Annotated in this window: 44 protein-coding genes and 1 tRNA gene; 23 read left to right on the forward strand and 22 right to left on the reverse strand. The window is 68.3% G+C overall.

Going from position 1 to position 51,510, the window contains the following annotated elements:
• Window positions 1–422 precede the first annotated feature (422 nt).
• Together ACWF0M_RS34975 and ACWF0M_RS34980 are read right to left on the reverse strand one after the other, a co-directional pair.
• Window positions 423–3,278, reverse strand: coding sequence for a M36 family metallopeptidase (locus ACWF0M_RS34975; RefSeq protein ID WP_452240038.1), 2,856 nt, complete (start codon window positions 3,276–3,278; stop codon window positions 423–425).
• Window positions 3,279–3,558: 280 nt separating this feature from the next.
• Entirely contained in the window at window positions 3,559–4,770 is a 1,212-nt protein-coding gene (locus ACWF0M_RS34980; protein WP_452240039.1) for a S53 family peptidase, read from the reverse strand.
• A gap of 332 nt (window positions 4,771–5,102) precedes the next feature.
• Between ACWF0M_RS34980 and ACWF0M_RS34985 the strand changes: the two genes are divergently transcribed.
• The 5 genes from ACWF0M_RS34985 to ACWF0M_RS35005 all read left to right on the forward strand — a co-directional run bounded on the left by ACWF0M_RS34985 (window position 5,103) and on the right by ACWF0M_RS35005 (window position 11,148).
• Window positions 5,103–6,398 carry an extracellular solute-binding protein gene (locus tag ACWF0M_RS34985; RefSeq protein ID WP_452240040.1) on the forward strand — a complete coding sequence of 432 codons (1,296 nt, stop codon included), beginning with the start codon at window positions 5,103–5,105 and terminating at the stop codon, window positions 6,396–6,398.
• 62 nt (window positions 6,399–6,460) lie between these two features.
• Window positions 6,461–7,261: a carbohydrate ABC transporter permease gene (locus ACWF0M_RS34990; protein WP_452240041.1), complete on the forward strand. Its 801-nt coding sequence runs from the start codon at window positions 6,461–6,463 to the stop codon at window positions 7,259–7,261.
• Window positions 7,258–8,070 (forward strand): carbohydrate ABC transporter permease, encoded by an 813-nt coding sequence (locus tag ACWF0M_RS34995; protein ID WP_452240042.1) that lies wholly within the window; start codon window positions 7,258–7,260, stop codon window positions 8,068–8,070. The genes ACWF0M_RS34990 and ACWF0M_RS34995 overlap by 4 nt, the downstream gene beginning before the upstream one ends.
• Window positions 8,067–8,696, forward strand: a complete 630-nt coding sequence (locus ACWF0M_RS35000) for a hypothetical protein (RefSeq protein ID WP_452240043.1) — start codon at window positions 8,067–8,069, stop codon at window positions 8,694–8,696. The genes ACWF0M_RS34995 and ACWF0M_RS35000 overlap by 4 nt, the downstream gene beginning before the upstream one ends.
• Entirely contained in the window at window positions 8,680–11,148 is a 2,469-nt protein-coding gene (locus tag ACWF0M_RS35005) for a GH116 family glycosyl-hydrolase (protein WP_452240044.1), read from the forward strand. Before ACWF0M_RS35000 ends, ACWF0M_RS35005 begins: the two co-directional genes overlap by 17 nt.
• Before the next feature lie 46 nt (window positions 11,149–11,194).
• On the opposite strand, the gene ACWF0M_RS35010 is transcribed toward ACWF0M_RS35005, so the two are convergent.
• Together ACWF0M_RS35010 and adh are read right to left on the reverse strand one after the other, a co-directional pair.
• Entirely contained in the window at window positions 11,195–11,572 is a 378-nt protein-coding gene (locus ACWF0M_RS35010; protein ID WP_452240045.1) for a DUF779 domain-containing protein, read from the reverse strand.
• Window positions 11,573–13,096, reverse strand: a complete 1,524-nt coding sequence (gene adh / locus ACWF0M_RS35015; RefSeq protein WP_452240046.1) for an aldehyde dehydrogenase — start codon at window positions 13,094–13,096, stop codon at window positions 11,573–11,575.
• A gap of 83 nt (window positions 13,097–13,179) precedes the next feature.
• Between adh and ACWF0M_RS35020 the strand changes: the two genes are divergently transcribed.
• Window positions 13,180–14,631 carry a GAF domain-containing protein gene (locus ACWF0M_RS35020; RefSeq protein ID WP_452240047.1) on the forward strand — a complete coding sequence of 484 codons (1,452 nt, stop codon included), beginning with the start codon at window positions 13,180–13,182 and terminating at the stop codon, window positions 14,629–14,631.
• A gap of 1 nt (window position 14,632) precedes the next feature.
• Here the strand turns inward: ACWF0M_RS35020 and ACWF0M_RS35025 are convergent, their stop codons facing one another.
• Entirely contained in the window at window positions 14,633–15,160 is a 528-nt protein-coding gene (locus ACWF0M_RS35025; protein ID WP_452240048.1) for a hypothetical protein, read from the reverse strand.
• 188 nt (window positions 15,161–15,348) lie between these two features.
• Here ACWF0M_RS35025 and ACWF0M_RS35030 point away from each other — a divergent pair, with 188 nt between their 5' ends.
• The 4 genes from ACWF0M_RS35030 (at window position 15,349) to ACWF0M_RS35045 (ending at window position 20,916) form a co-directional block, all read left to right on the forward strand.
• Entirely contained in the window at window positions 15,349–17,511 is a 2,163-nt protein-coding gene (locus tag ACWF0M_RS35030; RefSeq protein ID WP_452240049.1) for a (Fe-S)-binding protein, read from the forward strand.
• An 87-nt stretch (window positions 17,512–17,598) separates the two neighbouring features.
• Window positions 17,599–18,399 (forward strand): hypothetical protein, encoded by an 801-nt coding sequence (locus ACWF0M_RS35035; protein WP_452240050.1) that lies wholly within the window; start codon window positions 17,599–17,601, stop codon window positions 18,397–18,399.
• A 97-nt stretch (window positions 18,400–18,496) separates the two neighbouring features.
• Window positions 18,497–20,068 carry an alkaline phosphatase D family protein gene (locus tag ACWF0M_RS35040; RefSeq protein ID WP_452240051.1) on the forward strand — a complete coding sequence of 524 codons (1,572 nt, stop codon included), beginning with the start codon at window positions 18,497–18,499 and terminating at the stop codon, window positions 20,066–20,068.
• Window positions 20,065–20,916, forward strand: a complete 852-nt coding sequence (locus ACWF0M_RS35045; protein ID WP_452240052.1) for a galactose-binding domain-containing protein — start codon at window positions 20,065–20,067, stop codon at window positions 20,914–20,916. Before ACWF0M_RS35040 ends, ACWF0M_RS35045 begins: the two co-directional genes overlap by 4 nt.
• A 68-nt stretch (window positions 20,917–20,984) precedes the next feature.
• On the opposite strand, the gene ACWF0M_RS35050 is transcribed toward ACWF0M_RS35045, so the two are convergent.
• Window positions 20,985–21,521, reverse strand: coding sequence for a hypothetical protein (locus tag ACWF0M_RS35050; RefSeq protein ID WP_452240053.1), 537 nt, complete (start codon window positions 21,519–21,521; stop codon window positions 20,985–20,987).
• Between the two features lie 61 nt (window positions 21,522–21,582).
• Window positions 21,583–21,656, reverse strand: a tRNA-Gly gene (locus ACWF0M_RS35055).
• Between the two features lie 416 nt (window positions 21,657–22,072).
• Between ACWF0M_RS35055 and ACWF0M_RS35060 the strand changes: the two genes are divergently transcribed.
• Window positions 22,073–22,513 carry a MarR family winged helix-turn-helix transcriptional regulator gene (locus tag ACWF0M_RS35060; RefSeq protein ID WP_452240054.1) on the forward strand — a complete coding sequence of 147 codons (441 nt, stop codon included), beginning with the start codon at window positions 22,073–22,075 and terminating at the stop codon, window positions 22,511–22,513.
• A gap of 144 nt (window positions 22,514–22,657) precedes the next feature.
• Window positions 22,658–23,233, forward strand: coding sequence for a dCTP deaminase (gene dcd, locus ACWF0M_RS35065; RefSeq protein WP_452240055.1), 576 nt, complete (start codon window positions 22,658–22,660; stop codon window positions 23,231–23,233).
• Between the two features lie 48 nt (window positions 23,234–23,281).
• On the opposite strand, the gene ACWF0M_RS35070 is transcribed toward dcd, so the two are convergent.
• The 4 genes from ACWF0M_RS35070 to ACWF0M_RS35085 all read right to left on the reverse strand — a co-directional run bounded on the left by ACWF0M_RS35070 (window position 23,282) and on the right by ACWF0M_RS35085 (window position 26,988).
• A complete protein-coding gene (locus ACWF0M_RS35070) occupies window positions 23,282–24,793 on the reverse strand; it encodes a hypothetical protein (RefSeq protein ID WP_452240056.1) in 1,512 nt (503 codons plus the stop codon).
• 193 nt (window positions 24,794–24,986) lie between these two features.
• Window positions 24,987–25,232, reverse strand: a complete 246-nt coding sequence (locus ACWF0M_RS35075) for a hypothetical protein (RefSeq protein WP_452240057.1) — start codon at window positions 25,230–25,232, stop codon at window positions 24,987–24,989.
• A gap of 146 nt (window positions 25,233–25,378) precedes the next feature.
• Window positions 25,379–26,215 (reverse strand): DUF4097 family beta strand repeat-containing protein, encoded by an 837-nt coding sequence (locus ACWF0M_RS35080; protein WP_452240058.1) that lies wholly within the window; start codon window positions 26,213–26,215, stop codon window positions 25,379–25,381.
• Window positions 26,212–26,988 carry a hypothetical protein gene (locus ACWF0M_RS35085; RefSeq protein WP_452240059.1) on the reverse strand — a complete coding sequence of 259 codons (777 nt, stop codon included), beginning with the start codon at window positions 26,986–26,988 and terminating at the stop codon, window positions 26,212–26,214. Before ACWF0M_RS35085 ends, ACWF0M_RS35080 begins: the two co-directional genes overlap by 4 nt.
• Before the next feature lie 99 nt (window positions 26,989–27,087).
• On the opposite strand from ACWF0M_RS35085, the gene ACWF0M_RS35090 reads away from it, so the two are divergent.
• Window positions 27,088–27,882, forward strand: coding sequence for an SDR family NAD(P)-dependent oxidoreductase (locus ACWF0M_RS35090; protein ID WP_452240060.1), 795 nt, complete (start codon window positions 27,088–27,090; stop codon window positions 27,880–27,882).
• On the opposite strand, the gene ACWF0M_RS35095 is transcribed toward ACWF0M_RS35090, so the two are convergent.
• Both ACWF0M_RS35095 and ACWF0M_RS35100 read right to left on the reverse strand, forming a co-directional pair.
• Window positions 27,817–28,578, reverse strand: coding sequence for a CPBP family intramembrane glutamic endopeptidase (locus ACWF0M_RS35095; protein ID WP_452240061.1), 762 nt, complete (start codon window positions 28,576–28,578; stop codon window positions 27,817–27,819). The two genes, ACWF0M_RS35090 and ACWF0M_RS35095, sit on opposite strands and share 66 nt — an antisense overlap.
• Window positions 28,487–29,167, reverse strand: a complete 681-nt coding sequence (locus tag ACWF0M_RS35100) for a TetR/AcrR family transcriptional regulator (protein ID WP_452240062.1) — start codon at window positions 29,165–29,167, stop codon at window positions 28,487–28,489. Before ACWF0M_RS35100 ends, ACWF0M_RS35095 begins: the two co-directional genes overlap by 92 nt.
• A 197-nt stretch (window positions 29,168–29,364) precedes the next feature.
• Between ACWF0M_RS35100 and ACWF0M_RS35105 the strand changes: the two genes are divergently transcribed.
• Window positions 29,365–31,482, forward strand: a complete 2,118-nt coding sequence (locus ACWF0M_RS35105) for a hypothetical protein (RefSeq protein ID WP_452240063.1) — start codon at window positions 29,365–29,367, stop codon at window positions 31,480–31,482.
• A 96-nt stretch (window positions 31,483–31,578) separates the two neighbouring features.
• Entirely contained in the window at window positions 31,579–34,068 is a 2,490-nt protein-coding gene (locus ACWF0M_RS35110; RefSeq protein ID WP_452240064.1) for a polysaccharide lyase family 8 super-sandwich domain-containing protein, read from the forward strand.
• On the opposite strand, the gene ACWF0M_RS35115 is transcribed toward ACWF0M_RS35110, so the two are convergent.
• The 5 genes from ACWF0M_RS35115 to ACWF0M_RS35135 all read right to left on the reverse strand — a co-directional run bounded on the left by ACWF0M_RS35115 (window position 34,046) and on the right by ACWF0M_RS35135 (window position 38,317).
• Window positions 34,046–34,558 (reverse strand): MarR family winged helix-turn-helix transcriptional regulator, encoded by a 513-nt coding sequence (locus ACWF0M_RS35115; RefSeq protein WP_452240065.1) that lies wholly within the window; start codon window positions 34,556–34,558, stop codon window positions 34,046–34,048. The two genes, ACWF0M_RS35110 and ACWF0M_RS35115, sit on opposite strands and share 23 nt — an antisense overlap.
• A complete protein-coding gene (locus ACWF0M_RS35120; RefSeq protein WP_452240066.1) occupies window positions 34,555–35,154 on the reverse strand; it encodes a DJ-1/PfpI family protein in 600 nt (199 codons plus the stop codon). The genes ACWF0M_RS35115 and ACWF0M_RS35120 overlap by 4 nt, the downstream gene beginning before the upstream one ends.
• A 218-nt stretch (window positions 35,155–35,372) precedes the next feature.
• Window positions 35,373–36,596 carry a DNA polymerase III subunit beta family protein gene (locus ACWF0M_RS35125; RefSeq protein WP_452240067.1) on the reverse strand — a complete coding sequence of 408 codons (1,224 nt, stop codon included), beginning with the start codon at window positions 36,594–36,596 and terminating at the stop codon, window positions 35,373–35,375.
• Between the two features lie 34 nt (window positions 36,597–36,630).
• A complete protein-coding gene (locus ACWF0M_RS35130; RefSeq protein WP_452240068.1) occupies window positions 36,631–37,149 on the reverse strand; it encodes an AAA family ATPase in 519 nt (172 codons plus the stop codon).
• Between the two features lie 16 nt (window positions 37,150–37,165).
• Window positions 37,166–38,317: an anhydro-N-acetylmuramic acid kinase gene (locus ACWF0M_RS35135; protein WP_452240069.1), complete on the reverse strand. Its 1,152-nt coding sequence runs from the start codon at window positions 38,315–38,317 to the stop codon at window positions 37,166–37,168.
• A gap of 132 nt (window positions 38,318–38,449) precedes the next feature.
• Between ACWF0M_RS35135 and ACWF0M_RS35140 the strand changes: the two genes are divergently transcribed.
• The 3 genes from ACWF0M_RS35140 (at window position 38,450) to ACWF0M_RS35150 (ending at window position 40,870) form a co-directional block, all read left to right on the forward strand.
• A complete protein-coding gene (locus tag ACWF0M_RS35140; RefSeq protein ID WP_452240070.1) occupies window positions 38,450–38,956 on the forward strand; it encodes a SigE family RNA polymerase sigma factor in 507 nt (168 codons plus the stop codon).
• A complete protein-coding gene (locus ACWF0M_RS35145; protein WP_452240071.1) occupies window positions 38,953–39,813 on the forward strand; it encodes a hypothetical protein in 861 nt (286 codons plus the stop codon). Before ACWF0M_RS35140 ends, ACWF0M_RS35145 begins: the two co-directional genes overlap by 4 nt.
• A 310-nt stretch (window positions 39,814–40,123) precedes the next feature.
• On the forward strand, window positions 40,124–40,870 hold the full coding sequence (locus ACWF0M_RS35150; RefSeq protein ID WP_452240081.1) for an endo-beta-N-acetylglucosaminidase H: 747 nt from the start codon (window positions 40,124–40,126) through the stop codon (window positions 40,868–40,870).
• On the opposite strand, the gene ACWF0M_RS35155 is transcribed toward ACWF0M_RS35150, so the two are convergent.
• Window positions 40,858–41,373, reverse strand: a complete 516-nt coding sequence (locus ACWF0M_RS35155; protein ID WP_452240072.1) for a histidine phosphatase family protein — start codon at window positions 41,371–41,373, stop codon at window positions 40,858–40,860. The two genes, ACWF0M_RS35150 and ACWF0M_RS35155, sit on opposite strands and share 13 nt — an antisense overlap.
• A 79-nt stretch (window positions 41,374–41,452) precedes the next feature.
• On the opposite strand from ACWF0M_RS35155, the gene ACWF0M_RS35160 reads away from it, so the two are divergent.
• From ACWF0M_RS35160 to ACWF0M_RS35180, 5 genes are all read left to right on the forward strand, one after another.
• On the forward strand, window positions 41,453–43,312 hold the full coding sequence (locus ACWF0M_RS35160) for an acyl-CoA dehydrogenase (protein WP_452240073.1): 1,860 nt from the start codon (window positions 41,453–41,455) through the stop codon (window positions 43,310–43,312).
• A 298-nt stretch (window positions 43,313–43,610) separates the two neighbouring features.
• Window positions 43,611–44,834, forward strand: coding sequence for a hypothetical protein (locus ACWF0M_RS35165; protein WP_452240074.1), 1,224 nt, complete (start codon window positions 43,611–43,613; stop codon window positions 44,832–44,834).
• Window positions 44,831–45,475, forward strand: a complete 645-nt coding sequence (locus ACWF0M_RS35170) for a hypothetical protein (RefSeq protein WP_452240075.1) — start codon at window positions 44,831–44,833, stop codon at window positions 45,473–45,475. Before ACWF0M_RS35165 ends, ACWF0M_RS35170 begins: the two co-directional genes overlap by 4 nt.
• On the forward strand, window positions 45,472–46,722 hold the full coding sequence (locus tag ACWF0M_RS35175; RefSeq protein WP_452240076.1) for a hypothetical protein: 1,251 nt from the start codon (window positions 45,472–45,474) through the stop codon (window positions 46,720–46,722). The genes ACWF0M_RS35170 and ACWF0M_RS35175 overlap by 4 nt, the downstream gene beginning before the upstream one ends.
• 117 nt (window positions 46,723–46,839) lie before the next feature.
• Window positions 46,840–47,610, forward strand: coding sequence for a DUF4097 family beta strand repeat-containing protein (locus tag ACWF0M_RS35180; protein WP_452240077.1), 771 nt, complete (start codon window positions 46,840–46,842; stop codon window positions 47,608–47,610).
• Between the two features lie 3 nt (window positions 47,611–47,613).
• Here the strand turns inward: ACWF0M_RS35180 and ACWF0M_RS35185 are convergent, their stop codons facing one another.
• The 3 genes from ACWF0M_RS35185 to ACWF0M_RS35195 are packed head-to-tail and all read right to left on the reverse strand — an operon-like array spanning window position 47,614 to window position 51,392.
• Window positions 47,614–47,862: a DUF6458 family protein gene (locus ACWF0M_RS35185; protein WP_452240078.1), complete on the reverse strand. Its 249-nt coding sequence runs from the start codon at window positions 47,860–47,862 to the stop codon at window positions 47,614–47,616.
• 60 nt (window positions 47,863–47,922) lie between these two features.
• A complete protein-coding gene (locus tag ACWF0M_RS35190; protein WP_452240079.1) occupies window positions 47,923–49,710 on the reverse strand; it encodes an NHL domain-containing thioredoxin family protein in 1,788 nt (595 codons plus the stop codon).
• A gap of 47 nt (window positions 49,711–49,757) precedes the next feature.
• The gene (locus ACWF0M_RS35195; RefSeq protein WP_452240080.1) at window positions 49,758–51,392 is read right to left on the reverse strand and encodes a hypothetical protein; all 1,635 of its coding nucleotides are present in this window, start codon (window positions 51,390–51,392) and stop codon (window positions 49,758–49,760) included.
• Window positions 51,393–51,510 lie beyond the last annotated feature (118 nt).

Raw genomic sequence — 51,510 nt, forward strand, 5'->3', positions numbered from 1 at the left:
CAGGCGCATGCGCCCGTCGGCGGTGCGCGGCGCGGGTGGCGCGCGGCGCGGGGGCGCTCGGTGGCACGGGGCGCGCGGACGCAGGTGGCGCATGCGCCCGTCGGCGGCGCGCGGCGCGGGTTGCGCAGGGCGCGGGTTGGCGCGCGGCGCGGGGGCACTGGCTGGCAGGGGCGCGGAGGCGGTGGGTGGCAGGGGGCGCGGGGCCTAGGTGGGCGCGTGCGCGTCGGTGGCGTGGGGCGCGGGCATGAGGTGGGGTGCGCGGAGGGGTGAGAGCGGCGCGGGTGAGAGCGCGCGGCGAGTGCGCGGGGTGCGGGGGCGGCGGCGAGCGCCCGGCGGGTGGGGCGCGGGTGGTGTGGGTGGCGGGGGTGGAATGCCGGAAGGCCGGGCGAGGGGGCTCGGCCGGCCTTCCGGGGGGTGCGGCGTTAGTTGGTGCCGAAGACCTGGAGTTCGGTCATGTCGGTGAAGCTGCAGCCGCTGGTGGTGCTGCCGGGGCAGGTGGTGGAGAAGTTCGGGACCTGCGGGCTGAGCATCCAGAAGCGTACGTACTGGACGCCGGTTGCGTTGCCGGTCGGGCTGAGTAGGTTGTACTTGCCCTGGTTGGCGGTGGTGAAGGTGCCTTCCTGGGCGGTTGCCCAGGTGGTGCCGTCGGCCGAGGTCTCGATCTTGTACTGGCCGGTCGAGGCCGTGCCCGAGTCACCGCAGGTGGCTGACGGGTCGACGTTGAAGGAGCTGATGTTGACCTTCGCGGGCAGTTTGATGTCGACGTGCTTCGGGATCATCGTGCCCGTCGGCGTGCCGTTGTCGTCGCCGGTGGTGCTGCCCCAGCCGGTGCCTTGGGCGTTGTCGATCGAACCGCCCGGGCCGCAACCGAAGTCGCTGTAGTCCGGACCGTTGAAGCCGGCGACGGATCCTCCGCCGGAGGCGGCGGCCCAGTTGCGGCGCGGTACGAAGTTGGCTTGAGCGCCGGCGGTGACCTTGACGGGCTGGACGAGCAGTTCGTAGCCCGGTGCGGAGACGACGACCTTCGGGTAGGTGCCTGGGGCAACGCCGGTGATCGTGTATTTGCCGGTCGCGTCGGTGGAGCCGGCGTAGTCGCCTGCGTAGCCGGAGGAGTGACCGCCGACGTACACGAGCGCGCCGGCCACCGGGGCGCCGGTGTCCTTGTCCTTCACGGTGCCGGTGAGTGCGGTGGTCGCGCCCGTCGGCGGTTTGTGGAAGTCCTGGGCCGGGTAGGCGTCTCCGCCGTCGACGACACCGGCGTACCAGCCCATGCCGCGGTTGGCGAACACGGTCCAGATGATGTCGGCGTTCTTGCCGCCGCTGGCGATCAGGTCGGCCTGGACGACGGCGTTGCGCATGTCGAGCATCGTCGGGTCGGACGGTGAGAGTTCCATCGCGCGGGTGATGATGCTCAGCGCGTAGCTGCGGCCGAAGCGCTCGCGCAGGTCCCACAGCGTCTGCGCCCACACCTCACCGGACGAGTGCACCTCGGGCCCGCGGGAACCGATGGTCGGGAAGTCGCCGTACGTGTAGCCGCCCTTGGCGCCGTTCGCCTTGACGCAGTTCGGGCTGACCGCCTTCACGCGGCAGTCGATCGCCTGGGTACGGAACAGGTCGCCGTGGGAGACGTACTTGCCCTCGAGGACCTCGCCCGGAGCGGTGGTGTCCTTCTCCAGACCGTGCGAGACGAGGTAGTCCATGGCGTAGAAGTCGCTCCACGCCTCGCCCATCGAGCCGGCCTGGATGCTGTTCAGCGTCGAGTTGCCGGTGGCGTCGACGACCAGGCGGTTCGACAGACCGTGCGTGTACTCGTGGTACAGGATGCTGGCGTCGTTGGCGCCGCTGGCCGGGACCCACGGCTCCTGCGCGTCGGACTTGCCCGGCGAGTGCCACAGGTACATCTGCATGGTCGGCGAGGTGCCGTCCGGCGGCGTCGACATGTTGGCGTTGTCGTCGTGGTTGGCGTCAGGCCCGCCGTTGGCACCGGTGGCCGCGCCGTCGAGGGCGTTCAGGTGCACCGGGTCGCCGCCCGCGGCGTCGAACGAGCCGGCCGCCGGGGTGAAGCTGATCGGCGCCTTCGCCAGCCAGTCGTGGAAGTTGCTGGCCAGGTAGAACGCGTTGGTGACGTCCTGGTTCAGGTTGGTCTTCCAGGAGTCCGGCTTCGCCGGGTCCCAGGTGCAGATGAACGAGGTCGAGCAGAACGACGACGCGTTCTGGAAGGTGGTCAGCTTGTACTCGGCGCCGGTCTTGGTGCCGGGCACCTTGACCGTCTCGCCGGCGTTCGGCTGGTTGTCGTCGTTGACGTCCGCGAAGGCCGCGACCGACGTACCCTCGAGCAGGGTCTTGGCGTTCTTCGGCAGCCACTTGTTGTAGATCAGGTTCTCGACCCGCTGGGTGCCGCCCTTGGCCGCGCCCGGGTAGTTGTCCTGGACGAGCGCGTCGCCGTTGCCCTCGCTGACGAGGTCCTTGCGGTACAGCGTGCCGCCGGTCTGGGCGTCGACGACGTGGCTGTAGATCTTGGTGCCACCGGAGTTGGTGTACGTCAGCCAGCCCTTGCGGAGCCCGTCGGCGGTGTGGAACCACACCTGCTTCGCGGTGTCGCCGTTGCTCCACTTGGTGTTCACGCCGGACGTGGTCGCGGTCGCGGACTGCGCCGTACCGCCGGCGTCCTTGACCGCGGCGCTGCGGGCGTCCGCTGCGGAGACCTTCGGCGCCGCGACGGCGGAGCGGCTCTGCGCGGCGGAGGCGAGGCCGGCGACCGGGGAGCCCATCACCGAGACCAGTTGGCCGTTCTTGGTGACGTTGGCCTTCAGACCGTTGCCGAACACCTCGACGCCGTCGACGACCTGCGACCAGAAGATGTGGTGGGTACCGAGGTCGTCGACGTAGTCCTTGCGCAGCTTCAGCGTGCCGAGGTCGGCGTCGGAGAGCTTGAAGATCTCCGGGTGGGCCTTCACGTAGCCGAGGGCAACGTCCGTGGCCTTCTTCGCGCTCTTGCCGGTGAGGAAGCCGTTCAGCTTGGTGACCTGGGCCGGGGTGCCGGTGTTCGGGTCGACCTCGACGACGCCCTGGGTACCGAGCGAGTCGCGGAACTTCTTCGCGGCGGCCGTCTCCTTGCCCTCGACCTTCGCGGCGCGGGCATAGGTGGTGCGTGCGTTCGGCGTACGGGCGTCGTAGTTGCCCTTGCGGTCCTTGCCGGCACTCTGTTCGGCCTGCGCGGGTTTCCTGCCCTCGGCACCGGCGTTCTGGGCAGCGTTCGCGCCACCGCCGGCCGTCATGGCCAGCACGGTGGCGGCCGCGGAGACGGCTGAGACTGCTAAGAGCCCCCGCCCTCTGCGTGATGTTGTCACAGCGAGATCTCCATCAAGTTCGTGTTCGCGGGTCGCCCTCCACGACCCGTCCCCGGGGGCCGACCTTAAGCCTGCGGACGGGTCCGGGGAAGAGAAATCGCCGGAATGTCGCGGAGTTGAGGGTTGTCCTTCGTGCTCGGAACAGTACCGCTAGTGACCGGCCAGTTGCACGTAGCCACCGGCCGATCACTAGCGGTGTCTCAAAAGGTCAGAAAGCTCCGGCGCCGTTCGGCGTACCGAGGCCGGTCGGACCGTCCCAACCGGTGCGGGCGTTGCACCACTGGGTTGTCGGGCAGGTGCCGTTGCTGCCGCTGGTCACGTCGAACAGCGAGCTCGGGTGGGCGTACGGCAACGCGTTCGCGTACCCGGCCGTGTTGCCGGACAGCGCGTAGACCGCTGCGATGATCGGCGCGGCCTCACTCGTACCGCCGAACTGCGCCCAGGTCGACGCCGACTTGCTCGTCGGGGAGTAGATCGCCATACCGCCCTTGGACGGGTCGGCCGCCGCGGACACATCGGCCATCGCACGCTTCGAGCAACCGGTGTCGAACGACGACGCAGCGCTCAGAGCCGTGTTGTACGTCGAACAGCCCGAGCCGGCGCCGTCCCAGACGCTCTCGCTCCACCCGCGACTGTTGCTCGCGGCAACCAACGACGTACCGCCGACGGCCGTCGTGTACGACGAGGACGCCGGGTAGCTGCCGCCCTGGTAGCCGTTGTCACCGGTGGACGCGGTGACCGCGATGCCCGGGTGGTTGTAGTAGCTGCCGTACGTCGCGTCGTCCGCGTCACCGCCGCCGTAGCTGTTGGAGATGGCGACGACGCCTGCCTGCTTGGACGCGGTCACGACCGCGGCGCCGAGGTCCGCGAAGCTCGCCGAGTTGGCCTGGACGACGACGATCTTCGCGTCCGGCGCGGCGGCCGACACCGCATCGACGTCGAGGGCCTGCTCACCGGCCCACCCGACGTTGAACCGCGGGAGCGACGTACCGCCGGTCTGGTTGATGACCTTCAGGCAGCCGTTGGCCGTCGTACACGCCGACAGGCCGAACTGCGAGCGGTAGACGCCGAGGTCGCGCTCCAGGTTCGGGTAGCCGTAGGCGTCGACGATCGCGACTGTGCGGCCACCTGCGCTGAGACCGTTCAGCTTGTAGGCGTCGCGCAGCCCGCTCGGGGTCAGACCGGTCGCCGGCGGTGCGGCGGCAGCCGGCGTCCGGCCGTCCGGGCTCACCAGTTTCACCGCGTTGCAGCTCGCGGTGTGCTTGGCCGTCGCGTCCGAGCAGACGCGGGCCGCGTGTTTGCCGGCGGTGTAGGGGGACGGTGCGGCGGTGGCGCCCGACGCGGTCAGTGCTTGGGCGGTCAGTCCTGCGACGGCCAATGCGCCGACACCCAGGGCGGACACGAGAATCCGTTGCCTCAACTGGACTCCTCGAGGTTGGGCAGGCCTCCGCGTGTGGGTCCCGTTGGGCCGGTGGGCGGAGGCCGGCTTGATTTGGGGGTGCTCGCATCGTGCGTCCGCCGGAGCACCGGATGCCAGCGATCGGACCGCTGACAAATGTCATGGGCGGACCCATGACAACCACCCCGGCTGGACCGGAATTTGCGCGTGATCACTGCGTCACCGAGGGTGCGTCGGCCGATGAAGGTTTCCCCCTGAGTTTCCTCGGGCCCGACCCTTGACACGGTTTCAGCACCCGGGACTATGCTGCCGGGATCTCTGAGAAATCGATTTCCCCGCCTGGAGGTTCCGTCATGGACCAAGCCCTGCTCAGTAGGCGACGTTTCCTCCAAGCCAGCGGCGGTACGGCGCTCGCCGCCTCGCTGGCTGCCTGCGGAGGCGGCAGCGGTGGCGGAGGCGCTTCGACGAAGGAGCTGTCGTTCGTCTACATGGGCACGGCCGAGCAGCAGGCGACCTGGAACAAGCTGTTCGCGAAGTTCACCGGGCAGCACCCGGAGATCAAGCTCAAGGCCGAGGGCATCCCGCTGTCGAACTGGGGCGACTTCTTCAACAAGCTCTCCACCCGGATCGCCGGCGGCCAGGTGCCGGACGTCATCCAGATCGCCACCGAGGGCCAGCGGCTGTTCGCGTCGAAGGGGCTGCTCGCGCCGCTCGACGACTACATCAAGAAGGACCAGTCGACGATCGACGAGTACTACGGTGACATGGACCCGAACCTGATCGAGTGGGACAAGAAGTACGCGTCCACCGACGGCAAGACGTACTACCTGCCGGGCGAGTTCAACACGATGTGCATGTGGTACTCGAAGGACCTGTTCGCGAAGGCCGGCGTACCCGAACCGACGGCGAAATGGACCTGGGACCAGTTCCGGTCCGCGTGTGAGCAGATCAAGGCGAAGACCGGCGCCTTCGGGTACGCCGCCGACTCGGCGTACTTCGCCGCGATCATGCCGTGGCTGCTCACCAACGGGACCAGCAGTTTCTCCGAGGACTGGTCGAAGCCGACGTACGACGACCCGCGCGTGCTCGAGGCCGCGGAATTCAACCGGAAGCTGGTCGCGGACAAGCTGTCGCCGCCGCCCGGCGGCACGTTCGACGCGTTCACCGCGGCCGCGCAGGGCAAGCTGGCGATGTTCGGCGGCGGCCGCTGGCCGATCATCAGCATCCGGAACCTGAAGGCGACGCAGAAGATGGGCATCGTGCCGTGGCCGACGAAGGTCGCGCAGGGCTCGCCGGTCGGCTGGAACGGGTACCCGATCCTGAAGGCGTCGAAGAAGAAGGACGACGCCTGGACGTTCATCAAGTTCCTGATCTCGAAGGAGGGCTCGTCGACGTTCGCCCAGCTCGGCGGCACCATCGTCCCGGCGCGGAAGTCGATCGCGAACAGCCAGTCGTTCCTCGAGGACGCACCGAAGGGCACGGAGTACCTGTACCAGGCGCTCAGCTACGCGACCCCGATCCCGTCGCCGGACAAGGGCGCCGCGGTCCAGAAGGCGATCGAGGACGGCTGGAAGCAGGTGCTGACCGGCAACGCCGCGCCGGCCGACGCGCTCGGCAAGGCCCAGACCACGCTGGAGGGGTTGGTCTGAAACCGCAGCGGAGGGACTGGCTCCCCGGCTACCTGTTCATCAGCCCAGCCGTCCTGCTCTTCGTGATCTTCGTCGCCGGCCCTTTGGTCGCCGCGTTCGCGCTCAGCCTGTTCCATTGGGATCTGCTGAGTACGCCGGAATTCGCCGGCCTGGACAACTTCAAGCAGCTCGTCACCGACGGCGCGACGATCCGCGCGGTGGTCAATACGTTCGTCTTCGCATTGGCGTCGGTGGTCACGCACATCGGAATCGGGATGCTGCTCGCGCTCGGCGTACACCGGACAATGACGCGCGGCACGAAGTACTTCGTCCGTACTGCGTACTTCTTCCCGTTCCTGGTGTCGTGGGCCGCGGTCGCGCTGATCTGGAAGTACGTGCTGGACCCCGCGTTCGGCATCGCGAACTACTACCTCTCGGCGACGACGAACTGGCTGGCCTCGCCGACGCTCGCGTTGCCGACGCTGATCGTGGTCGACTGGTGGCACACGATCGGGTACACGTTCATCATCCTGCTGGCCGGCCTGCAGACGGTGCCGGCGCAGCTGCTCGAGGCGGCGCGCGTGGACGGCGCGAACGCGTGGTGGCGGTTCTGGAGCGTGACGCTGCCGGTGATGTCGCCGACGATCTTCTTCGCGACGGTGATCACGTTCATCGGCGCGTTCCAGATCTTCGACCCGATGGTGATCATGACGCAGGGCGGCCCGGACGGCGCGACTCGCAGCATCGTGCAGTACACGTACGAAAAGGGTTTCCAGTCCTTCGAGGTCGGGTACGCCGCGGCGCTGTCGCTCGTCCTGTTCGTGGTGATCATGGTCGTCACCGGCCTCCAGTTCCGCCTCAGCCGACGTTGGGTGCACCAATGAAGGGCAAGCTGCTCGACCTCGTGCTGGTGCTCGGCGGGGTGGTGATGATCGCGCCGCTGGTGTGGCTGGTCGTGAACGCGTTGTCGGAGCCGATCGACGCGTTCCAGTTGCCGCCGCGATGGATCCCACGACCGCCGACGCTGCAGAACTTCCAGCAGGTGCCGGACCTGATCCCGTTCGCGCAGATGGCGTGGAACAGTCTGCAGATCGCGGTGCTGACGACGGCCGGCGCAGTGCTCACGAGCGCGCTCGCGGCGTACGCGTTCAACCGGCTGCGATTCCCCGGGCGAGACCAGATCTTCTCGGTACTGCTAGCAGCGCTGGTCGTGCCGGTGCAGTTGACCGTCGTACCGATCTTCATCATGATGCGCTGGCTGCATCTCGTGGACACGACGGTGGCGATCTGGTTGCCGGCGTTGGTGAACGTGTTCGGGATCTTCTTCCTGCGGCAGTACATCTCGTCGATCCCGCGGGAGCTGGACGAGGCGGCGATCATGGACGGCGCCGGGCATTTCTGGATCCTGTTCCGGGTGATCCTGCCGCTCGCGCGACCCGGGCTGACCGCGCTCGGGATCTTCGTCTTCGAGGCGTCCTGGAACAACTTCTTCTGGCCGTACATCTTCCTGTCGTCACCGGAGAAGATGACACTCCCGGTCGGCCTGGTGTCACTGCAGGGCGCCGTCGGCGGCGGTCCGACCGTCGTACTGTTCGCGGCAATAACCCTGGTGGTGCTGCCGATCCTCGTCCTGTTCCTGATCTTCCAGCGCTCCTTCATCGCCTCCATCGCGTCGACGGGTCTCCGCGCATGACCTATCTACCCGCCGCATTCCGAGCCCTCTGGTACGAGCTACCGCTCCTGGCCACCGCCGGAGTCCTCGTCTGCACAGCCTCCGCCGTTGTAGTACTACTCAGTCCGGGCGTGTCACCTGTCAGCGTCCTGCTGGCCGCATTCGCCATCGCCCCGGTCTGGGCAGCTGTCATCGCCACCACGGATGCAGTAGTTCAAGAAGACCGCGGCGGCGTCCCAGCACTGCTGAAGAACCTCCGGAAACACGCCCTGGCCGGGCTGGAGGTGGGTGTGGTTCCAGCAGTGGTGATCGCACTCGCACTACTCAACTGGCAGCTGTACGCCGGGCCGCTCTTCGCCCTCCCCCTCGTCGTGAGCGGCTGCGTGAGTGTGCTCCTACTACTCGCCTCCTGCTACGCCTTCAGCCTGCGAGTGACAGCAGGTCTCCGTGGCAAGACGCTCTGGGTCACAGCGCTCCATCTGGTCGCCCGTGCCCCGCTGGTACCGCTCGGCGTACTCGCCCTCGGCTTTGTAGCGGTGTACCTCGGGACCTCGGTTACTGCCTCACTACTCCTGCTAGCCCCCGGTCCGGTGGCGTTGTTCGCCTCAGCCGGTACATGGACGGAGAAACATGCACTACACCGGTGACAACCATCGCCACTTCGCTCTGCCGCTGGGAGGTCTCGGCACCGGCACGCTCGCACTGGCCGGCAACGGCGCGCTGCGGCAGTGGCAGCTGCACAACATCGGCAACCACGAAGGACATGTGCCAGACAGCTTCTTCGCACTACGCCTCTCCCGCGTCGAGCCGCCGCTAGACGAGATCCGCCTGCTGCAAGGTCCGCCGCTGGAACCCACCGACACCCCACTGGTCACCGATGACGTGGTGCCGGCCGGCGAGCGGAGACTGCACGACGTCATCCCACCGATCGGTACGACGGACGTCACCGCTACCTATCCCCGCGCACGCGTGGAGTACGAGACGGATCTGCCGATTGAGATCAGCCTCGACGTGTTCAACCCGCTGGTACCGTCCGACCCCGCGGCCAGCTCGCAGCCCGTCGTCGGCTTCACGTTCACACTGCACAACCCGGGCGACATCGCCGTCCACGGCAAACTCGCCGGCGCGCTGCAGAACTCGGTCGGCTGGGACGGCGTCACGCCAATCGACGGCGTGTCCTGCAGCCTGTACGGCGGCAACACGAACCGCACCCGCCGCGCCGACGGCTGGACCTCGCTCGTCCTCGAAAACACCACCCTGCCGGAAGATCACCCCGGTTCCGGGCAGCTGGTGCTGGCAACCGACTCCGACGCGTCGGCTCACCCGCAATGGACCCGCCCGGACGAATTCGTTGCCTTCCTCAACGGTCCCGTCCATCACGCGAGCAGTGCCAGCGCGCCAGGATCCACCTGGAACGGCGGCCTTGCAGTCCCGTTCAGCCTCCCACCAGGTGCGACCACGCAGGTACGGTTCCTGGTCGCGTGGCATTTCCCGAACCGATATGTCGACTTCAACCAGTTCGGACCGCACCCGTCGTACGGTCACAGCCGCTTCTGGCTCGGCAACGCGTACACCCGTCGTACGCCGGATGCGGTCGCCGCAGCCGACCACTTCATCGAGCACTGGTCCGAACTGGAAACACTCACCACCGCGTGGACAGAGGCGTTCGCGGAGAGCAGCCTGCCCGGCGAGGCCGGTGGACGGCTAGCAGCGCTAGCGGCCGACGTACGGAGTTCAACCGTCTTCCAGACCGCGGACGGCGACGTACTGGGGTTCGAAGGGGTTCTCGGCGCGTCCACCGCGATGTGGGGCGGCCGGTACGGCGGCTCGTGTCCGCTCAACTGCACGCACGTGTGGAACTACGAGCAGACGCTGTCGCGCCTCTTCCCGTCGCTGGAGCAGAACATGCGCGACACGGAGTACGACGTCATGCAGGCGCCGGAGGGGTACATCCCGCACCGGGTGCGCGCACCGCTCTACGTAAAGCAGCTGTGGGACGTGGTGATCGGCGGACCGGAAGAGCCCGCACTGGACGGGATGCTCGGCAGTGTGTTGAAGACGTACCGTGAGGTGCGCCAGGGCGCCGGTCTGGACTGGCTGGGGCGACGCTGGCCTCAGGTGGTCCGGCTGCTCGACCACATCCACAGCAAGTGGCTGCGGGACGGCGTACTGCGTGGCATCCAGCCCAGCACCCACGACATCGACCTGTGTGGCGTCAACTCGTTCATGGGCACGCTGTGGCTCGCTGCGCTGCGTGCGGCCGAGGAGATGGCGCTACTGCTCGGTGAGGACGCCAAGGAGTACCGGAGCCTGTTCGACACGGGCAGCACGGCGTACGACGAACTGCTGTTCACAGGCGAGTACTACCGGCAGGTCCTAGACCCGGACGAGACCCGTGACTTCCAGTGGGGTGACGGCTGCCTGGCGGACCAGCTGATCGGGCAGTGGTGGGCGCACCAGCTGGACCTCGGGTACGTGCTTCCCGAAGACCACGTGCGTACGGCGCTGCGCAACGTCGTACGGCACAACCTGCGGACCGGTTTCCGCGACTTCGACCACCCGTACCGCGTCTTCGCCGACGGCGACGACACCGGACTACTCATGTGCACCTGGCCGCACGGCGGACGCCCCGACATCCCCACCCGGTACTGCGACGAGGTCTGGACCGGCTCCGAGTACCAGGTCGCCGCCCACTGCCTGTACGAAGGCCTCACCGACGAGGGCATGTCCATCCTGCAAGGCCTCTGGACGAGGTACGACGGAACCCGCCGCAACCCGTTCAACCCGATCGAATGCGGCGACCACTACATCCGCAACGCCGCCGGCTGGTCCGTCCTGGAAGCCCTCACCGGCTACCGCCACAACGCCCTCACCAAGACAATCACCCTCGCACCCCTCCCCCTGGCCCGCGCGGACGACACCTGGAGCACCCCCTTCGTCACCAACACCGGCTGGGCCACCGCCACCTACACCGCAACCACCCTCACCATCACCTGCCAAGCCGGCCACCTAGACCTCCGGACCGTCCACGTCGACGGCACGGCGTACTCCGTCGACACCACGGTTCACCCCGGACAGCCCCTGGTCATCCGGACATAGAAGAGTGCCGGCCGCCCGGCAACGCCACCGGACGGACGGCACTCGATCAGAGGAGTCCTAGTTCGGCGGACTCTTGGTCGGTGAAGAGGCGGGAGCGGATCAGGAAGCGGATGCCTTCGGGGGCCTCCACCGAGAAGCCGCTGCCTCGGCCTTTCACCACGTCGACGGTGAGTTGGGTGTGTTTCCAGTACTCGTACTGGTTCGCGGACATCCAGAAGCCGATCGGATCGTCTACCCCGTCGACGACCAGATCACCGAGCTGCACGTCCGCCGACCCCGTTCTGAATTCCCCGTCCGGGTAGCACATCGGCGAACTGCCGTCGCAGCAGCCACCGGACTGGTGGAACATCAGCGGACCGTGCATCCCGGTCAGGCGGCGCAACCACTGCGCCGCCTCGTCGGTGAGCAACACCTTCTCGACCACTCAGAAGAACCCGAGCTTCGAAGGGCTGTAGCTGACCAGCAGGTTCTTGGTCTGCTGGTAGTGGTCGAGCATCATCTTGTGGTTCTCCCGGCCGATGCCGGAGTTCTTGTACCCGCCGAACGCCGCGTGCGCCGGGTACGCGTGGTAGTTGTTCGTCCACACCCGCCCGGCCTGGATCTCCCGGCCGGCCCGGTACGCCGTGTTGATGTCGCGCGACCAGACGCCCGCCCCGAGTCCGTACAGCGTGTCGTTGGCGATCTTCATCGCGTCGGCGTAGTCGTCGAACTTGGTCACCGAGACGACCGGCCCGAAGATCTCCTCCTGGAAGATCCGCATCTTGTTGTCGCCCTCGAAGATCGTCGGCTGGATGTAGTACCCGCCGGAGAGGTCCCCGTCGAGCTCGGCGCGCGCTCCGCCGGTGACCACCCGGGCGCCTTCCTCCTTGCCGATCGCGATGTAGGCGAGGATCTTCTCGTATTGGTCGTTGCTGGCCTGCGCGCCCATCATCGTGTCGGTGTCGAGCGGGTTGCCGAGCCTGATCGCCTGCGTCCGGCCGACCGCGTCGCCCAGGAACGAGTCGTAGATGGACGACTGGATCAGCGCCCGCGACGGGCAGGTGCAGACCTCGCCCTGGTTGAGGGCGAACATCGTGAAGCCCTCGAGTGCCTTGTCGTAGAAGTCGTCCTTGGACGACGCGACGTCGGCGAAGAACACGTTCGGGCTCTTGCCGCCGAGCTCGAGGGTCACCGGGATGATGTTCTCGGACGCGTACTGCATGATCAGCCGGCCGGTCGTGGTCTCACCAGTGAACGCGACCTTGGCGACTCTGTTGCTCGAGGCAAGCGGTTTACCGGCCTCGACGCCGAACCCGTTGACGACGTTCAGCACCCCGCGCGGCAGCAGGTCGTGGATCAGTTCGAGCAGCACGTGGATCGAGGCCGGGGTCTGCTCGGCCGGCTTGAGTACGACGGCGTTGCCGGCCGCCAGCGCGGGCGCCAGTTTCCAGACCGCCATCAGGATCGGGAAGTTCCACGGGATGATCTGCGCGACCACGCCGAGCGGCTCGTGGAAGTGGTACGCGATGGTGTCGTCGTCGATCACCGACACCGAGCCCTCCTGGGCCCGCAGCGCGCCGGCGAAGTACCGGAAGTGGTCGACCGCCAGCGGCAGGTCGGCGGCCAGCGTCTCGCGGACGGCCTTGCCGTTGTCCCAGGTCTCGGCGACCGCGAGCAGTTCGAGGTTGGCCTCGATCCGGTCGGCGATCTTGTTCAGGATGTTCGCCCGCTCGGCCGGCGACGTCCGTCCCCAGCCCGGCGCGGCACCGTGGGCGGCGTCGAGGGCGCGCTCGACGTCGTCCGCCGTACCGCGAGCGATCTCGGTAAAGGTCTCACCGGTGACGGGAGTGGGGTTCTCGAAGTACCCACCCTTCACGGGCGGCACCCATTCGCCGCCGATGTAGTGGTCGTAGCGCGACTTGAACGTGACCGGGCTGCCGTCCTGCCCGGGAGCTGCGAAGATCGTCATAGGTCCTCCTTCGGATACCCGACGTTGGACCGAAGGTAGGAGAATGGACGTTGCACCGACGTTGCAGCGTGGAGTGAGGCCGCATGGACGCACCGGATCAGGCCCGCCGGTTGAGTGAGTTGTACGACGAGGTGCTCAGCGGAGGCCGGGCCGCGGGCGACCCACGTCCACTGGTCGCAGCCTCCTGGGAGCGCTCTCTCGCGGCCGCGGTGGATCCCGAGCTGGACGCGCCTCCGGTGATCGTCGACCCGGACGTGGTCGCGGCGCTCCGCGAGAACCACCCGCTGCGCGCCGTCCTCCCGGTGCTCCGGCAGACGCTGACCACGATCGCCGACGAGGCGTCGCACATCATGATCATCACCGACGCCCAGGGGACGATCCTGTGGCGCGAGGGTTCGTCCGAGGTCAAACGCCAGGCCGACCGGATCGCGTTGTCCGAGGGTGCGGTGTGGTCGGAGGAGCACATCGGCACGAACGGCATGGGTACGTCGCTCGCGGTCGGCCAACCCGTGCAGATCCACTCGGCCGAGCACCTGGTACGCCGGATCCACGAGTGGACCTGTGCTGCCGCGCCGGTGCACGATCCCGACACCGGCAAGCTGCTCGGGGCGGTCGACGTCTCCGGACCGCTGCGCACGGTCCACCCCGCGATGGTCGCCCTGGTGACCGCGGCGGCTCAGCTCGCCGAGGGACAGTTGAAGGTCCGGATGGCCGCCGCCGACGAGATGCTGCGCGCCCGCAACATGCGCCACCTGATGGCGCTCGGCGATGCGCCCGGAGCCTTGCTGACCCCGACCGGCCGCGTGCTCGCAGTCCAGCCGCTCGAATGGCTGCCCAACCGTCTCGTCGTACCGGACGGCGCCGATCGCATCGATCTCGGCGACGGGCGGGAAGGACTGGTGGAGCGACTGGACGAGGGCTTCCTGCTCCGCATGCCCGGTACGCCGGTACGCCGTACGCGCCCGTCGTTGCGGTTGAAGCTGCTCGGCTCGGGGCAGCCGACCGCGATCGTCGGCGGCCGCGAGATCGCGCTGACGTTGCGGCGCGCCGAAGTACTCGCACTGTTGTTACTGCAGCCGACCGGACTCACGGCCGAGCAGCTGATGCTCCAGCTGTACGGCGACGAGGGCAACCCGACCACGGTCCGCGCCGAGATGCACCGCCTGCGGAACCTCCTCGGCGGCGGAGTCCTCGACACCAAGCCGTACCGCATCATCGCGGACGTCACCGGCGACGTGACCGAAGTACAGGCAGCCCTCCGCAGCGGCGACCTGCCGAAAGCCCTCGAGCTGTACGTCGGCCCGCTGCTCGCACGCTCCGACGCCCCCGCACTGCGCTCCGAACGCGACGAACTCGACGCAACCCTCCGCCGCGCGGTCCTCGACGCACGCAACGCCGACCTGCTGTGGCAGTTCGCCCAGACCACCACCGGCGCCGAGGACCTGGAAATCTTCGAGACCCTCGCCGCCGGCCTACCGACGGACGACCCCCGACGGGCCGCCGTCGCCGCCCGCCTCATCCGGCTCGTCGACTGACTTACTCGCGGCCGACCAGGATCCACAGGTAGTCGCGGTTCTTGGTCGGGAACGTGGCGGTCTTGTTGCTGACTTCCTTGGTCTTCTTGCAGTCGCTGGTGGTGTACTTCCAGCGCACGACCTGGACCCGCCAGGACTGCTTGAGCTGGTGCAGGCGGCGTACCTTGCCGGCCGGAACCTCGGCGGTGTACGACCAGGCCTCGGTGACCGAATGAGACTTGCCGACCGTCTTGGAGTACTTGTTCTGGATCTCGGCGATCACCAACGGGATGCTGACACCGAGGTCACCGGACCAGGACGAGTTCGACTCCGAGGTCGCGGTCTGCGTGTAGCTGACCCGGCCGGGACCCTCGAGCCAGTCGCTGTACAGATTGGTGCCGACGTACACCTCGTGCCCGCCGCGGGTGTACCAGTAGACGGGGTTCGTGTCGCATTTCTTGGCCGCGGTCGGCGCCGCGTTCGCCGCGGCCGGCACCACCAGACCGGTCGCGATCAGTGCCCCAGCAGCGATTCCTCGACGAAGACGCATGGTTCTCTCCCACCGAAACCGATTGACAGGTACTGCGGTTGCAGTGGTTAGAAACTTACTGATTGGTCCAGTGCCGAGCAAGGAACCTTCTGTAACGCTGTGTGTCGATTTGGTGACAGCCGAATTGGCGGCGTGACGAGCCCTACACAGACATGACTGACGGGTAACCGACCAATAACATCGCTGGTATGCAGATCCTCGCCATCGTCGTCTCGCTCGCGGTGACGCTCGTCGCCGTCGCGCTGTTCGGCAAGACGATCGGGCACATCGTGTCCGTGATCAAGCTCGGGCAGCCGGTCGCACGCACCGACGACCCGGGCAAGCGGACCGTCACCCTGGTCAAGGAAACCCTCGGCCACACCCGGATGCTGCAGTGGAGCCACATCGGGGTGATGCACTGGTTCGTCGCCTTCGGGTTCATCGGGCTGTTCCTCAGCCTGGTGACCGCGTTCGGCCAGCTCTTCGACCCGCACTGGGCGCTACCGATCATCGGGCACTGGTTCGTGTTCGAGTGGGTCAGCGAGGCGCTGAGCTGGACCGGGCTGGTGTCGATCCTCGGGCTGATGGCGGTCCGGCTGCGCAATCTGCCTCGTCGATCGGGAGGCGCGGAGGGCCGGTACAGCCGGTTCTACGGGTCGACCTCATGGCAGGCGTACTACGTCGAGTACACGATTCTCGGCGTACTGATCTGCATCCTGTTGCTCCGCGGTCTCGAGTACCAGCTGGGTGACCAGGACAAGTTCCACTTCCCGATGACGTTCTTCCTGGGCAGCGGCCTCTTCGGCGGGCTGAGCGAGCACGGCCTGGAGAACGCGGTCTACCTGGTCGCGATGGTCAAGATCCTGATCTCGTTCGCGTGGATGATCACGATCTCGCTGAACGCGACGATGGGCGTCGCCTGGCACCGGTTCACCGCCTGGCCGAACATCTGGTTCAAGCGCAAGGCCGACGGCGGTACGGCGCTCGGCGCGCTGCAGCCGATCATGGTCAACGGTGCCCCGATCGACTTCGAGAACATCGACGAGCTCGACGAGGACGCGGCGCTCGGGGTCGGCAAGGTCGAGGACTTCACCTGGAAGGGCCTGCTCGACTTCACCACCTGCACCGAGTGTGGGCGGTGCCAGTCGCAGTGCCCGGCATGGAACACCGACAAACCCTTGTCGCCGAAGCTGATCATGATGGGACTGCGCGAGCACGCGTACGCCAAGGCGCCGTACCTGCTGGCCGCCGATGACGACGCCCGCAAGTCGCTGCCGGAACTGGTCCTCGCCGAGCAGGAGAAGCCGTTGGTCGGTCCCGCGGACGTCGCGGTGATCGACGAGGAGGCGCTGTGGGCGTGTACGTCGTGCGGCGCATGCGTGCAGCAGTGCCCGGTCGACATCGAGCACGTCGACGCGATCATGGACATGCGCCGGTACCAGGTACTGATCGAGTCGTCGTTCCCGTCCGAGCTCAACGGGCTGTTCAAGGGCCTGGAGAACAAGGGCAACCCGTGGAACATGAACCCGTCCGGGCGGATGGACTGGGCCAAGGACCTGCCGTTCGAGGTCAAGCAGGTCGGTTCGGACGTCGAGACGCTGGACGAGGTCGAGTACCTGTTCTGGGTCGGCTGCGCCGGCGCCTACGAGGACCGCGCGAAGAAGACCACGCAGGCGGTGGCCGAGCTGCTGAACATCGCGGGCGTTTCGTTCGCCGTTCTGGGCGATGGTGAAACCTGTACGGGCGACCCGGCGCGGCGGTCCGGTAACGAGTTCGTGTTCCAGCAGCTGGCGATGCAGAACGCCGAGGTGTTCAAGGAGACTGGCGCGAAGAAGGTCGTCTCGACCTGCGCGCACTGTTTCAACACGTTGAAGAACGAGTACAGCCAGCTGGGCGTCGAGCTCGACGTCATCCACCACACGCAGCTGCTGAACCGGCTGGTCCGCGACGGCAAGCTGACCCCGGTCGCGCCGGCCGACAGCTCGCTCAACGGCCAGAAGATCACGTACCACGACCCGTGCTACCTGGGTCGCCACAACCAGGTGTACGACGCCCCGCGCGAACTGCTCGACATCATCCCGGGCGCCGAGTACGCCGAGATGCCGCGGAACCAGACGAAGTCGTTCTGCTGCGGCGCCGGCGGCGCGCGGATGTGGATGGAAGAGAAGCTCGGCACCCGCATCAACCTGAACCGCACCACCGAGGCGGTCGAGACCGGCGCCGACAAGATCGCCACCGGCTGCCCGTTCTGCCGGGTGATGCTGTCCGACGGCCTCACCGCCAAGCAGGCCGACGGCTCGGCCCGCGAGTCGGTCGAGGTCCAGGACGTCGCCCAGCTCCTGCTCGCTTCTGTAAAGCGCAGCGAAAGCTGACCTGCAACTAGCTGCAAATCTCTTCCTCCCCGGGTGGTCCAGACCATAAGATCCACCGTCTGAATCATCTGGGGAGGAAAACGCATCATGAAGTTCCGCGCCGCCGTGGCCACCGCGGCCGCCGTACCACTCGCCCTCGGCCTAGCCGCCTGTGGAGGAGAACCCAAGGCCACCGGCTACAAGCCGTCGACCCCGGCCACCACCTCGGCCGCACCCAAGCCGGTCGCCACCAACACGGTCGCGCCGCCCAAGCCCGCTACGGTCGCCCACCTGAACCGCGTGACCTTCGTCCCGGCGATGACGTCGGCGGTCAGCAAGCAGAAGACCTGGCACACCGTCGGCACGGTCACCGCCAACGGCTCGACCGTGATGACGATGGACGGCTACCAGACCACGAACCCGGTCGCGATGTCGATGGAGATGGCCGGTGCGGCGTTCCAGGGCAAGACCGCGAAGGTCATCCTGATCAAGAACGTCGGGTACGTCTCGATTCCCGGGGTGACGCCGGCGGGGAAGTACAAGAAGTTCACGACCGGCCTGAACGACCAGCTGAGCGAGCTGGCCGCGGGCGGTGACCCGACCAAGATCTACAAGTCCTTCGACAAGAGCATGGTCGACCTCAAGTTCGTCCGCACCGAGACGATCGGCGGGCAGCAGCTCGACCGGTACGCCGTGACCGTGAACGCCGCGAAGGCGCTCGCCGCCCAGGGCAAGAAGGTCCCGGCGGGGATGCCGAAGACGCTGACCTACTCGATGTGGCTGGACAAGTCCCACCTGGTCCGGCGGATGACCTTCGACCTCAGCGGAGTGTCGATGGTGATGACCATGTCCGACTACAACAAGCCGGTGAACATCACCGCGCCGCCGGCGAGCAAGATCGTGAAATAGGCCGGTATCGGTCATTTTCTCACCCCGTTGTGTGAACTTCTCGTAATCTTCCGTTACGGATGTGATCACCTCAGGATGATCGGGTGGGTGGGTGCCGATGCCGACTACACGACGCAACTTCCTTACTGTCAGCGGAGCCGCGGCGGCGCTCGCGCTGAGCGGCAGTCTTCCGGAGATCAAGACGGCCGCGGCGGGATGGACCGGCCGGGTCGACCGGCGGGATCCGTTCACGCTCGGTGTCGCGTCCGGCGATCCGTTGCCGGACGCGGTGGTGATCTGGACCCGGCTGGCCCCCGATCCACTCGCGCCGTTCGGCGGGATGGATCGGCGGCCGGTCGAGGTGCAGTGGCAGGTCGCGGAGGACGAGCGCTTCCACCGAATCGTCCGCTCCGGCACGGCCAGGACCGGGCCCGAAGCGAGCCACTCGGTGCACGTCGACGTACGTGGGCTGCGTCCCTGGCGGCACTACTGGTACCGCTTCCGTGTGAACGGGCAGCTCAGCCCGGTCGGTCGGACCAAGACCGCGCCGGCGTACGACGCTGTCGTTCCTGAACTCTCGCTGGCGTTCGCGTCCTGCCAGGCGTGGTGGGAGGGCTGGTACACGGCGTACGCCGACATGGCCAAGCGCGACCACGACGTGGTGTTCTTCCTGGGCGACTACATCTACGAGTTCGGGATCGATCGCGGTATCCGGCCGCATTCGAACGAGCCGTACATCACCCAGCAGACCGTGACGCTGGACGAGTACCGGCAGCGCTACGCGGCGTACAAGATGGACGCGGATCTCCAGAGCGCGCACGCGAACGCGCCGTGGATCGTGACGCTCGACGACCACGAGGTGGTCGACAACTGGGCCGACGAGGCGCATCCGAGCGCGCCGCCGGCCCAGTTCCGGGTACGTCGTGCCAACGCGTTCCGCGCGTACTGGGAACACATGCCGCTGCGGCTCGCGCAACTGCCGAAGGGGCCGGACATGCAGCTGTACCGGCGGATCAGGTACGGGCGGCTCGCGGAGTTCAACGTGCTCGACACGCGCCAGTACCGGTCGGACCAGGCGTACGGCGACGGCACGAAGGCACCCGGACCGGAGACGGCCGACCCGGCGCGCACGATCACCGGTGACGCGCAGGAGAAATGGCTGCTCGACGGATTCGCGGCATCGCAGACCCGGTGGAACGTGATGGCCCATCAGACCGCGATCGCCCGCCTCGACACGAAGGACGGGCCGGGGGTGCTGGTCCCGATGGACACCTGGGACGGGTACGAGGCGTCGCGGAACCGCATCCTCGGCGGCGCGGCACAACGCAACGTCCGCAACTTGGTGTCGATCGCGGGCGACCTGCACCGCAGCGTGGCGTCGGACCTGAAGCTGGACTTCAACGATCCGGCGTCGGCGACAGTCGGCGCCGAGTTCGTCGGTACGTCGATCACGTCCGGGATCGACGGTGAGGACCTCGACGCCGGCGGCGCGACCTTGCTGAGGGAGAACCCGCACATGAAGTTCGGCAACTTCCAGCGCGGGTACGTCAGTTGCTCCATCACGCCGCAGCGGTGGATCTCCGACTACCGCGTCGTCGACAAGGTGTCCGTCCAGGGCGGCAGCGTGAGCACTCGCGCCAAACTCCTCGTCGAGGACGGCCGCCCCGGCATCGCGGAGGTACAGAAATGAGGATCCCCCGACAGACCGTCGTCGCGGCCGGCACCCTGCTGGCGGCCGCCCTGCTCGGCTCCGGTTCGATGCCTGCGGCAACGTCCGACGTGGCGGTGAGCGTCGCCCCGGAACAACTGAGCGTCGTCGGGCTCCCGTGCTTCCCCGCCAGCCTCAACCTGACGATGACCAACACCGGCAGCCAGGACCGGTACGCCGACCTGACGCTCGAGCCGACCGGTCCGCTGCAGCTGTCCCGGACCCTGTTCTCGTCGTGGCTGCCCGCCCTCGATCCCGATCAGCCCGTCTCCGCGCCGGTCGAGATCCGGGTCCCGCGCGACACCAAGCCCGGCTCGTACAAGATCGGCGTCGAGGTCGACCGGAACCAACTGACCGTCCCGGTGACCGTCGAGCCGCTGCCGTCGAAGGGTCCCGGTGACAACCTCGCGCTCGGCGAACAGGCGACCGCATCCTCCACCCACGGCAACTTCACCCTCTGCGGCGCCGTCGACGGCGACAAGGACCCAGAACACTGGGACACCCTGACCGGCTGGAACGACGGCACCCGCGCGGTCTTCCCCGACACGTACGACGTCGCGCTGTCGACACCCGCCACCGTGAACCGGGTGGAGCTCTACACGCTCGACTCGGTGAAGTACCCGGCGCGCGTCAACGGCCTCCGCGACTGGGACGTCCAGGTCAAGGTCGGCGGTGCATGGCAGACCGTCGCCCAGGTCCGCGGCAACACCCAGGGCCACGTCACGTCGACATTCGACCCCGTCCAGGCGGACGCCGTACGCATCCTCTGCCTCGACGGCAACGACCACACCTACTCCCGCATCGTCGAACTCGAGGTCTACGGAACCTGACCCAACCGGTTGATCAAGGCAACGGTCCCGCCCTTGCCTAGATCAACCGTTTGACCCAAACGATCGCTTCAGCCCGAGCTGCCCAGCAGACCAAAGTGCCGCAGGGTGCACTCAGCCACCTCGTGCGACCCAAGCCTGCTGGTGTCGATAACCAATTCATCCAGGCCCGCCACCTCGAGCCGCGCGGCGATCTCATCGCACCGCTCGAGATGCCACTCCAAAGCCAATGTCTGACTCGCGCTGTAACGCCCGCGCAAGCGCTGCCTGGTGATGTGGGCATCGGCGGTGAGACGAACCATCCGGACAGGCTGCTCAACCGCAGCCGCGTAGCGCTCCCGAGCGGCCTCGGTACTGATCACCCCGGACATCACCAACTGCCGCGGACCCACCGCCCGATAGCTCTTCCAGACCGCCGCGATGTTGTGTGCCTCGATCAGAGCATTGTCCTGATCGGCAGGCGGCCAGGAGCGGTGGAACCAGTCGACGTCCATCAGGCTGAACGGCCGGCCGGCGTTCGCGAGCAGGTCGCCGACGTGGTCGAGGGCGGCTGACTTGCCGACGCCGTACCCACCGTTCAGAAAGATCGCGTAATCGGCCTCCGACACGGCGAATCCTCCCTGGGACGACAAAACCCGCAGGTCATGCCGCTGACCTGCGGGGTTTCGGTGGAGCGGGTGACGGGAATCGAACCCGCACTGTCAGCTTGGGAAGCTGATGTTCTGCCATTGAACTACACCCGCGCGGCCGGTCTCCCGGCAGCGGAGAAGAGCATAACCGATCGGCCCACATCCCGGCACCGCGGGTCCGGCGCGCCGGACCGGGAACACCCGGCGAGGACTGGGAACAGGCAATGGCCTGTTCCCGGTCGCCGGCGCGTGTCCCAAGTCCGGCGGAGGACGACAGGGTGGTTGTTGCCGGATCAGGGGGTTGGGTGCTCAGAAGATGCCGAACGCATCGAAAAGGGCGAGGCGGACGGTTTGCGCCGGGGGTTCTTGGGCAGTTTTTCACAAAGGGCACGTTCAGGACTGGGCAGGTTCGTCATCTTCTGGCAGATTAGAACGCGTTGCCGGGGGCAACATTCGACGCAACGTGAGGATGCGGTCCTCGCCGGGACCGGACAAGATGGTTGCGGGGCAACTGGATGAAGGGGTGAACGGTGGCAACAGAGACAACTGACGCGGTGGACAACCTGGAGAAGGAACTCGTCACGTTGGCACGGCGGCTGCGCGGTCTGCAGCGGACGCTGTCCGACGAGGCGCATCCGGACCTGGAGCCGGCGCAGTACGCGTTGCTGAACCACGTCGAGGAGCTGGCGCCGGTGCGGATGGCCGACCTGGTGGCAGCGCTCGAGGTGGACAAGGGACCGGTCAGCCGGGCCTGTGCGCGACTCGAGGAGGAGGGCCTGCTGAAGCGGGCCGCCGACAAGTCGGACGCGCGCGCGACCCTGCTGACGCTGACCGCGGCCGGAAAGCGCAAGCTGACCGCGGCCCGGAAGAAGCGGCACAAGGTGATCGAGGACCTGCTCAAGGACTGGTCGCCCGCGCAGGTGAAGACCTTCGCCACCCAGGTGTCGAAGTTCAACAAGCTGGCCAACTAGAGATAGTTGCCTCAGGCCCACGGTCTGGTGGTGTGCTCCCGCCGGGGAGCTGAGGGCTCCGGACGACTCACCACCAGGCACGGGAACGGGCCTGACCGGCAACTCGAGCTGTGCGGACGAGCGGCACGCTGCTAACGTGCGACCGTGCTGCTCTCCGACCGTGACATCTTGGCCGAGCTCGACGCGAAGCGGGTCCAGCTGGATCCGTTCGATGCTGCGATGGTGCAGCCGTCGAGTGTCGACGTACGGCTGGACCGGTTCTTCCGGGTCTTCGAGAACCACCGGTATCCGCATATCGATCCCGCCGAGGAACAGCCCGACCTGACCCGGCTGGTCGAGCCCGAGGGCGGCGAGCCGTTCATCCTGCATCCCGGTGAGTTCGTCCTGGGATCGACGTACGAGCTCGTCACGCTCCCCGACGACGTCGCCGCCCGCCTCGAGGGCAAGTCGTCACTGGGCCGGCTCGGCCTGCTGACCCACTCGACGGCCGGCTTCATCGACCCGGGCTTCTCCGGCCACGTGACCCTCGAGCTCTCGAACGTCGCGACGCTGCCGATCAAGCTCTGGCCCGGTATGAAGATCGGCCAGCTGTGCTTCTTCCGGCTGTCCTCCCCCGCCGAGCACGCGTACGGCTCGTCGAAGTACGGCTCCCGGTACCAGGGCCAGCGCGGCCCGACCCCGTCCCGCTCGTACCAGAACTTCCACCGCACCGACATCTGACAGACGCAAAGGCCCCGGGATTCCCGGGGCCTTTCCGTTTCAGCTGGGTCAGGCGGTCGGCTTCAGGTAGACGAGGACCGCCTGCAGGTCGTCGGAGCCGTAGCCACTGCCCTTCGGCTGCTGCCGGTAGACGCCACCGTACGGCGAGACCGCGGCCGGCGACGACGGCGTGCCGTTGTACAGGCTCATGTCGCCGCCACCGGAGGAAGAACCATTCGACGGGGTGTCACCGGACGACGGGGACTCGCTGTCCGACGGAGTGTCGCCGGACGACGGGCTGTCGCTCGAACTCGCGCTCGGGGTGCCCGATGCCGACCCGCTCGGCAGGTCCTGACCGGTCTTCGCGTCGAGCAGCACCGCCTGCTTCTCGGTCTGCACGTACACAACGCCGTGGAACGCCGCGGTCACGTTGGGCACCACGCGCCCGCCGGACTCGCTGGTGTAGCCCCACGCCTTCTTGCCGGTCTCGTCGTCGAACCCGAGGATCTCCTGGGGGCCGGTCGGCTGCCGCTCCCGGCAGACGACCGAGCTCGCCTGGTCCCATTGGCAGTCATAGCCGCCGGAGTCCCGAGCCGCCAGCCCGGGCACCGACTTCACCACGGCGCCGGTCGACAGATCCACCGAGTAGAGCGAGCCGACCTCGCTCATGCTGGCCTCCGCATACACCGTGCCGAAGAAGAAGCCGTGCTTGGCGCCACCGGCGAGCGGCGTCAGCGAGCCCTGCTTCAGCGGAACCTGCTTCGTGACCTTGCCGCTCGCACCGTCGACGAGCAGGACCGCGGCGTCGTTCGCGTTCTCCTTGCTCTCGTCCCTCGCGACCGCGACCACACCGCCGTGCACGGCGCCCGGAAGGACGCCCGGCACTACCGTGGCCTTCTTCGTGCTCGGGTCCGCGTACACAGCCGCGGTCCGCACGTCCCCGGTCAGGCGGCCCATGATGGGGGTCACACCGATCGCGACCTGGCCGGTCTCCGGGTCGTACTCCACGTTCTGCAGACTCGGAGTACCGGACGCGACGGCGCCGGTCCCGTCCACCGTGCTCACCGGCGCCGAAACCTCGGCGAGCTTCTGCCCGGTCGCGACGTCGATCCACTGGATCAGCACCAGGCCCTGCGGTTTCTGGGTACCGCCGCCCTTGTCGGCCTCCGCGTAGGCGACCAGCGCGACATCCTTGCCGTCGACCTTGACCGCCACCGGGGCGGACGCGTCACTGACGGTCGTGGTCTCCGCCGCGGTCGACTTGATCTCCCAGGCCTTGCTCGGGTCGGCGACGTCGTGGGCGGTGATACCGCGGTAGTTGGCGAACAGGGCCACCTGGCCGACCATGCCCGGCTTGGCTTCGTCGTACGTGTCCCGGCCCTTGTAGTCGGCCACGGGGTACGCCGCCGCGGCGGCGAAGGCCTTGGGCGGGTCGAAGGACGGGACGGCCGGGGCGGACGGCGTCGGCGAGTTGGTCGAGGTGCCGCCGTTGTTCTGCGAGCCCGATTCGGACTTCTTGTCGTTGCCGCCGCAACCGGCTACCAGGATCAGGGCTGCGGTGACAGCTGTGGTTGCCACCATCGGACGCAACATCGTAGGTTTCTCTCCCAGGTCGCCGAGAATGATCGCCTGAACGCTAGCAGTGTCCACGGGTCCGCCCGGCAGTTATCCACAGGCATTGCACCAACCTGCAGCAGCTAACGACGACAGGCGAGGCCGAGTCGCTCGAGTACGGCGTAGAGCGCGGCGGCCGCGCCGTTCACCGGTACGCCGTTCACCGGACGATCGAGAGCCCGGTCCCGCGGTGGCGCGGCTGCGGCTCGGTCAGCGGCCGGGTGGCCGGCTCGGTCAGGCGGCGGGAGGCGGGCTCCAGACGGTCGGCCAGCTTGCGCAGCGCACCCGCCAGCCCTTCCCGCGGGCTGGTCCGCGTCGTGTCCTGGCGCCGCAGCGCCCGGGCCTCGGCCGCCCGGACCTGCTCGGCGACGCGGTAGCGGGCAACTTCCTCTTGCTGGGTGATCATGATCGTGCTCCCCTCGCGTAATCCCCGTGATCTGGTGTTTCGGCAGTGCTTCGCCCAGGTCCCGCCCTGAGGCGGGACCTCTGGCTCCCCTACATCAACCCGACGAACCCGACCACGCCGATCCGACGCGTGCGGTCGTACTCGGGTCAGACCTTGACGACGGTGATGTCGCCGGAGACGGTGCGGGCCCGCAGCATCAGCGCGCGGTCCCCCTCGGCCGGCTTCTGGCCGGGCTCGAGATCGCACCGGATCCGCCCGGTGACCGTCTTCAGATCCAGGTACGTCGGAAGTCCGTCCGGGACCCCGATCTGTACGTCGCCCCGCGCCGTCTCGGCCTGGACGCTCGGCCCGTCGGCGATCTCGACCGTGACGTCGCCGGAGCCGGAGGTGGCGACCGAGTGGTCGCGGATCCGCTCGATGGTGATGTCACCCGAGCCGACCTTGACGGAGGTGGGACCGGCCGCGTCGCCGACCGTGACGTCGCCGGAGCCGGTACTCAGGCCGAGCGCGTCGCCGGCCTCCTCGATGTCGATCGAGCCCGATCCGGTACCGGCCCGGACCGCGCCGGCGGCCGACTCGACCTTGACGTCACCGCTGCCGGTGTTGACGCCGAGCTCGTGCTCGACCCGGGTCAGCCGGACGTCGCCGGAGCCGGTCGCGAGTCGCGCAGAACCGAGCGGCACCTGCGACACGATGTCGCCCGAACCGGTCTTGACCCGGGCGTCGAGGACCGCCGAGGTGGCGATCCGGACCGTGATCTCCGGGCCGCGGCGGACGTTGCGCGGGCTCTCGACGACCAGCTCGCCGTCGGTGACCTCGAAGATCACGCCCTCGTCGTCGCCCTCGACCTCCATCGAGACCACGGTGCCCTCGCCCTCGGGGTTGGGCCCGAGCTCGACCAGGCCGGAGCCGATCTCGATCCGGATCCGGTCGATCCGCTCGTTCTCGTCGTCGATGAACTGGCTGGCGCTACGCTCGCTCATTCTGCCCATCCCGTCAGTCGCTGGCCCGGGCCGTGTCCGCCACGGCCGCGTTCCTTGTCCTCGCGTCGCCGGTCCTTGTCGTCCCGGCGGCGGTCCCGGTCGTCACGGCGCCGGTCGCGGTCGAACCGGCCGCGGTCCTGGCCGAAGACGCCTTCCTCGCCGAACGGTCCGTTCGGACCGAACACGCCGTTCGGGCCGAAGACCCCGTCGGGGCCGAGCGGTCCGTTCGGACCCAGCGGGCCCTCCGGGCCGAACACCGGGCCACGCGGCGGGCGCGGCGGCCGGGGTGGGCGCGGACCGCCGCGGCGGCGCTCGCTGAGCTCGGTCATCACGGTGCGCATCAGCCACGCGTTCGAGGAGATCCCCTCGGCGTCGGCGGCCTCGTCGACCTTGTTCTTGATCGACATCGGCAGCCGCAGCGTGATCCGCGCGGTCGGCTCGTCGGCGTCGAACACGAACTGCTCGTCGCCGTCGGCGCCGGTCTCGTCGTCGATGTCGTCTTCGATCTCGTCCGGACCGGTCAGCTGGCTGGGCGCCGGCGTGACCACGAACTCCGGGCGGCCGCCAGCCATCCGGAGCTCGACCGAGCCCGGGGACAGCTCACGGCTGATCTCCCCGGCGGCGTCGGACAGGGCTGAGATGAGGACCAGACGGCCCGCGTCATCCAGCGTTGCCCCGAGGCGCTGAGCCACGGAGCGGGTCTGCTCGTCGGCCAGGGCGGTGGCGTTCTCGACGCTCCGCCGGACCGACTCGAGGTAGTGGTCAAGTTCCATGACGCAAGCATGACGTCATGGTGACGTCACTGTCAACCCCAGTTGATGTCAGACTGCCGCCACAGGCACAATGGTGTGCAGTCATCGACAGGAGGAACAGTGTCCAGAGGAGTACTGATCACCGGTGCGTCACGGGGTGTCGGCGCGGCCGCCGCGCGGGCGTTCGCGGCCGCCGGCGACCGGGTCGTGCTGCACTGCCGGGGCGCGATCGATCGCGCCGAGGAGGTCCGCGCCGGACTGCCCGGTGAGGGCCATGCAGTGGTCGCCGCTGACCTCGGCGATGCGACCGCAATCCCTTCCCTGGTTGCGGAATCGGCCACCGCGCTCGGTCGCATCGACGTCCTGGTGAACAACGCCGCGATGTTCGTCGACGAGCCGGTCGCGGGCTCCCGCCGGTTCGGTCACCCGCTGGCGGAGACGTCGTACGACGAATGGGTCGCGACGTGGCGTCGTACCCTCGCCGTCAACCTCGAGGGCGCGGCGCACGTGACCTGGTGCGTGGCGCGGCAGATGCTCGACAAGGACCCTGCGGACGGCGTACGGCGGGGTGCGATCGTCAACGTCGGGTCGCGCGGCGCCTACCGGGGGGAGCCCGACGTCCCGGCGTACGGCGCCTCGAAGGCCGGACTGCACGCGCTCGGGCAGTCGTTGGCGGCATCGCTGGCGCCACATGACATCACCGTGACGTCAATCGCGCCCGGTTTCATCGCCACCGACATGACCGAGACGTTCCTCGCGGGTCCCGGCGGCGACGCGATCCGGGCGCAGAGCCCGTTCGGCCGCGTCGCGACCGCCGACGAGGTCGGGAACGCGATCTACTGGCTCGCCTCAGCCCAGGCGAACTGGGCGAGCGGCGCGGTCCTCGACTTCAACGGCGCGTCGTACCTGCACTGAACTGACCACCACGGCGGCGATCGTCCAGACCACCGCGAGGACGGCCATCGGGAACAGGTCGCCGTCCTCCTCGGTGAACAGCAGGATCAACGAGAGGTTGACGGCGGCGTGCGCTGCGGTGGCGACGACGAGGTTGGTACGTCGTGCGCCCCGCAGCACCGCACCCATCACCACCGAGAGCGCGGTCGCCATCACGACGAACAGGCCCATATACGCGAGCCCGTGCTCGAAACCGCCGATATGCCAGAAGCCCCACAGCACACCGACGACCAGCGAGGAACGCAGTACCGAGAACCGGGTCTGCAGGTAGGGCTGCAGGTACGCGCGCCACCCGAGCTCCTCGCCCGCCGCGCCGACGATCATCGTGATCACGAGCACCCCGAACGGGAACGGCGGACTCTCCGCCCGCCAGGTCCGGCCCGCGACCACGTGCACGAGCACGGACGCGAGCATCGCAGCCACGACGATACCGACCACCAGCGCGCTCCGCCCGGCCGCGACGGCCACCGGCGTGAACCGCGCGTCGATCCGAGTGGTACGGCGGAACAGCAAGAACATCACGCCGACGCCGAGGGCCGGCGCGAACTGGACCAGCTGGATCAGATCAGGACTCGGTCCGGTCGCCGCCTGCAGCGCGTTGAGGATCCCGCTGAAGACCATCGTGATCAGGTAGAAGACCAGTACGCGCAGGAACATCGTCACTCCTGAGATAGGGGGCGATCATCAGGTCGAGCTGCTCGGACAGGAACTCGCTCAGCGAGCCCCAGCCGTTCACCGCCCAGACCTGGAGCGCGCCGTTGAAACAGACAAGGGTGTGCCGGGCCAGCGCCGGTACGTCGGTGTCCGCGCGGAGCTCACCGACGTCCACCGCGGCCCGGTAGAACGTGTCGCAGCTGTCGACGATCGCCGCGGAGTGCGCCAGCGCATGCGCCCGGAACTCCGGATCCGCGACGTCGAGCTGGACGAAGCCGAGGCCGTTGCCGAGTTCCTCGCGACGCTTGATGTGCGCGACGGCCGACAGCGCGAAATCCCGCAGTGTGGCGAGCGGCGAGGCGTTCCGCGCTGCGGCCTCCTCGGCGGCGAGCTTGACCATCAGCGGCGACCGGGCCGCGGACGCGAGCAGCAGACCGCGCTTCGACCCGAACCGCTGCATCAGCGTCGGCGGCGCCAGCCCGACCCGGGAACCGACCGCTGCGAGGGTCAGTTTCACCGGTCCGAGCTCGGCCAGGACCTGGCGGGTGGCATCCAGGATCGCGTCGTCACTCACCAGCCGCGGCCGGGCCATGTCAGCGCCTCCTGGTTTGTGAACAGCCATTCGTTAATACACGAAATCGTAACAGATCCTTGTTGGCTCAGTTATTCAGTGACAACGGGTGAGCATCCGGACACAGCTGTCGCCACCGAGAGGGGTCCGGACCGGTGCACCCGCCGTCCGGTGCACCCGTCCGTGGGCCGGGCTCGTCGGACAACGGGAGCCTCTTCATGCGTTTCGCCCGCATCACCCTGGGTCTGCTGCTCGCACTGTCAGGCCTGCTGACCGCCATTGCCGGAGCAGCCGCTGCCTTCTGGCTGGTCGGCCCGGACAACACGATCTCGACCCCCAACCGCCAGTTCGCCAGCACAGGCCTCGCGGTTGTCAGCGCACCGTCCCTCCTCGACCGGCACGGTCCGACGCTGCACGTGAGCGCGTCGGGCGACAAGCCGCTGTTCATCGGCGTCGGTCAGGACCTGGACGTCCGCGACTACCTCTCGGGGGCCGCGCACACCCGGCTGACGCGGTTCGAGCCGCCGGCCACGTTCGCCACGGAGGAGCTGCGCGGCGACACCAAGAAGCTGACGCCGCCCGGCGACCTCGACTGGTGGGTCGCGCACTCCGCGCCCGGCGCGCAGGCCGTCAACTGGCCGATCCAGGACGGGCTGTACGACGTGGTCGTGATGAACGCGGACGGTACGCCGGCGGTCGGCGCGCAGGTCACGTTCGGCATCGAGGTGCACCGGCTGTTCGGTATCTGCCTGCTGGTGCTCGGGGCGGGCGTTCTGGTGCTCGCACTCGGCCTGGCGCTGGTGCTGCGCCGCCGCCCGGCGGTGAAGGAGATCGCGGACACGACCGAGATCCCGGTCATCACGAACAACCGCATCCCGGCGCTGGCGTCGACCGCCCCGGCCAAGCGTGAAGAGGAGCAGTACGCCCCGGCGTACCGCGTCTCCCCCTTCGCCCCCGACCGCGTCAGCCCGTTCGCGCCACTCACCAAGAAGGACGACCAGCCCGCCGAGCCGGCAGCGGCGGAGCTGACACCCGCCGCGGACACCCCGGCCGCGGCGGCTCCGGCGCAGGTCAGCCCGGCTCCGGTCAAGGCGCCTGTTCGGCAGGTGCCGGTGCGGCCCGCGGCGGTTCGGCCGGCTGCTGCTGTGCCGGCGGCGCCGGTGTTCATGTCGGCTGCTGCGGTCGCGCGGGCCAAGTCGCCCGTGCTGATCGGTGTCGGCGCCTCCCAGCGGCACGACGAGCCCGCGCAGACGACGTACGCCGAGCCTGCTGCAGATCCCGCCGAGAGTGTCGCGGAGGAGACTGTCCCGCTGGCAGCGTCGCCGGAGTTCGTGAAGAGCGACGAGGCGGTGCGGCGTACGGCGGCGCTCCTGGCCAGCGGCGCGATGTTGCTGACGGCAACCAGCTGCGGGCTGATGCCGCCGAAGAACACGATGACCGCGGCGGACTCCCGCCCGGCCGTGACGCTCGCCGACGCGCAGGCCGTCGTCCAGCGGTACAACCAGCTCAACAACCAGGCGAACCGGACCCGGGACGCGAAGCTGTCCGCAACGATCGAGGGCAACCCGACCCTCGCGCAGACCCAGGCGGGCTTCCTGATCGGCCGGAAGCTCGACGCCGCGGGCAAGGACGTGTCGAAGCCGTTCAGCTACACCGACCCGGAGATCGGCGCACCGCAGTTCGCGTCGTACCCGATGCGGTTCGTGGTCAGCTCCGGCGTCTCGGACGCGCCCGGCAGCCGGCAGCTCGGCGTCTGGCAGCGGGAGAACGCCGGCAGCCCATGGCTGCTGACGCACTCGATCTACCCGCCGAAGGCCGTGGAGTTGCCGTCCGTCGACGGTCTGCGGACGCCGACCGCGGACGACCTGAGCAAGCTCCAGGGCCGGCCCGAGGCGGTCGCGAAGGACCTCGCGGCGTACCTCACCGGTGGCAAGAACGCGCCGCAGTCGCGTCTGTTCACGCCGACAACCAGCCTGACCAAGATGCTCGATCTGCGCGCGAAATCGAAGGCGGCCGACACCGCGGAGCCGTACATCGCCGGCGTCACCGACGCGTTCGCACCGTCCGGCGTTCCGCTGACGTTCATCACGGAATCCGGCGACGCGCTGGTGTTCCTGACACTCACCGAGCAGTACCTGCAACGCGTCGAGCCGGGCTCGAACGCGTACTGGACCAGCGGCGAGGCAACCGCGTTCAGCAGCATGGTCAAGTACACCCAGACCCTGCACCAGGACTACCTGCACCAAGTCGCCGTGGTCATCCCGGCCAAGTCCTCGGGTGACGCGGTTCGGGTCCTGTCGATCGACCCCCAGCTCATCGGAGCCGGCGGCGCCTGACAAGTTATTGAGAAGTCAGCGGTAAGCGGTTGCTGAAGGATAGTTCCGGCTGATTGACTCTCGGGGTTAGGTTTTCCCATCCGCCCGGGAGCACCAGTGGATCTCACCCGCCGTCGTCTGCTGTCCTTCGTCCCCGCGACCGCATTGCTGGCCGCGGTCAACCCAACCCCGGCAGCGCACGCCAGGCTGAACGCCGACCCCAGCCAACTGCTGGCCAACGCGATCGCGATCTACGCCGGTACGGCGGAATCGAACGCGCGCGCCGACGTCGCCGCGAAGGTCACCGCGATCGATACGACGGCCCGTACCTGGTTGTCCGCGCTCGACCGCGCCGGCGCTGGCGAGCTGTTCGCCGGCCTCCCGCTCGGGACCAGCGATCCGAACCTGAGCTCGTCGTACCAGCACCTCTACGAGATCGCCCTCGCGTACCGGCGCCCCGGACCGGCCTCCGACCTGCAGAGCAGCGAGCAGGTCCGCGCGCGGATCGCGGACAAGCTCGTCTGGCTGCATGACAACTACTACGGCGACCAGTCGAAGGGGTACTACGGCAACTGGTTCACCTGGGAGATCGGCATCTCGACGTACGTGTCGAAGACGCTCGCCCTGATCAACGCCCCGGCCGACCTGATCACGCGGTACGTCGCCTCGATGGACGCGTACCTGCGCAACGGGAAGGACGGCGACGTCGACCTCGACTCGCGCTTCCACACCGGCGCGAACCTCGTCGACATCACCGCGAACCGGGTCCTCCAGGGCGCCCTGCTGAACGACGACACGCGGATCCGGAAAGCGCTGCAGGACCAGTTCACGGTGTTCGCGACCGTCGACCCGTACAACCTGCAGCACGGCGTCACCGACGGGTACTACGCGGACGGCTCGTTCGTCCAGCACGCATCGGTCGCCTACACGGGCTCGTACGGAAAAGCCCTGCTCAGCAGGGTTGTACAGACGATCAAGGTGCTCGACGGGACGGAGTACGCGCAGAGCGACGACCTGGTCGGCGTGGTGCAGGGCTGGGTCGAGCACGGGTTCGCGCCGCTGATCTTCGAGGGCTGGATGATGGAGATCGTCAAGGGTCGCGCGGTGTCCCGGACTGCGACCGGGTACGACGATGTCGCGGTCGTCGTGGAGGCGATCGTCGACCTCGCGGACTACGCGACCGGCGCGGACTCCCAGCGGTTGAAGGCCTTCGCGAAGTTCACCGCGCGACCGACGATCAACGCGAATTCCTTTGTCTCACCAGTGAGCATCGGACGTTTCGCGGACATCAAGAACGATCCCGCGATTGTGCCGGCCGACCTCAACCCGGCGGCTCTCAGTACTGCGTTCAATGCGATGGACCGGACTGTGCACCGCAGGCCGACGTACGCGTTCGCGCTGGCGCGGAACTCGTCGCGGATCAGCAAGTACGAGTACATGAGCGGCGAGAACCTGATGCCGTGGTTCCAGGGCGACGGCGCGCACTACCTGTACCTCGCCGGTCAGGATCAGACACAGTCCTTCGGCGTCGACTACTTCACCACGGTGTCGCCGTACGCGCTGGGCGGCGTGACCGCGCCGGTCGAGACACGCAAGTCGATCCCGGAGCTGTACGGGACGGCGTACTACGACAATGCCTCGTTGGGTTTCACGGCCTCGTCGGAGTCGCAGAACACCTACGTCTACTTCCCGGTCGGCACCAACGCGTACTCCGGTGGCGCGACACTCGATGCGTTCGGCGCGGTCGGCTGGGTGCAGTCGGACGATTTCGCGTACGCGTCGCGGGAGGCCCTGCCGGACGATTTCGTGGTCTACCAGAACGCGTCGGCGACCAAGTCGTGGTTCCTGCTCGACGACGAGATCGTCGTACTCGCGGGCGGTGTCGGCGACGCGACCCGCGCGGTCACGACGACCCTCGACACCCGCATCGCCGGTGCCGCCGACCCCGTGACGATCACCGGCGTACGACGTGACGGTCAGAACTGGACGGGGACCGGGGACCCGCGTTGGCTTCGCTACGCCAACGGCACCGCGTCCGTCGGCTACTACTTCCTACAGCCGACTCAACTGTCGGCAGATCTCCAGACCGTCACCCGGAGCCGCCGGGTGGTGCGCACCTCCAACCCGGACACCGCAGTCACCAAGCAGGTGTTCGCGGTCACCGTCACCCAACCGGCCGGTGCGAAGCGCGCACTCGCCTACGCATTGGTGCCCAACGCAACGGATTCCGCGTTGAAGTCGTACCAGCACGGCCGCATCGTGACGCTCTCGAACACCGTGAAAATGCAGGCGATCCAGCATCTCGGACTCCGGCTCACTGCCGTCAACACCTTCACATCCGGTCCCCACAACCTTCCGGGACTGAGCGTCGACGGTCCGGCCTCACTGCTCATTCGCCGGCAGTCCTCGAGCGTGCAGGTTGCCGTTTCCGATCCCACAACGCAGCGCGACAGCATCATCCTCAATCTGCGGGCGCAGTACCTCAAGCCCGCGGTGCCCGTCGACGGGGTTCAGGTGACGCGGACGGTGACGGGGACGCGGCTGACGTTCAGCACGCGGCATACGTACGGGCGGAGCCTCGCGATCAAGCTTCTTCCAGCTTGGTGATCAGGGTCTGCAGAGTGCTGAGCGTCGTACGGAGATCCTCGAGGTCGACGGCCTTGGCGAGGTCGGTGGTCCACGGGCCCTGGGCGAGCGAGATCTGCCGGATCGCCCAGTAGCCGGCCTCGGTGCAGGCGAGCAATTTGGCGCGGCGGTGGGCCGGGTTCGGGCGGAACTCCGCCAGACCGCGTTCAACCAGCAGGTCCGCGATCCGCTGCACTCCTTGCCGGCTGACGCCCATGATCCGGCCGACGTCGGCGACCGAACGCGGCTCGTCGAGGACACCGCCGAGCACCTGCCACCAGGCCGCCGTGATCCCGCCGTTCGCCGCCATGCCCTGCGCGGCCTCCATCAGCCGCGCGTTCAGCCGGAAGGTGGCGAGGACGACGTCCGTCAACACCACACCGCCCTCGGACCGCTTGCCGACCTCCGGCCATTCCGAACGGGGCGGAACGTCCACCGCGCGCCCGGTCCGCACCTGATCCTTCGGCGTCATCCCACCAGGGTCGCGTAGGCAGCCGGGTCGGCGCGGTGGAACACGCCCTCGTACGCCTCCCGCTTCCGCTCGTCCGCGAGCTCGAGCCGCTCCATCACGGCCCGCGCGAACTGCACGGGCGAGTCCGGTCCGGCCGTGATCAGATCCCGGTCGACGACCGCGCGCGCATCGACGTACCGCTCCGAACCCTGATAGCCGGTCGCCTGCAGGTACTCCTTCGCCGCGCTCGTGTGCTTCCGCTCGTCGAGCAGCCCGGCGCGAGCCAGCCCCGCCGTCGCACCACAGATCGCCGCCACCGGTACGCCGGCATCGAGGAAGTGCCCCGCCAGCTTCGCGAACGCCTCGCCACCACCCATGTCCCACTGCCCCGACCCGGCAAGCACCAGCAGATCACCCGTCTCCGGTGCCACGTCCGCGATCGTCACATCCGGCACGACCCGCATCCCACCCATGGTCACCACGGAATCCAACGTCTCCCCCACCGTCATCACATCCCACGGCACCCCGGTGAACCGCCCAGTCCGCAACTCCACCACCAAATGCCCAATCTCCCAGTCCGCGAACGTGTCATAGACCGCCACATATGCTGTGCTCATAGACAACATGCTGTCATCACGACACCATGTTGTCAATATGCCACCCCTCGGCTCACTTTGAGCCTGGGTCAACCAAAAAACGGCACCCAAAACGGTCGAACCGTGCCCAAGGTGCCCGGACCCGCCGGACGGCGCCACTTTGTGCACGAGATCTGTGCGGGTCGGGGCTGGAACTGCGGATCTGGTGCACAAAGTGCGCCAGCCGTAGTAGGTCCGGTTCACCCGTCCAGCCGGACGGGCATGACGAGGGTGGTGAACGTGCCCTGGTCGGCCGACCGTACGACGACTGGTCGCGACGGCTCGCAGATCTCGAGTAGTACGTCCGGCCCGACGCTCGCTTCGAGCGCGGCCGCCAGCAGGCTCGCGGTGAACCCGATCCGCACCGACCCGGTCCCGATCGCGTCGAGCTTCACCTCGTCGCCGATCCGCAGACTCTGCTGATCGATGTCAAAGGCAACAACATCTCGTCCGGCGAGCACGTCCAGCAAACCCACGCGATCGACCACCACCCGGCACGCCGGCGGAGTCAGCCCGTCGAGGATCTGCCCGTACGCCGGATACTCAGCATCAACCGCCTGCAGTTCACGTGACTCGTCGCCCCGCACCAGCATCAGGCCGCCGTTCACCTCTACCTGTACGACGTCTCCCGCCGCAGCCCACCGACTCAACGCAGCCAGCTCGTCGGCCCGCACCAGCACCCGCGTCGCCATCCCGCCGAACTCCACCGGCCGCACGGTCCGCACCGCGAGCCGATACCGATCCGTCGCAACGAAGGTGACCTCGTCCGGCCCCAACTCAATCAGTACACAGCTCAACACCAACCCGAGGTCGTCACCCCCCTCGGCACTACCTGAGCCGACTGCACTGACGGGAGTGGACGGGCCACCGGAGCCAACCCCATCAGCCGAGTAGGTCCAGGTGCGGGCAGCGCCCGCCCGCGCAGGAGAGTCCGTGGCGCGGGCAGCGCCCGCCTGCGCAGGAGAGTCCGTGGCGCGGGCAGCGCCCGCCTGCGCAGGAGAGTCCGTGGCGCGCGCGGGTGGGGGTGGGGTTGCGGTGGGGGTTACTTGGCGGATGGCGCTGGCTAGTTCGGGGCCGCCTAGGTGGGCTGTGGTTTTTTGGGAGAGGAGGTTGGTGAGGAGGCGGGTGGCGGCTGTTCGGGTGGCGGTGGACTTGGCTTCCAGGGTGCGGAGGTGGGCGCGGACCAGGTCGGCGACCTCCGAGGCGGGAGCGTCCAGAGCGAGGCGGACGTCCGGGAGTGGGAGGTCGATCTCGCGGAGGTCGCGGAGTAACTGGGCTCGGGGTTGTTGTGACCTGTCGTAGTAGCGGTAGCCGTTCGTCGCGTCGACCTCGGCGGGTGGGAGCAGACCGCAGTCGTCGTAGAACCGCAGCGCACTCGGCGCCAGTCCCACCAGCCGTGCGAACTCACTGATCGTCAGCCTCATGGCCCCGACCTTCATCCCTGCACCGACTCGAAGGTCAACTCCGGAACCGGCCCCACAGGCTGAGCGTCTTGCCGAACCGTTCGCCGCGGATCCAGTCGAGGATGCTCTTCGCGACCCGCTCCGGCGGCACGTCGCCGCGCACCGACCGCGGTACGAGCTTGCGGATCTCGGCCGCGTCCGCGAGCGCCTCGTCGATCTCCGCGTCCGGCCAGCCACGTCGCGCCAGCCGCTTGCGCCGTACGGCGTCCGGACAGTCCAGGTGCAGCCACCGGCCCTCGGGCAGCTCGGCCGGTTGCGCCGGGGACAGCAGCAGGACCGGTATGCCGGAGCGCCGGATCAGCTCGGTGATCCGCAGCCAGACGGCGTTGTACGCCGGCCAGATCGGCGCCGCCATCGGACTCGCGATGTCGATCCCAAGCAGCCGGCCGTTGTCGTCCAGCAGCTCGTCCATGTCCATCACGACCAGGTTCCCAGGATTCAGCCGAACCAGCTCCGGCACGACCGTCGTCTTCCCCGACCCAGGTGCCCCAGTCACCACGAACAGCCTCGTCATAGGGACTAGTGTGCGGTCACGTGACCAGGAGGCGCATCGGTGGGCGTGCTTCGCCGGACGTTGTCGGGAGTCCGCTCAGGCCGGGGGTGACCGAGCCGAGGACACTCGAGTGCCCCGCGCCGGTGCAGCTGGGGACTGTGCCGCTGAGACCGTGGACGGTGAGGAATCCGAGTACGGCGAACGCGTACGCCTCCTTCGCCGCCGACGGCATCCCCAGCTCGTCGGTGGTCCGGACCGGAACCTCCAACTCGTCCGCGAGCAGATGCATCAGTGCCGGGTTCTGGATCCCGCCACCCGATGCGACCACCTCGGTCCCGCCGTACCGCCGTACCGCGTCGGCAACGGTCCGCGCCGTCAGCGTGGTCACCGTCGCGACCAGGTCCTCCGCCGGGATCACCGGCAACCCCTCCATCGCGTGGGCGAGGTACGCGAGGTTGAACAGCTCCTTTCCCGTCGACTTCGGCGCCGGCCTCGCGTAGTACGGCTCGGCCAGCAACCGCCCGAGCAGCTCCTCGTGCACCTGCCCGCGCGCAGCCATCACCCCGTCCGCGTCGAACGGCCGCCCGGTCAGCTCCGTCACGACCGCATCGATCAGCGCATTCGCCGGACCGGTATCGAAGGCAACCGGTTCGTCCTGGACAACCGTGATGTTCGCGATCCCGCCGAGATTCAGCGCCACCGGTACGCCGGGACGCCCGCGCAACCACAGCACGTCGAGGATGCTGACCAGCGGCGCGCCCTGTCCACCCGCCGCCACGTCCCGCGCCCGCAGGTCCGACACCACCGGTACGCCGGTCGCCTCCGCGATCCAGGCGGGCTGCCCGAGCTGTAGCGTCCCGCGCACCGACCCGTTGTCGACCCAGTGGAACACCGTCTGCCCGTGCGACACGATCAGGTCGGCGTACCCACCGCAGAGCTGCTCGACCGCCTGCCGCGCCACCGCCGCGAACGACTGCCCGATCCCGGTGTCGAGCTTGCACACCTGCTCGACCGACGTAGACGCCGGCGGCAACGACGCCGCGACGGCCGCCCGCAGCTCGTCCGGATACGGCTGACTCAACATCCCGAGCGGCGTCAGCACCAACTGGTCGCCGTCCAGCCGCAGGTCCGCGGCAGCGGCGTCGATCGCGTCGTACGACGTCCCGGACATCAGCCCGATCACTCGCATGTCACTCCCGTCGATGGCCGGTCGCAGCGTCCATCTTCGTGCATGACCAGCCGGCTCCGCGAACCCGGGAAGCAACCATCCGCACACTGGCGGGGTTCTTCTCAGTAGAGCGACGATGGACGGGGAGGGTGGATGGGTACGCGAGACGAGGACTTCGACGACTTCGTCCGCGGCAGCGCGACACGGCTGCTGCGGACCGCTGTACTGCTCACCGGCGATCGGGGAGCGGGCGAGGACCTGGTGCAGGAGACGTACGAACGGCTGTACGTCCATTGGCCGCGGATCCGGACCGGGGCACCCGAGGCGTACGCCCGCAAGACCCTGACCAACCTGGTCGCCAACAGATGGCGGACCAGACTCCGCCGGCCCAGCGAAGTCGCGCTGGCCGAGAACCACGACCAGCTGCAGCCGGACAGTTCCGAGGGGTACGTCGTACGCCGCGACCTTCTCGCAGCGCTCCAGGAGCTGGCGCCGCGGCAGCGCGCCGTCATCGTGCTGCGGTACTACGACGACCTGACCGAGGCGCAGACCGCGGAGGCCCTCGGCTGCTCGATCGGCACCGTGAAGAGCCAGGCCTCACGCGCCCTCGATCGGCTCCGGCTGATCACCGAACCCGCAATCCTGGAGGGACTGCGATGACCGAGACCTACCTGAAGGAGCGGCTGGCCGCCGATGTCGACGACGTCGAAGCTCCGCCGGACCTCCTCGACCGTGCCCGCATCGGCGGCGTCCGCCGGCTCCGACGGCGCCGGTTCACAGCACTAGCTGGGAGCTCCCTGGCCGTGGCGGCGATCGCCGCCGTGGCGTTCGGACCTGCCGTTCGCGACCGAGCCGACCAGCCGCCGGCGGCGACGCCGACTCCGGCTACCACCACACAGTGGGTCGACCCGATCACGCCGAACCCGCTCGACCGCTACGCGACCCTGATGACCAAAGAAACCGGGGGCGACCTTGCCGGGGACAGCGCCTATCTGGCCCAGGTTCTCGCGACCTGGCACGACACGCAGCGTAAGGATCGCGGCAAGCTGATCGATCCCGTCGCCGGAGACGTCTGGGCCGCCCTGCGCGCCGAACCACGGATCTATTGGGCTGGAAGCACCCCCGCCGGCCGGATCGCGATCATGGTGCAGCACTACCAAGGCCCGCGCCCGGACCCGTCCGCCATGCCAACGCTCAAGGACGGACGCCCGAACCCCGCTCTCAAGTCCAACGGCATCGGCACCGTTGTCGCCATGGTGCGCGACGACGCCCAGGGCCGTCCGCAGGTCGAGGAATTCGTGACCGCCTATGACGACTTCAGCTTTCCCTATTTCAAGATCCGGGACCCCGGGAAGTCCACCTTCTTCTACGTCGTCGTGAGCATGGGCAAGCGGCTCGGGTGGCGTCCGCCAGATGGCAGGTCCACACCGTTCGTCTTCAAGGACGGCGTCGCCGTGACGGAGATTCCCATTGGTCTGATCGACCGGATGTACATCGATCCGCTCCCCGCACGGTAGCCTGCCAACCCCTTGACACCGGGTGGTCACGGATCGATGATCGGTGTCGCTATACCGGTTTATCTCCTCTCGCCGCCTGGGCATTCGGCCAGGCGGCGACGGGTACTTAACCGATATAGCGATACCGCCCATCGTTTGACGAGGAGTCGATCAGCTCATGAAGCGAAGGACCCTGTTGTCAGCCCTGGCCGCCGGAACCGCCGCGGCCGCCACCGGTGCCGCGCTGCCCGCCGAGGCCGCGGACAAGCGCCGCCCGCGGGCGAAGACCGGCCCGGTCACCGTCGCGTACATCGAGGTCAACGACCACAGCATGCTGAGCGCCGGCAAGTACACGCTGGCGAACGGCGGCGCACAGGTGATCGACGTCGCGGTGATCTTCGCGGCGAACATCAACTACGACGGCACGAACGCGTACCTGCACTTCAACGACCAGGTGACGAGCGTGCTGGACAACGTCGCCACCCAAGTCCGCCCGCTGCAGCAGAAGGGCATCAAGGTCCTGCTCTCGATCCTCGGCAACCACCAGGGCGCCGGCTTCGCGAACTTCCCGGACCAGGCGTCCGCCGACGCGTTCGCGCAGCAGCTCGCGGACGCGGTCGACGAGTACGGCCTGGACGGCATCGACTTCGACGACGAGTACGTCGAGTACGGCAACAACGGCACCGGCCAGCCGAACGACTTCTCGTTCGTCTACCTGGTCCAGGCGCTCCGCGCGAAGCTCCCGAACAAGCTCATCACGCTCTACGACATCGGCCCGTCCGCCGAGCGCCTGACCTACAACGGCCAGAGCATCGTCGACACCTTCGACTACGGCTGGAACCCGTACTACGGCAGCTGGGGCGTCCCGTCCGCACCGAGCGCCAAGTCGCGCACGTCCCCAGCCGCGGTCTCGTACACCGCCACCAGTTCCAGTACGGCGGCCTCCCTCGCGCAACGCACCGTCGACGAGGGGTACGGCGTCTTCCTCACGTACAACCTCACCGAGTCCGACACGTCGTCGTACATGAGCGCCTTCACCCAGAAGCTCTACGGCAGCGCGACGGTCTACAAGCCGTAGACCCAGCCGGGCCGCCAGTCGAACGGCTCCTCGATCAGCTCCGCCAGCGGGGCTCCACTGCCCACGAGATGGTCGAGGGCCCATCGGTTGGCCGAATGCGCAACCACCAGCACGGTGGCCGCGTCATACCAGCGCTTCAGATCGGCAAGGAACGATCGGGTCAGTTCGGCGACATCGGCGTACGACTGACCGCCCGGAAACGGGGTGTGGACGCGCTCGACCCTGGGGGCGAGCGCGTCCCGCGGCGCGCCGTTCAGTTCGCCGTAGTTGCACTCGCGCAGCCGCCAGTCCTGGAAGTGCGGGACGGTCAGCCCGGACAACTCGACCGTCTGCACCGCCCGTCGCAGGTCCGAGCTGAACACCACGTCGACACCGCGTCGCCGATCCCCCAGCTCTCGCGCCTGCTCGCGACCCGCGGCGGACAGCTCACCTGGCAACCAGCCCGTCGCCACGCCCTGCTCGTTGTCGATCGTGGTCGCGTGCGTCTCGTAAATCAGCTTCATACCTCACAGTCAATCTCTCTTTGCCCTCGTTACCGGCCGGTATATACTCAAGTTACTGGCGAGTTAACTAGGAGCCTCTGTGAGCCATTACAAGTCGAATCTGCGGGACATCGAGTTCAACCTGCTCGAGGTGCTGGGCCGAGGTGACGTGCTCGGTCAGGGCCCGTACGCCGAGATGGACGTCGACACCGCCCGCGAGGTGCTCGCGGAGGTCGACCGGCTGGCCAAGCACGAGCTGGCCGAATCCTTCGCGGAGGCCGACCGGAACCCGCCGGTCTTCGACCCGGAGGCCCACGAGGTCCGGATGCCGGAGGCGTTCAAGAAGAGCTACCACGCCTACATGGACGCCGAGTGGTTCAAGCTCGAGCTGCCGGCCGAGCTGGGCGGTCAGCCGACCCCGCCGTCGCTGCGCTGGGCCGCCGCCGAGCTGGTGCTGGGCGCCAACCCGCCGGTGCACATGTACGCCGCCGGCCCGAACTTCGCGCACGTGCTCTGGCGCAACGGGACCGAGCGGGACCAGAAGATCGCGCACCACATCATCGAGCGCGGCTGGGGCGCCACCATGGTGCTGACCGAGCCGGACGCCGGTTCCGACGTCGGCGCCGGGCGGACCAAGGCCACGCTGCAGGACGACGGCTCCTGGCACATCGAGGGCGTCAAGCGGTTCATCACCTCGGGCGAGCACGACATGACCGAGAACATCATCCACCTGGTCCTCGCGCGGCCGCAGGGCATCGAGGGTGTCGGCGGTCCGGGGACGAAGGGCCTGAGCCTCTTCGTGGTTCCGAAGTACGACTTCGACCTCGAGACCGGTGAGCTGACCGGCGAGCGCAACGGCGCCTTCGTGACGAACGTCGAGAAGAAGATGGGCATCAAGGTCTCGACGACCTGCGAGATCACCTTCGGCGACGGCGTTCCCGCGAAGGGCTGGCTGCTCGGCGAGGTGCACGACGGCATCGCGCAGATGTTCCAGGTGATCGAGTACGCGCGGATGATGGTCGGCACCAAGGCGATCGCGACGCTGTCGACGGGCTACCTGAACGCGCTCGAGTACGCCAAGGAGCGGGTCCAGGGCGCCGACATGACGAACCCGGCCAAGGACGCGCCGCGGGTCACGATCACCCACCACCCCGACGTACGGCGTTCGCTCCTGACGCAGAAGGCGTACGCCGAGGCGCTGCGGGCGCTCGTGCTGTTCACGGCGACGTACCAGGACCGGGCCGAGCAGGCGCGGTACGCGGGCGAGCACGACACGCTCGCCGAGGGCGTCAACGACCTGCTGCTGCCGCTGGTGAAGGGCTACGGCTCGGAGAAGTCGTGGACGCTGCTCGGCACCGAGTCGCTGCAGACGTTCGGCGGGTCCGGCTTCCTGCAGGACTACCCGATCGAGCAGTACGTGCGGGACGCGAAGATCGACACGCTCTACGAGGGCACGACCGCCATCCAGGGCCAGGACCTGTTCTTCCGCAAGATCATCAAGGACCAGGGCAAGGCACTCGGCCACCTCGCCGAGCAGGTGCAGGCGTTTGTCGCCTCCGAGGCCGGCAACGGCCGCCTGAAGGAAGAGCGCGGGCTGCTCGCGAAGGGCCTCGAGGACACGCAGAAGATCCTGGGCATCATGGGGCAGGCCCTCATGGCCGCCAACCCGCAGGCGGAGAACGGCGACCCGCGGAACGTCTACAAGGTCGGCCTCAACACCTCCCGGCTGCTGTTCGTCCTCGGCGACGTGGTCTGCTCGTGGCTGATGCTCCGGCAGGCCGAGGTCGCGCTGGAGAAGCTGGGCGGCGAGCTGTCCCCGGCCGACCAGGACTTCTACACCGGCAAGGTCGCGGCGGCCCAGTGGTTCGTCCGCTCGACGATGCCTTCGGTCCGCGCCGAGCGGATCAAGGCCGAGCTCACCGACCTCGACGTGATGGACCTCCCGGAGTCCGCCTTCTGAGGTTGCGGCCGGTGCTCCTCCGGCTCGGCCACTTGCGCGGGTCGAGCCGGAGGTCGGGGCCGTCGGCAAGAAAGTCTCGGGGCATGAAATCGGCTGATCTGCCCCGGGTTGCCCCACGATCTGCCCTGTTGCGGAGCGTGTTGGTGTAGCAACGTTTCTGCCCTGAAACACCGTGACCCTGGCTTGGTCTCCCCTGTCCGGGCCAGGGTCGCGCCCAACTCCGGCGGGGTGGAACCAGGAGATGTGCCGTTGCGTCCGTGTGAACGTGTCCAGGTCCGGTCGTCGTACGCTGTCCGCGATGCCCGTCCGATTCCTCACCGCCCTGCTCGCGGCACTCGCCTTCCTCCCCGCCCTGCCGGCGCGCGCGGAGACACCGGAGCTACCCGACCGGATCGCCGCCGCCTGGAAGACCGATCACCTGTCCGTCGACGGGCGGTTGACGATCCCCGCGACCGAGCTCGCGCGGATCCGCAGCGCGATGCGCACCGCGGGCGTTCCCGTGTACGTCGCGCTCGTGCCGCGGACGCCGTACCTCGGGAAGAACCGGCTCGACCTGCCGACGCTGCTGCACGCGCGGATCGGTGCGCCGGGGCTGTACCTGGTCGCGATCGTGGACGACACCTACTGGTCCACGACCGCGGAGCTGTACCGGCAGGGCGGGCTCCGGGGCCGCGACCTGACCAGCGTGCGGGCCGACGACAAGCAGCGTCTCGACCTCGTCTCGGATCGTCCGGCGCCGCAGATCGTCCGCACGATCCAGCAGGCGTCGACGGCGTACGACGGTCGCGCGCTGCCGGCCGTCCCGGCTGCCGACCTGGAGCCGGAGCGCCCGGATCGCGGCCTGTCTGTGACGGACAAGTCCGACCGGGCGGTGTACGTCGGCCTCGGGATCGGCGGGCTCCTCGGGTTCGTGCTGACGCTGGTGATCGGGCTGCGACGGCGTGGCGCCAAGCGGACTCGTAAGCGTCAGCCGGCCGATGATCCGCCGGTCGAGTCGTGGGATGTGCAACTGAACGCGGACGCCAAGATCAAGCAGGCCGAGCGGGCCGTTGCGCGGCTGGATCGGCGTCGCAACAAAACGACCTTGCTGCTGGATCAGCGCGATGACGCGTACCGCCGGCTCGACGCGGCGCGGACGCTGCGCGCGGACCAGCCGGAGGACCTCCTCGCCTCGGCCGGAGCGCTCGTGCTCGCCCGGCAGGCCGAACGGATCGCGTCCGGTGCAGCCCTCCAGCCGCCGTGCTTCTTCGACCCGACGCACAACCCCGGGACGGCGAAGGTCGACTGGTCGGACGACGTCGAAGTACCTGCATGCCAGCAGTGCGCGAGCGTCGTACGCCACGGCAAGACGCCGCGCGGTCTGCAGGTTTCGGCCAAGTCGGGGCTGCTCGGTCACGACCGCAAGCAGGTGCCGTACTGGACGCTCGACCCGGAGGACAGCCCGATGGTCGCGACCGGTTTCGGCGCGCTCTCCGACGATCTGGCCGACCGGATCACCGGCCGGAAGGACGATGTCCGATGAGACGGTTCGTCCTGTTGCTGATGGCAACTGCTGTGCTGCTGACCGGGACCGCGTGGGCAACCACACCGACCGATCCCCGGATCATCGCCGCCGTCTCGGCCTGGACGCAGGAGAGGCTGTACGTCGACCCGGACTTCGCGTCGGTTGCCGATCGCAACGAGACGCTGCAGGTGATCTCGAACGCGAAGGTGCCGGTGTTCGTGGCCGTCGTACCGTCCGGCGAATGGTTCCCGGAGAAGGGCGACACCACGTTGCTGGCCGGCCGGCTGGCAGCCGCGAACGGCAAGCCGGGCGTGTACGTCGTGATGGACGGCGACCGCTCGTACGGCGTCGCGCACCAGCTCGGTGTGTACGCGCCGACGTGGACGTACGCCGACGGGAAAGAGTCGCTGAGCAAGCAGCTCTCGGACTATCTCGACGGCGTCGAGGAGTCGAAGTACAGCACGCCGAAGCCGGCCCGGACCGAGCCGCTGCCACCCGAGCCGGAGCGGACGTACCCGGAGGAGAAGTTCACCGTCGGCAAGGCACTCGGCAACGGCCTCGGCGGCACCATCCTCGGCCTGATGGGCGGCGGCGTCCTCGGCGGAATCGTATTGATCGTGGCGGCACTCGCCCGCCCACGACGGAAGGGACGCGCGTGAAGGCCCGTTTTCTGCTGGGAAGACTCGCGCTGGCCTGCCTCGCGGCGGCGCTGACGCTGCTGGTCGCGACCCCGGCCCAGGCCGGTACCGCCGCGCGGACCCCGGCGGAGCGGGCGCGGGAGATCGCGACCGCGTTGACGAAGGATCCGGTCTACATCGACCCGGCGTACAAGACGGCACTGCCGGCGACGCTGCTGGACAACCTTCGGACGAAGGCGAAGGCGCTCGGGTACCCGGTCTACACGGTCGTCCTGCCGCTGACCCCGAGCGACGAGTTCCAGGGCGAGGAGAGCACGGCCCTCACCCTGGTGATGGACGCGCTCCGGCTGCCGGGGCTGTACGTCGTGGTGGACGGCGGCAGCCGGTTCCCGTGGTACGAGACGCGGGACCTGCCGCAGGTGAGCGAGGAGAAGCTGCAGGCGGCGCGGACCCGAGCGCTGGACGACGAGGGGTACGACGCGGGGCCGACCGAGGTGCTGGCCCGGATGTACGAGCTGCTAGCCCAACCGGGGATCGCGAAGACCTCGGCCCGACCGAACTCGAGTACGCCGTCCCGGAACGACGACTCGGAGCCGGCCGGTCACGGGCGGATCGTCGCGCTGTCGATCGTCGGTGGACTCGTCGTACTGGTCGGTCTCGGTCTGGTGATCGGGCGAACCCGGGGTTCGGGCGGCGGACGGGAGCAGACGTTCCGGATCCCGCCGCACGTGGCCGCGACAGTGGCGGCCGAGCGGCGCCGGCGGCTGACCCAGGACACGACCGCCGAGCTCACCGCGCTCGGGTCCGAACTCGCCGCGCTCCCGACCACCGAAGGCGCGGGGCTGGTCCATCAGCAGGCCGCGCTCGACGACCACGCCGCCGCGTCGAAGGTCCTCGACTCGTCGCCCGGCCTCGTCGACCTGGTCGGCGCGATGGTCCTGCTGGACAAGGCACGGCGGGAGTACGACGCCGCGGTCGCGTCCGCGGCCGGCCGGCGCGTGGACGCCGTACCGGATCTGTGCGCGTTCAACCCGCTGCACGGTCGCTCGTCCGGTCGCCCGACGAAGGTCGAGTCCGACGGTACGACGCTCACGCTGCCGCTGTGCAACGAGTGCCGGCAGGCCCTCAAGCGTCGCTCGGCGCCGGCGTCCCTGCCCGGCAAGGACGGGCCGTACTGGTACGAGGACACGCTCTGGGCGCGGACCTTCTTCGGCACCACCGGCGACGATCTGGCCGCGGCCGTGTCCCGGGGTGAGCTGCATCGATGAGAGGGCTTCCCTGAGGACGGTTCAGGGGCGCGTCGAGGGATCTGCCGGATCCTGGGGCCTGGTCCCGGAGCCTACTGTCGTTGCGACAACGTGGGTGGGCTCGAGAAGAGGCGGACGATGGCGGAGAACAAGCAGCTCGGCGTGATCCTGCTGGTGGCGGCGGCCGGGCTGGCGTTCTGGCAGTTCGGGGATCGGGACTCCGACGACACGCATAAGATCGACGACAAGATCACCACCGTCCAGCTCGCCGCCGGGCACGCGGACATCAAGATCACCGTGTCCGACGACGACAAGACCAGCGTGCGGGAACAGCGCAAGTTCTGGTTCTGGAAGCACGGCGACGCGTACTCGGTGAACGACGGCGTACTCAAGCTGGACGGCGACTGCGGCTGGCAGTGCACCGCCGACTTCGAGGTGACGGTGCCGCGCGGCACCAAGGTCACCGGTGAGAACGGCAGCGGCGACCTCGAGATCGCCGGCGTCGCAGGGGTCGACGCGAAGTCCAACTCCGGCAAGATCGAGCTCCGCGAGGTCCAGGGCGACGTCAACCTCGACGTCACGTCCGGCGACGTGTCCGTGCAGGACCTGACCGGGAAACTCGACGTCAAGGCCAACTCCGGCGACATCGAGGCCAAGGACCTGAGCGGCGGCGCGGTGGACGTCGAGACCACGTCCGGCGACATCGAACTCGACCTCACCGAGGCGAACGACATCCGCGCCAAGGGCACCAGCGGCGACATCGAGATCAGCGCCCCGACCGGTGCCTACAAGGTCACCACCGACACCAAGCACGGGGAGGTCGACGACAGCCTCGGCAACAACTCCTCCGGGGCCCACACTCTGACCGCCACCACTACCTCAGGTGACATCGCATTGCACAGTCGCTGAGGACTACTCCTTGATGTCGCGGTGGTGTTCCTCGACGACGCGGTACTCCTCTTCGATGGCCGGGTCGATGGCGTCGGTCTCCACTCGCCGGCGGCGGTTGGTGATGTAGAAGGAGAGCAGGATGCCGGCCAGGCCGGCGAGTAGCAGGATGTAGCCGACGACCTGCAGGTTCACGGCGTCCCAGGTGTCGCGGACAGCGAACGCCAGCACGGCGCCCACCACCATCAAGAAGATCCCCACACCGATGCTCATCCGAGCCTCCCAGAGAGTTCTTGGAACTACACCTTCGACGGTACCCCTCCGTCAAACAAGTTACTTGCTGCCGGAGAGGACCAGTTCGACACGATTCGGGCCGTCGGGGGTGATGCTGACGGGGACTCCCCAGTCCTGGCGGTGCATGTGGCAGGCGGGGAACTCCACCTCGGCGGAGTCGTCGCACGAGGCGGCCTGGACAGCCACGTGGAGCACCCCGGAGCCGGCGTGCGGGTCGATGACGAGACGACGTACGAGATTGGTGGAGTCGCCCGCACCCTCGCGCAAGAGGTTGTCCGGGGTGGAGGAGACGAGCAACCGCGTGGACGGGCCGTAGCGGTCGTCGAGCTTCTGCCCCGGCGGCGGGTTGAAGACGACCTCGAGCGTGACCTCTCCAGCGGCGAGATCCATCGGCGGACGCTGCGTCCGGGTGCTGAACTCATCAGCAGTCGCGGAAGCCCCGAGCGGGATCCGGGTCAGGCGGTGCGCAGCGGACTCGACGACGAGCAGCTCGTTGCCCACGACAACGGCCCCGCTCGGCTCGGCCAGTCCGGTGGCCATCGTCTCGACGGTCTCGGTCTGCGGGTCATAACGACGTACGGCGCCGTTGTAGGTGTCGGCGATCGCGACGGACCCGTCCGGGAGGACCGTGACACCGAGCGGATGCTGCAACAACGCCTCGCTCGCCTTGCCGTCGCGCAGCCCGAAGTCGAAGAGCCCGGTGCCGACAGCGGTGTGCACCTCGGTGTCGATCCACCGCAGCGCCGAGATCTCCGAATCGGCCAGCCACAAGCGTTCGCCGTCCGCCGCCAGCCCACTCGTCTGCGCGAACCACGCGGCGCCGAGCGGCCCGTCCTTCAGCCCTTCGTTGGTCGTACCCGCCGCGACCGCGGTCTCCCCGGTGAACGGATCGAACGTCCACAACTGGTGTACGCCGGCCATCGCGATCCACACCTTGTCGCCCCACCAGGCGACATCCCACGGCGAACTCAGTACGTCGATCCCGTCGCCGTCCATCCATTGCTTGCCGGTGCCAACCAACGTCGACACCTGACCGTCCGCGAGCGACACCCCGCGCAGCGCGTGGTTGACCGTGTCCGCGACCACCACGTCGTACCCGACCTTGCCGGCCACGTCCGACGGAAGGACCACGAGACCGTTCGGCTCGGAGAAGCTCGCCTGGTCGGCGGCCCCGTCCGCGAAACCACGATGCCCCGCTCCGATCCGGCGTACGACGGTAGTCGCGTCGGCGGCGAGCTCGACGATGCTGTGGTTACCGGCGTCTGCGACCAGGAACCCGTTGTCGAGCGCAACGACCTTCGCGGGGAAGCGCAGATCGGTCGGCTCGGGTGTCGGCGCGACGTACGGCGACCGGCCTCGGGTCAGCGTGCCGGCCTGTTCGTGCTGCACGATCAGCTCTGCCAGCAGGGCGTCCAGGGCATGCTCGTGGCCTTCACCGGAGTACTGCGCGACGATGTACCCGTTCGGATCCACCAGGACCAGGGTCGGCCAGGCGCGCGCGGTGTAGTTCTGCCAGGTGACCAGCTCCGGGTCGTCCAGCACCGGATGCGCCACCTCGTACCGCTCGACAGCGGCCCGCACCGCGGCTTCCTCACCCTCGTGCGCGAACTTCGGCGAGTGCACCCCCACAATCACCAGCGCGTCGCCGTACTTCTCCTCCAACGGCCGCAGCTCGTCCAGCACATGCAGACAGTTGATGCAGCAAAACGTCCAAAAATCCACCAACAAAAAGCGTCCACGGAAGTCCGCGAGCGACAACTCCCGCCCACCCGTGTTCAACCACCCACGACCCTTGAGTTCTGGCGCACGCACATGCATGTTCACCATTGTCCGCCGCGGCTCAACAGCAGCCGACACAGGCCCGGCGGGTGAGATCAGCGCGGCAGGATCAGGGTGTCGGTGAGGAGTTTGGCGGTTTTTCGCAAGGTTGCCGGGGACGACGAGAGGTCGGTGGCGAGGGTGTAGGGGGTGAGGGTTTCGCCGGGGCCCACCAGGCGGTGGCGGTGGGCGAGGAGCCAGACGATGGCTCGGGGCCAGGTGGAGAGGCGGGCCTTGGCCAGCAGGTCGGGGGCGTCGCGGACCAGGCGTTCGGCGATGTCGAAGGCGTCCGGCGCGTACGCCGTACCGAGGGTTTCGCCGGCCATCAGCCAGGCGTGCGGTGCGAGGACCGAGAGGGTGGCGGCTTGGTGGTTGTCCAGGCCGCGGAGGTCGGGCTGCGGCGGGGATCCGAGGCCGGCCAGGGCTCGGTAAGCGTCTTCCAGATCGTTGGTCGCATCATCGAGGAACACCCGCTCGCCGGGCTTCGAGCCGACCGGGTCGATCATCGCGGCGGCTTCCAGGGCCGGCAGCCAGACATCGACGGCGTCGACCGCCTCGTCGACGGTGTCCAGCGGCAGATGGGTCCGCTCACCGGCGAACTCGAGCCAGGCCTTCACCACCACCGGGACCGCATCGAAATAGGTGCTGTCAGCAAGCACCTTGCGCGGCAACCAGTGCGCCAGGAAGAGCTCCACCAGCACGCCGCTGACGCGCTGCGGACCGCCGACGGTGTGGTCGACCGCGTGATCCACCCACAGCCGGGCGATGTCCGCGGCATCGTCGGGCAGACCAACGGCGTACCGCGACTCGAGGAACTCCTCGACCAGCTGCTCGCGCTGTCGCGGCGTCATCAGCGGGCGGACCGGCGGCCGAACCGGGCGCTCCGGCATCTGCGTCAGCCGGTTCACCAGCAGGCCGGTGAAGAACTCGAAGTCCTCGCTGACCGGCGGGTCGTCGTAGTCGCGGGTCTCGCCCAGCGCCTGCAGGATGATGCCGGCCGCGATCGGCGGGCGCACGGTCCGGATGGTCACCCGGCCACCGCGCTCGTACGCCTCCAGGACGCGGTCCACCGGCGGGCCGACGAACACGTCCTTGATGATCGCGCCGAGATTGTTGTCGATGAACACCACCACGGTGTGCGGGTGCTGCTCGTCGTCGTAGTCGAGCACGACGCTCAGCCCGTCACCGGTGATGTCCTCGGACACGATCGCGCTGGTCAGCCGGAAGCCGGCGATCCGCGTAACCCATTCCGGAACTTCGTCCTGCGTCCGCAACCGGGAGACATGCGCCCGCTGCAGCGGCAGCCGTCCGGCCGGGCCGACCGTCCGCGCCAGGCTGGTCAACAGCACGAAGGACTCGAGGTCACGGCGCTCGCCGAGCACTCGCGCGGCGTCGGCCCAGAAGAACCGCTCCACCTCGCCGATCTCGTCCGGGAGCCCGGCCGGCCACAGCTGGTCGGCGAGCATCGCCGCCGAGCGCGCCACCGACGCCTCGGCGATCACCGGATGCAGGGCGGTCGGCACCGAGGCCATGTCGAGGGCAAGCGTTTCCAGCAGCGTCTCCAGTACGGCGACGCTCGGCGTCGTGTCGACATCCACAGCCGCCGCCGGCACGGGCGGCTCGCTCGGGTCGGAGCCGACGAGCCGCAGATGGCTGCGCCGTCCGTCCCGTCCACTCGGAGACTTGGTCACCTCCGTGAGATTACCGCCCCCACCCCCACCCCCGCAGTCCCGTCAGCGCGCCCTGTGGACAACCTCGCCGTACAACTTTGAGAAGCCACCAACCGTTTCGCGCGGCCCGAAACGGTTG

Source organism: Kribbella sp. NPDC055110 (assembly GCF_053607525.1).

Excerpts from the sequence above, each read along its gene's own strand:
- ACWF0M_RS35135 (WP_452240069.1), bottom strand. The coding sequence starts at position 38,317 with ATGCGAGTGATCGGGCTGATGTCCGGGACGTCGTACGACGCGATCGAC.
- ACWF0M_RS34975 (WP_452240038.1), bottom strand. The coding sequence starts at position 3,278 with ATGACGGCCGGCGGTGGCGCGAACGCTGCCCAGAACGCCGGTGCCGAG.
- ACWF0M_RS35190 (WP_452240079.1), bottom strand. The coding sequence starts at position 49,710 with ATGGTGAACATGCATGTGCGTGCGCCAGAACTCAAGGGTCGTGGGTGG.
- ACWF0M_RS35150 (WP_452240081.1), top strand. The coding sequence starts at position 40,124 with ATGCTGAGCGCCGGCAAGTACACGCTGGCGAACGGCGGCGCACAGGTG.
- ACWF0M_RS35030 (WP_452240049.1), top strand. The coding sequence starts at position 15,349 with ATGCAGATCCTCGCCATCGTCGTCTCGCTCGCGGTGACGCTCGTCGCC.
- ACWF0M_RS35140 (WP_452240070.1), top strand. The coding sequence starts at position 38,450 with ATGGGTACGCGAGACGAGGACTTCGACGACTTCGTCCGCGGCAGCGCG.
- ACWF0M_RS35130 (WP_452240068.1), bottom strand. The coding sequence starts at position 37,149 with ATGACGAGGCTGTTCGTGGTGACTGGGGCACCTGGGTCGGGGAAGACG.
- ACWF0M_RS34995 (WP_452240042.1), top strand. The coding sequence starts at position 7,258 with ATGAAGGGCAAGCTGCTCGACCTCGTGCTGGTGCTCGGCGGGGTGGTG.
- ACWF0M_RS35115 (WP_452240065.1), bottom strand. The coding sequence starts at position 34,558 with ATGACGCCGAAGGATCAGGTGCGGACCGGGCGCGCGGTGGACGTTCCG.
- ACWF0M_RS35095 (WP_452240061.1), bottom strand. The coding sequence starts at position 28,578 with ATGTTCCTGCGCGTACTGGTCTTCTACCTGATCACGATGGTCTTCAGC.
- ACWF0M_RS35075 (WP_452240057.1), bottom strand. The coding sequence starts at position 25,232 with ATGATCACCCAGCAAGAGGAAGTTGCCCGCTACCGCGTCGCCGAGCAG.
- ACWF0M_RS35120 (WP_452240066.1), bottom strand. The coding sequence starts at position 35,154 with ATGAGCACAGCATATGTGGCGGTCTATGACACGTTCGCGGACTGGGAG.
- ACWF0M_RS35100 (WP_452240062.1), bottom strand. The coding sequence starts at position 29,167 with ATGGCCCGGCCGCGGCTGGTGAGTGACGACGCGATCCTGGATGCCACC.
- ACWF0M_RS35155 (WP_452240072.1), bottom strand. The coding sequence starts at position 41,373 with ATGAAGCTGATTTACGAGACGCACGCGACCACGATCGACAACGAGCAG.
- ACWF0M_RS35180 (WP_452240077.1), top strand. The coding sequence starts at position 46,840 with ATGGCGGAGAACAAGCAGCTCGGCGTGATCCTGCTGGTGGCGGCGGCC.
- ACWF0M_RS35045 (WP_452240052.1), top strand. The coding sequence starts at position 20,065 with ATGAGGATCCCCCGACAGACCGTCGTCGCGGCCGGCACCCTGCTGGCG.
- ACWF0M_RS35000 (WP_452240043.1), top strand. The coding sequence starts at position 8,067 with ATGACCTATCTACCCGCCGCATTCCGAGCCCTCTGGTACGAGCTACCG.
- ACWF0M_RS35025 (WP_452240048.1), bottom strand. The coding sequence starts at position 15,160 with ATGCGTCTTCGTCGAGGAATCGCTGCTGGGGCACTGATCGCGACCGGT.
- ACWF0M_RS35040 (WP_452240051.1), top strand. The coding sequence starts at position 18,497 with ATGCCGACTACACGACGCAACTTCCTTACTGTCAGCGGAGCCGCGGCG.
- ACWF0M_RS35005 (WP_452240044.1), top strand. The coding sequence starts at position 8,680 with ATGCACTACACCGGTGACAACCATCGCCACTTCGCTCTGCCGCTGGGA.
- ACWF0M_RS35145 (WP_452240071.1), top strand. The coding sequence starts at position 38,953 with ATGACCGAGACCTACCTGAAGGAGCGGCTGGCCGCCGATGTCGACGAC.
- ACWF0M_RS35085 (WP_452240059.1), bottom strand. The coding sequence starts at position 26,988 with ATGGAACTTGACCACTACCTCGAGTCGGTCCGGCGGAGCGTCGAGAAC.
- ACWF0M_RS35035 (WP_452240050.1), top strand. The coding sequence starts at position 17,599 with ATGAAGTTCCGCGCCGCCGTGGCCACCGCGGCCGCCGTACCACTCGCC.
- adh (WP_452240046.1), bottom strand. The coding sequence starts at position 13,096 with ATGACGATCTTCGCAGCTCCCGGGCAGGACGGCAGCCCGGTCACGTTC.
- ACWF0M_RS35080 (WP_452240058.1), bottom strand. The coding sequence starts at position 26,215 with ATGAGCGAGCGTAGCGCCAGCCAGTTCATCGACGACGAGAACGAGCGG.
- ACWF0M_RS35070 (WP_452240056.1), bottom strand. The coding sequence starts at position 24,793 with ATGGTGGCAACCACAGCTGTCACCGCAGCCCTGATCCTGGTAGCCGGT.
- ACWF0M_RS35165 (WP_452240074.1), top strand. The coding sequence starts at position 43,611 with ATGCCCGTCCGATTCCTCACCGCCCTGCTCGCGGCACTCGCCTTCCTC.
- ACWF0M_RS35105 (WP_452240063.1), top strand. The coding sequence starts at position 29,365 with ATGCGTTTCGCCCGCATCACCCTGGGTCTGCTGCTCGCACTGTCAGGC.
- ACWF0M_RS35170 (WP_452240075.1), top strand. The coding sequence starts at position 44,831 with ATGAGACGGTTCGTCCTGTTGCTGATGGCAACTGCTGTGCTGCTGACC.
- ACWF0M_RS35185 (WP_452240078.1), bottom strand. The coding sequence starts at position 47,862 with ATGAGCATCGGTGTGGGGATCTTCTTGATGGTGGTGGGCGCCGTGCTG.
- ACWF0M_RS35020 (WP_452240047.1), top strand. The coding sequence starts at position 13,180 with ATGGACGCACCGGATCAGGCCCGCCGGTTGAGTGAGTTGTACGACGAG.
- ACWF0M_RS35125 (WP_452240067.1), bottom strand. The coding sequence starts at position 36,596 with ATGAGGCTGACGATCAGTGAGTTCGCACGGCTGGTGGGACTGGCGCCG.
- ACWF0M_RS34985 (WP_452240040.1), top strand. The coding sequence starts at position 5,103 with ATGGACCAAGCCCTGCTCAGTAGGCGACGTTTCCTCCAAGCCAGCGGC.